The 57671-nt window shown below is 34.6% G+C and carries 52 protein-coding genes; 29 read left to right on the top strand and 23 right to left on the bottom strand.

The genetic code is table 11. From position 1 onward, the window contains the following. Positions 1-37: 37 nt before the first annotated feature. Positions 38-406, top strand: coding sequence for a DUF5004 domain-containing protein (locus tag JO950_RS00970; protein WP_202700647.1), 369 nt, complete (start codon positions 38-40; stop codon positions 404-406). A gap of 323 nt (positions 407-729) precedes the next feature. On the opposite strand, the gene JO950_RS00965 is transcribed toward JO950_RS00970, so the two are convergent. Both JO950_RS00965 and JO950_RS00960 read right to left on the bottom strand, forming a co-directional pair. Further along, positions 730-1776 carry an NAD(P)-dependent alcohol dehydrogenase gene (locus tag JO950_RS00965; protein ID WP_237732250.1) on the bottom strand — a complete coding sequence of 349 codons (1047 nt, stop codon included), beginning with the start codon at positions 1774-1776 and terminating at the stop codon, positions 730-732. A 98-nt stretch (positions 1777-1874) separates the two neighbouring features. Next, entirely contained in the window at positions 1875-3122 is a 1248-nt protein-coding gene (locus JO950_RS00960) for an ABC transporter permease (protein ID WP_202700646.1), read from the bottom strand. Positions 3123-3288: 166 nt separating this feature from the next. On the opposite strand from JO950_RS00960, the gene purH reads away from it, so the two are divergent. The 6 genes from purH (at position 3289) to rodA (ending at position 10542) form a co-directional block, all read left to right on the top strand. Beyond that, positions 3289-4815 (top strand): bifunctional phosphoribosylaminoimidazolecarboxamide formyltransferase/IMP cyclohydrolase, encoded by a 1527-nt coding sequence (gene purH, locus JO950_RS00955; RefSeq protein ID WP_202700645.1) that lies wholly within the window; start codon positions 3289-3291, stop codon positions 4813-4815. A gap of 54 nt (positions 4816-4869) precedes the next feature. Continuing rightward, complete coding sequence (locus tag JO950_RS00950; protein WP_017498379.1) at positions 4870-5898, top strand: rod shape-determining protein; 1029 nt, start codon at positions 4870-4872, stop codon at positions 5896-5898. A gap of 108 nt (positions 5899-6006) precedes the next feature. Continuing rightward, the gene (gene mreC, locus JO950_RS00945) at positions 6007-6831 is read left to right on the top strand and encodes a rod shape-determining protein MreC (RefSeq protein ID WP_017498380.1); all 825 of its coding nucleotides are present in this window, start codon (positions 6007-6009) and stop codon (positions 6829-6831) included. Further along, positions 6824-7330, top strand: a complete 507-nt coding sequence (locus tag JO950_RS00940) for a hypothetical protein (protein ID WP_026110182.1) — start codon at positions 6824-6826, stop codon at positions 7328-7330. The genes mreC and JO950_RS00940 overlap by 8 nt, the downstream gene beginning before the upstream one ends. Beyond that, positions 7327-9291, top strand: a complete 1965-nt coding sequence (mrdA, locus tag JO950_RS00935) for a penicillin-binding protein 2 (RefSeq protein ID WP_202700644.1) — start codon at positions 7327-7329, stop codon at positions 9289-9291. The genes JO950_RS00940 and mrdA overlap by 4 nt, the downstream gene beginning before the upstream one ends. A gap of 15 nt (positions 9292-9306) precedes the next feature. After that, positions 9307-10542 carry a rod shape-determining protein RodA gene (rodA, locus tag JO950_RS00930; RefSeq protein ID WP_202700643.1) on the top strand — a complete coding sequence of 412 codons (1236 nt, stop codon included), beginning with the start codon at positions 9307-9309 and terminating at the stop codon, positions 10540-10542. A 202-nt stretch (positions 10543-10744) separates the two neighbouring features. Here the strand turns inward: rodA and JO950_RS00925 are convergent, their stop codons facing one another. The 6 genes from JO950_RS00925 to xrtF all read right to left on the bottom strand — a co-directional run bounded on the left by JO950_RS00925 (position 10745) and on the right by xrtF (position 15545). Further along, positions 10745-11425, bottom strand: a complete 681-nt coding sequence (locus JO950_RS00925) for a DedA family protein (protein WP_017494825.1) — start codon at positions 11423-11425, stop codon at positions 10745-10747. 129 nt (positions 11426-11554) lie between these two features. Then, on the bottom strand, positions 11555-11896 hold the full coding sequence (locus tag JO950_RS00920; RefSeq protein WP_202700642.1) for a heavy-metal-associated domain-containing protein: 342 nt from the start codon (positions 11894-11896) through the stop codon (positions 11555-11557). A 115-nt stretch (positions 11897-12011) separates the two neighbouring features. Then, positions 12012-14018 (bottom strand): TonB-dependent siderophore receptor, encoded by a 2007-nt coding sequence (locus tag JO950_RS00915; RefSeq protein ID WP_202700641.1) that lies wholly within the window; start codon positions 14016-14018, stop codon positions 12012-12014. Positions 14019-14130: 112 nt separating this feature from the next. After that, the gene (locus tag JO950_RS00910; RefSeq protein ID WP_070905918.1) at positions 14131-14526 is read right to left on the bottom strand and encodes a hypothetical protein; all 396 of its coding nucleotides are present in this window, start codon (positions 14524-14526) and stop codon (positions 14131-14133) included. Between the two features lie 46 nt (positions 14527-14572). After that, positions 14573-15019 carry an exosortase F system-associated protein gene (locus JO950_RS00905; RefSeq protein ID WP_202700640.1) on the bottom strand — a complete coding sequence of 149 codons (447 nt, stop codon included), beginning with the start codon at positions 15017-15019 and terminating at the stop codon, positions 14573-14575. Beyond that, the gene (gene xrtF, locus JO950_RS00900; RefSeq protein ID WP_202700639.1) at positions 15009-15545 is read right to left on the bottom strand and encodes an exosortase family protein XrtF; all 537 of its coding nucleotides are present in this window, start codon (positions 15543-15545) and stop codon (positions 15009-15011) included. The genes JO950_RS00905 and xrtF overlap by 11 nt, the downstream gene beginning before the upstream one ends. Positions 15546-15617: 72 nt before the next feature. Between xrtF and JO950_RS00895 the strand changes: the two genes are divergently transcribed. The 14 genes from JO950_RS00895 (at position 15618) to rpe (ending at position 32047) form a co-directional block, all read left to right on the top strand. Then, a complete protein-coding gene (locus JO950_RS00895; protein ID WP_202700638.1) occupies positions 15618-16073 on the top strand; it encodes a GAF domain-containing protein in 456 nt (151 codons plus the stop codon). Positions 16074-16105: 32 nt separating this feature from the next. Further along, entirely contained in the window at positions 16106-17050 is a 945-nt protein-coding gene (locus tag JO950_RS00890; RefSeq protein ID WP_202700637.1) for an energy transducer TonB, read from the top strand. A gap of 155 nt (positions 17051-17205) precedes the next feature. Then, on the top strand, positions 17206-17472 hold the full coding sequence (rpsO, locus tag JO950_RS00885) for a 30S ribosomal protein S15 (protein ID WP_007804772.1): 267 nt from the start codon (positions 17206-17208) through the stop codon (positions 17470-17472). 163 nt (positions 17473-17635) lie between these two features. Beyond that, positions 17636-19771 carry a polyribonucleotide nucleotidyltransferase gene (locus tag JO950_RS00880; protein ID WP_202700636.1) on the top strand — a complete coding sequence of 712 codons (2136 nt, stop codon included), beginning with the start codon at positions 17636-17638 and terminating at the stop codon, positions 19769-19771. A gap of 212 nt (positions 19772-19983) precedes the next feature. Then, positions 19984-20376, top strand: a complete 393-nt coding sequence (locus tag JO950_RS00875) for a hypothetical protein (protein ID WP_202700635.1) — start codon at positions 19984-19986, stop codon at positions 20374-20376. Positions 20377-20460: 84 nt separating this feature from the next. Next, positions 20461-22203, top strand: coding sequence for a tetratricopeptide repeat-containing sensor histidine kinase (locus JO950_RS00870; RefSeq protein ID WP_237732249.1), 1743 nt, complete (start codon positions 20461-20463; stop codon positions 22201-22203). Next, complete coding sequence (locus tag JO950_RS00865; protein WP_017494813.1) at positions 22196-22942, top strand: LytTR family DNA-binding domain-containing protein; 747 nt, start codon at positions 22196-22198, stop codon at positions 22940-22942. Before JO950_RS00870 ends, JO950_RS00865 begins: the two co-directional genes overlap by 8 nt. Positions 22943-23140: 198 nt before the next feature. Then, positions 23141-23392, top strand: coding sequence for a hypothetical protein (locus tag JO950_RS00860; protein WP_202700634.1), 252 nt, complete (start codon positions 23141-23143; stop codon positions 23390-23392). A 238-nt stretch (positions 23393-23630) separates the two neighbouring features. Further along, positions 23631-24350: a hypothetical protein gene (locus JO950_RS00855; protein WP_202700633.1), complete on the top strand. Its 720-nt coding sequence runs from the start codon at positions 23631-23633 to the stop codon at positions 24348-24350. Between the two features lie 20 nt (positions 24351-24370). Next, the gene (locus tag JO950_RS00850) at positions 24371-27106 is read left to right on the top strand and encodes a carboxypeptidase-like regulatory domain-containing protein (protein ID WP_202700632.1); all 2736 of its coding nucleotides are present in this window, start codon (positions 24371-24373) and stop codon (positions 27104-27106) included. A gap of 5 nt (positions 27107-27111) precedes the next feature. Then, a complete protein-coding gene (locus JO950_RS00845; RefSeq protein ID WP_202700631.1) occupies positions 27112-28338 on the top strand; it encodes a DUF4249 domain-containing protein in 1227 nt (408 codons plus the stop codon). Next, positions 28326-30062 carry a hypothetical protein gene (locus tag JO950_RS00840; RefSeq protein ID WP_202700630.1) on the top strand — a complete coding sequence of 579 codons (1737 nt, stop codon included), beginning with the start codon at positions 28326-28328 and terminating at the stop codon, positions 30060-30062. Before JO950_RS00845 ends, JO950_RS00840 begins: the two co-directional genes overlap by 13 nt. Before the next feature lie 125 nt (positions 30063-30187). Further along, on the top strand, positions 30188-31051 hold the full coding sequence (locus JO950_RS00835) for an RNA polymerase sigma factor RpoD/SigA (RefSeq protein ID WP_007804760.1): 864 nt from the start codon (positions 30188-30190) through the stop codon (positions 31049-31051). Between the two features lie 333 nt (positions 31052-31384). Next, positions 31385-32047, top strand: a complete 663-nt coding sequence (gene rpe, locus JO950_RS00830) for a ribulose-phosphate 3-epimerase (RefSeq protein WP_202700629.1) — start codon at positions 31385-31387, stop codon at positions 32045-32047. 89 nt (positions 32048-32136) lie between these two features. Here the strand turns inward: rpe and JO950_RS00825 are convergent, their stop codons facing one another. Beyond that, the gene (locus JO950_RS00825; protein WP_202700628.1) at positions 32137-32976 is read right to left on the bottom strand and encodes an AraC family transcriptional regulator; all 840 of its coding nucleotides are present in this window, start codon (positions 32974-32976) and stop codon (positions 32137-32139) included. An 85-nt stretch (positions 32977-33061) separates the two neighbouring features. On the opposite strand from JO950_RS00825, the gene JO950_RS00820 reads away from it, so the two are divergent. Continuing rightward, entirely contained in the window at positions 33062-34597 is a 1536-nt protein-coding gene (locus JO950_RS00820) for an MFS transporter (protein WP_202700627.1), read from the top strand. 11 nt (positions 34598-34608) lie between these two features. Here JO950_RS00820 and JO950_RS00815 read toward each other — a convergent pair whose 3' ends face one another. Both JO950_RS00815 and JO950_RS00810 read right to left on the bottom strand, forming a co-directional pair. Beyond that, positions 34609-35394: a DNA/RNA non-specific endonuclease gene (locus JO950_RS00815; protein ID WP_202700626.1), complete on the bottom strand. Its 786-nt coding sequence runs from the start codon at positions 35392-35394 to the stop codon at positions 34609-34611. 123 nt (positions 35395-35517) lie between these two features. After that, a complete protein-coding gene (locus JO950_RS00810) occupies positions 35518-37701 on the bottom strand; it encodes a carboxy terminal-processing peptidase (protein WP_202700625.1) in 2184 nt (727 codons plus the stop codon). 201 nt (positions 37702-37902) lie between these two features. On the opposite strand from JO950_RS00810, the gene surE reads away from it, so the two are divergent. From surE to JO950_RS00785, 5 genes are all read left to right on the top strand, one after another. Further along, a complete protein-coding gene (gene surE / locus JO950_RS00805; protein WP_202700624.1) occupies positions 37903-38682 on the top strand; it encodes a 5'/3'-nucleotidase SurE in 780 nt (259 codons plus the stop codon). Further along, positions 38675-38947: a hypothetical protein gene (locus JO950_RS00800; protein WP_202700623.1), complete on the top strand. Its 273-nt coding sequence runs from the start codon at positions 38675-38677 to the stop codon at positions 38945-38947. The genes surE and JO950_RS00800 overlap by 8 nt, the downstream gene beginning before the upstream one ends. A 68-nt stretch (positions 38948-39015) precedes the next feature. Then, entirely contained in the window at positions 39016-40134 is a 1119-nt protein-coding gene (gene lpxB, locus JO950_RS00795; protein WP_202700622.1) for a lipid-A-disaccharide synthase, read from the top strand. 11 nt (positions 40135-40145) lie between these two features. After that, entirely contained in the window at positions 40146-40631 is a 486-nt protein-coding gene (locus tag JO950_RS00790; RefSeq protein ID WP_202700621.1) for a C40 family peptidase, read from the top strand. A gap of 49 nt (positions 40632-40680) precedes the next feature. Beyond that, positions 40681-42717 (top strand): ComEC/Rec2 family competence protein, encoded by a 2037-nt coding sequence (locus JO950_RS00785; RefSeq protein ID WP_202700620.1) that lies wholly within the window; start codon positions 40681-40683, stop codon positions 42715-42717. Positions 42718-42765: 48 nt separating this feature from the next. On the opposite strand, the gene JO950_RS00780 is transcribed toward JO950_RS00785, so the two are convergent. The 7 genes from JO950_RS00780 to JO950_RS00750 form a co-directional block, all read right to left on the bottom strand. Then, positions 42766-43212: a thioredoxin family protein gene (locus JO950_RS00780; protein WP_202700619.1), complete on the bottom strand. Its 447-nt coding sequence runs from the start codon at positions 43210-43212 to the stop codon at positions 42766-42768. 269 nt (positions 43213-43481) lie between these two features. Beyond that, positions 43482-43934 carry a thioredoxin family protein gene (locus JO950_RS00775; RefSeq protein WP_202700618.1) on the bottom strand — a complete coding sequence of 151 codons (453 nt, stop codon included), beginning with the start codon at positions 43932-43934 and terminating at the stop codon, positions 43482-43484. Positions 43935-44160: 226 nt separating this feature from the next. Continuing rightward, the gene (locus JO950_RS00770; RefSeq protein ID WP_017494796.1) at positions 44161-44628 is read right to left on the bottom strand and encodes a thioredoxin family protein; all 468 of its coding nucleotides are present in this window, start codon (positions 44626-44628) and stop codon (positions 44161-44163) included. A 53-nt stretch (positions 44629-44681) separates the two neighbouring features. Next, a complete protein-coding gene (locus JO950_RS00765) occupies positions 44682-46166 on the bottom strand; it encodes a peptide MFS transporter (protein WP_202700617.1) in 1485 nt (494 codons plus the stop codon). A 14-nt stretch (positions 46167-46180) separates the two neighbouring features. Beyond that, complete coding sequence (locus JO950_RS00760) at positions 46181-47839, bottom strand: peptide MFS transporter (RefSeq protein ID WP_202700616.1); 1659 nt, start codon at positions 47837-47839, stop codon at positions 46181-46183. Between the two features lie 79 nt (positions 47840-47918). Next, on the bottom strand, positions 47919-49595 hold the full coding sequence (locus JO950_RS00755) for a peptide MFS transporter (RefSeq protein WP_202700615.1): 1677 nt from the start codon (positions 49593-49595) through the stop codon (positions 47919-47921). A 42-nt stretch (positions 49596-49637) separates the two neighbouring features. After that, complete coding sequence (locus JO950_RS00750; protein WP_202700614.1) at positions 49638-51809, bottom strand: S9 family peptidase; 2172 nt, start codon at positions 51807-51809, stop codon at positions 49638-49640. 183 nt (positions 51810-51992) lie between these two features. On the opposite strand from JO950_RS00750, the gene JO950_RS00745 reads away from it, so the two are divergent. Both JO950_RS00745 and JO950_RS00740 read left to right on the top strand, forming a co-directional pair. Beyond that, positions 51993-53309, top strand: a complete 1317-nt coding sequence (locus JO950_RS00745) for a hydroxymethylglutaryl-CoA reductase, degradative (protein ID WP_202700613.1) — start codon at positions 51993-51995, stop codon at positions 53307-53309. 101 nt (positions 53310-53410) lie between these two features. Then, positions 53411-54325: a GYDIA family GHMP kinase gene (locus tag JO950_RS00740; protein WP_202700612.1), complete on the top strand. Its 915-nt coding sequence runs from the start codon at positions 53411-53413 to the stop codon at positions 54323-54325. Positions 54326-54368: 43 nt separating this feature from the next. Here JO950_RS00740 and JO950_RS00735 read toward each other — a convergent pair whose 3' ends face one another. The 5 genes from JO950_RS00735 to JO950_RS00715 all read right to left on the bottom strand — a co-directional run bounded on the left by JO950_RS00735 (position 54369) and on the right by JO950_RS00715 (position 57350). Then, entirely contained in the window at positions 54369-54800 is a 432-nt protein-coding gene (locus JO950_RS00735) for a hypothetical protein (protein WP_017494789.1), read from the bottom strand. Positions 54801-55155: 355 nt separating this feature from the next. Then, positions 55156-55743, bottom strand: coding sequence for a hypothetical protein (locus tag JO950_RS00730; RefSeq protein WP_237732248.1), 588 nt, complete (start codon positions 55741-55743; stop codon positions 55156-55158). 205 nt (positions 55744-55948) lie between these two features. After that, the gene (locus tag JO950_RS00725) at positions 55949-56521 is read right to left on the bottom strand and encodes a hypothetical protein (RefSeq protein ID WP_202700611.1); all 573 of its coding nucleotides are present in this window, start codon (positions 56519-56521) and stop codon (positions 55949-55951) included. Between the two features lie 4 nt (positions 56522-56525). Beyond that, the gene (locus JO950_RS00720; protein ID WP_202700610.1) at positions 56526-56696 is read right to left on the bottom strand and encodes a hypothetical protein; all 171 of its coding nucleotides are present in this window, start codon (positions 56694-56696) and stop codon (positions 56526-56528) included. 69 nt (positions 56697-56765) lie between these two features. After that, on the bottom strand, positions 56766-57350 hold the full coding sequence (locus JO950_RS00715) for a hypothetical protein (protein ID WP_229999580.1): 585 nt from the start codon (positions 57348-57350) through the stop codon (positions 56766-56768). Positions 57351-57671 lie beyond the last annotated feature (321 nt).

The following is a 57671-nucleotide window of genomic DNA, read 5'->3' as shown; positions in this document are numbered from 1 at the left end:
TTTGTTCCTCAAAATCTAACTTTAAAATCGTAACCTTATGAAAAAGATTGTTTTTCTAGCACTAATTATGTTAGCTTCACTTTCCATTCAGGCACAAACGTCAAAAGAACTTATTGGAAAATGGCAACTGGTAAAACTTACCAAAAACGGAACAGAAAAAGATATAAAAGAAAAATTCAAGAGTGATCAGGTGTTTCAGATCTTTAATGAGGATGGAAAATTTACAGGAATCGTAGGAGACAAAAGCACCAACGGCAAATGGAAACTTTCGAAAGACAACAACACCTTAACTGTTACCGTTGATCTTATTCCTGTAAAATTTCAAATTGACTACTTCGACAGTCAGAAACGTGTTATTACCCACGAGCAGCTTGGCACTTTAGAATACAAAAAGGTAAACAACTAACACGATAAAAAATCCTTACTTAAACCACATACAAGATTCAATAAAGACAAAAGTCTGTGAAGCTCTAAAACAAGCTTTACAGACTTTTCTTTCATACGATTAAGCTCCGAAGGAGCATTATTCTATAACCAAAAATATTCAATCCAAGCAAAAGCTCCAACGGAGCGACATATCAAACAATCAGCTACCCGAACTAAAATTTATACCAAATCTTCAAAATAAAAAACTCTTCGAGCCTTGCGTTTAAATCTTAATCGCAAGGCTCGCAAAGTTTACACAAAGAAAAAGACCTTTAAACCTTTGCCTCTTTGAACCTTATAAAACTACCTCAAAGAAGCCATATCAATTACAAAACGATACTTCACATCGCTTTTATTCATTCGGTCGTAAGCTTCATTAATATACCCCATATCGATAATCTCAACATCTGAAGTAATATTATGCTCGGCGCAGTAATCCAGCATTTCCTGAGTTTCTCTGATTCCTCCAATTAAACTTCCTATGATACTTCTTCTTTTCATAATTAAAGTAAAAACAGGAATTTCAGCAGGTGCAGGCGGAGCACCTACTACGATCATGGTTCCGTTTGTCGTTAACAAATTCAAATAGGCATTATGATCGTGTTTGGCAGAAACTGTATTCAGAATAAAATCGAAACTATTGGCAAGCGATTCCATTGTTTCCGGATTTGAGGTTAAAGCAAAATGATGCGCACCTAACTTTTTAGCATCGGCTTCTTTGGAAGGAGAGTGGCTTAACATCGTAACTTCGGCACCAAAAGAAACTGCAAACTTCACAGCCATATGACCTAAGCCCCCAAGTCCTAAAACTCCAACTTTATGTCCTTTACCAACTTTTAAATAACGCAAAGGCGAGTAAGTCGTAATTCCGGCGCATAATAACGGGGCAACTCCTTTGATATCGAGTTTCTCAGAAACGTGAAGCGTATAACTTTCATCTACAATAATACTGGTTGAATATCCTCCCTTGGTCGGAATATCCGTTCCTCTCTCTACACCATTGTAAGTTCCGGTCATTCCTTCATCACAAAATTGCTCTTCACCGGACTGACAGCTTGGACACACTCTGCAGGAATCTACAAAGCACCCCACTCCCGCCAGCTCTCCAATTTTAAACTTAGAAACTTCGCTTCCAACAGCTACAATTCGGCCTACAATTTCATGACCGGGAACTAAAGGGTAATTTACAGGGCCCCAATCCCCTTTTGCGGTATGAATATCGGAATGGCATACCCCACTATACAAAATTTCTATCTGAACCTGATGGGCACCTACTTCTTTTCTTTCAAACGTGTAGGGTTTTAACGGATTAACAGCATCATAGGCTGCATAAGCTTTAACTGGTATCATCGTATCGCTTTTTAAATTAGGGTATTAAAATTACGATAAAATTCAACAGCAGAGCCAAAATAATAACGGTTAAAAATTGATTTTTTTTAACAGAATGCTTACATCCCGGTTCGAATGGCTTCAACCGGATCCAGATTTGCAGCAGATATCGCAGGTAATATTCCTGAAACCAAACCAATAAATGCGGCGAGAGTAGTTCCTAAAATTATATTCCCGAAACTAAGAACAAATTCAAAATCAAGCACTTTTGTTAAGACCAGTGCAATTCCCCAAACCATCACCAAACCTATTATTCCACCAATAACAGAAAGAATTACTGCTTCAAACAAAAACTGAAATAAAATGAATCGGTTTTTAGCTCCCAGTGATTTCTGAATTCCGATTAAATTGGTTCTTTCTTTTACAGATACAAACATAATATTGGCAATTCCAAAACCACCGACCAAAAGAGAAAATCCACTGATAATCCATCCCACAACATTCATCTGTCCTAAAATTCCATCTATAAAATCGGTAAATCCGGAAAGTACATTAATAAAGAAATTATCCATTTCTCCGGCTTTCATACCACGAATAGCTCTTATTTTTTGTGCCACCTGTGCCTTATAAGCATCCATGTCAATCCCTTTTACAGGCTTCACAACAATTACGGGTGTCATGGCATCACTATCACCATACATTCGGCGTAAAAAATTGGATGGCAAATAAACCGATGTATCATTACTGTCGCCAAAAAAACCCGCTCCTTGTTTTGCAATTACACCAATTACATTAAAACGTTGTCCGTACAAACGGATACTCTTGCCAATGGGATCACTTGTACCGAAAAGCCCTTCAGCAATTTCGTAACCCAAAACAATAACAGCCGCACCGGAATTCGACTCAGATTCGGTATAAAATCTCCCCTTATCAAAACTTAATCCTTCAATATCTACAATTTCATTCGACGAAGGGATAATATTTACATCACTTACAGTTTTTGAATCGTATTTTAAACTTTCGTGTTTTACAAAAAGCTGATACGCCACCTGATCCGTATTGGTCAATGAATTTTTCAGCCCTACATACTCATCGTATTTCACATTTGGAAACTGATCTCTTTTCCATTGTGGAATTTCAGAAGGTCCAAAACTAAACTTCATTAAATAAATTGTATTTTTATCTAAGCTACTCAAATCTTTAGAAATTTTACGATCTAAAGAATCGACCGCTGCCAAAACAGCAATAATCGAAAAAATTCCGATCGTAACACCCAATAACGACAACAACGTTCGCAGTTTATTATTTCGCAGCGCATTTACGGCAAAACCTAAACTTTCTTTTAATAATCTTAGATAGACAAGCATATAGTCGTATTTTTCAATAAAGTAAAATTCAATAATTTAAAATCAAAAACCTAATAAAAGTTAACTTACTCATCAGTAGATTTTTTTAGCATAATGTTACATTAATTTTCTTTAAAATAATATATAAAAAAACTACTTTTGCAGTCTCAAAAATCATAACTACACGATGAGCACAACTAAAACAATACAATCGGCATTAATCTCTGTTTTTTCAAAAGACGGCTTAGAGCCAATCGTTAGAAAATTACACGAACAAAACGTAACACTTTACTCGACCGGAGGAACCGAAGATTTCATAAAAAACCTTGGCATTCCTGTTGTTCCTGTTGAAGACATTACTTCTTTCCCTGAAATTCTTGGAGGAAGAGTAAAAACACTTCACCCGAAAATCTTTGGTGGAATTTTAAACCGTCAGGATAACGAAAGTGACGTTCAGCAGATGAAAGAATTTGATATTCCTCAGATTGATTTAGTAATTGTTGATTTGTATCCGTTCGAAAAAACTGTTGCTTCAGGTGCAAGTGAGCAGGATATTATTGAAAAAATTGACATTGGCGGAATTTCTTTGATCCGTGCCGGTGCTAAAAATTTCAAAGACACTGTAATTGTTGCTTCGGTAAACGAATACAGCCTGCTTTTAGATTTGATTACAGAACAAAATGGAGCAACTACTCTTGAAAACAGAAGATTATTGGCTACCAAAGCATTCCACGTTTCGTCTCACTACGACGGAGCTATTTTTAACTATTTCAACACTGACGAAACCATTTACAAAGAAAGTATTGCAGATGGTCAGGTTTTAAGATACGGTGAAAACCCTCATCAAAAAGGATTCTTCTTTGGCGATTTTGACGCTATGTTCAAAAAAGTTCACGGAAAAGAATTATCATACAACAACTTATTAGATGTTGATGCAGCAGTAAACTTAATTAATGAGTTCAAAACTGACGGCCCAACATTTGCCATTTTAAAACACAATAACGCTTGTGGTTTAGCTTCAAGAAAAACAATTAGTGAGGCTTATTTAGCAGCGTTGGCATGTGATCCAACATCTGCTTTTGGCGGAGTTTTGATTTCAAATACTAAAATTGATGTGACAACAGCAGAAGAAATCAATAAATTATTCTGTGAAGTAGTAATCGCTCCAAGTTATGACGAAGAGGCAATTACAATACTACAAGAAAAGAAAAACAGAATCATTTTAATTCAAAATGAAGTTGAATTACCAACAAGACAAGTAAGAACATGTCTTAACGGATTGTTAATTCAGGACAGAAATAATATTACAGATACTAAAGAGCATTTAAAAACCGTTACTATTACTGAGCCTACAGCTGAAGAAATAGAAGATTTGATATTTGCTTCAAAAATTTGTAAAAACACCAAATCAAATACAATCGTATTTGCTAAAAACGGAACATTAATTTCGTCAGGAACAGGTCAGACTTCAAGAGTTGACGCTTTAGTTCAGGCAGTTGACAAAGCAAAAGCTTTTGGATTTGATTTAACGGGCGCTTCGATGGCAAGTGATGCATTTTTTCCATTTCCGGATTGTGTAGAATTAGCCAAAAAAGCAGGAATAACTGCTGTTATTCAGCCAGGAGGCTCAATAAAAGACGAATTAAGCATAAATTATTGCAATGAAAACAATCTTGCAATGGTATTTACGGGAACACGTCATTTTAAACATTAATTTGTTTAACTTTGTTCAAAATAATTTATAACATTTTAAACCCCTAAAAAACTTATGGGATTTTTTGATTTCATGACCGAGGATATTGCGATAGACCTTGGTACCGCAAACACTTTAATCATACATAATGATAAAGTTGTTATTGATAGTCCGTCGATCGTTGCACGTGATAGAATATCAGGCAAAATCATTGCTGTTGGTAAGGAAGCCAATATGATGCAAGGTAAAACGCATGAAAACATCAAGACCATAAGGCCTTTAAAAGACGGTGTAATTGCTGATTTTGATGCTTCGGAAAAGATGATCAACATGTTCATCAAAAGCATTCCGGCATTGAAAAAACGCATGTTTACTCCGGCTTTAAGAATGGTGGTTTGTATTCCATCCGGTATTACCGAAGTAGAGATGAGAGCGGTAAAAGAATCTTGTGAGAGAGTAAACGGAAAAGAAGTTTACTTAATTCACGAGCCAATGGCAGCAGCAATTGGTATTGGTATCGATATCATGCAGCCAAAAGGAAACATGATTGTTGATATTGGAGGTGGTACTACAGAAATTGCCGTTATCGCATTAGGTGGAATTGTGTGTGACAAATCTGTGAAAATTGCAGGTGACGTTTTCACAAATGATATTGTTTATTACATGCGTACGCAACACAACCTTTTTGTTGGAGAAAGTACTGCAGAGAAAATAAAAATTCAAATTGGTGCCGCAATCGAAGATTTAGATGGACCACCAGAAGACATGTCAGTTCAAGGTAGAGACTTACTTACAGGGAAACCAAAACAAGTAGATGTTTCCTACCGTGAAATTGCAAAAGCACTTGACAAATCGATTCAACGTATTGAAGATGCGGTAATGGAAACATTATCTCAGACTCCGCCAGAATTAGCAGCCGATATCTACAACACAGGTATTTATTTAGCTGGTGGTGGATCGATGTTAAGAGGTCTTGACAAACGTATTTCGCAAAAAACAGATTTACCTGTTTATATTGCTGAAGACCCATTAAGAGCTGTTGTTCGTGGAACCGGAATGGCACTTAAAAACATTACAAAGTTCAAAAGTATCTTAATCAAATAAGATCCATAATAACAATCAATATATTTTCTCGGAGCCAAATTTAAACATTTGGCTCTGATTAAATTTGAAACCAAAAGCATATCCTGAAACAAAATAACCATACAAGAAATGCAGCAAATTTTTAATTTCATTATAAGAAACAGTAATCGATTGCTGTTTTTGCTGCTTTTAGGTATTTCGTTGGCACTCACAGTTCAGTCTCATTCTTACCACAGAAGCAAAATAATCAGTTCGGCTAATTTTCTAAGCGGAGGTGTTTATGAAAGAATCAATCGCGTAAATGAATATTTGAATCTAAGAACTGAAAATGACGAACTTGTACTTGAAAACGCAAGATTAAAAAGTCTATTATTCAACAAACAAGACACCACAAAACTACCTTTGGCAGACAGTGTAAAAGGAGTTAAACCTGCGGATATTATTGTTTCAAAAGTAATTCACAACTCCTATAACACACACGAAAACTTCATCACGCTTAACTCAGGGGCAAACGATGGCGTTAAACCGGATATGGGGGTAATCAATAGCTTAGGAATTATTGGTATTATTGATGACACATCACCAAGATACGCAACTGTTGTAAGTATTTTGAACACAAAATCTCAAATCAATGCCAAGATTAAAAAGTCAAATCATTTTGGATCATTGACCTGGGACGGTAAAAGCACCGGATTTGCACAGTTAAAAGATGTTCCAAGATTAGCTTCGATCAGAAAAGGTGACACCATCGTAACCGGAGGACAATCTGTAATTTTCCCTGAAGGAATCAACATTGGAACGGTTGACAAGATCTATATTGAGAAAAACACAAGTTACTACGTTATAAATGTTAAACTGTTTAACGATATGACCAACTTGGGACACGTATACATCATCAAGAGCAAGGACAGAGAAGAACTTATTAATTTAGAAAACAAGGAGAAAAATGAATAGCGCTTTGTTACTCAATATTTTTCGATTTATTATGTTACTAGCAATTCAGGTTGTTATTTTCAATAATATGAATTTTTTAGGGTACATAAGTCCCTTCCCATATATCTTGTACATTATTTTGTATCCGGTAAACAGCAACCGAACAGGTTTGATTGTATCCAGCTTCTTACTTGGAATTATTATGGATATGTTTTGTAATTCAGGAGGAATTCATGCAGCAGCATGTCTTGTACTAGCTTATTACAGGCCTTACATTTTTAAATTCTCGTTTGGACTCAGTTACGAATATCAAACTATTAAACTGAATGACTCCTTAACTCCCGAACGATTTTCATTTATTTTAGTTTCTGTTGTATTACACCACATCGTGTTATTTATTCTCGAAGCTTTTCAATTTAAATTTATTCTGGACGTTTTACTTCGAACGTTATTTAGTTCGATTTTTACCATAATCACCTCAATTATCATAATTTACCTTATTAAGCCTAATAAACGATGAGAAAAGTTTTGCTGCCCTCTTTAATTATTATTGCAGCATCCTTGCTAGTGATCAGGATCTTTTATTTACAGATCATCGATGATTCGTTTAAGTTAAAATCCGAAAATAATGCCATAAAGAAAAAATATGACTATCCGGAAAGAGGTTATATTTATGATCGACATGGAAAATTATTGGTTGCCAACCAGGCTTCTTATGACATCATGGTGATTCCGAGAGAAATCAAAGAAAACCTTAATATTCCTGAATTCTGTACTTTATTAAACATTACCAGAGAAGAGTACGACAAAAGAATTGCCAAAGCCAAAGTATACAGCCCAAGACTGCCTTCGGTATTTTTAGCACAGCTGAACAAAAATGAGTTCGCCGCTTTTCAGGAAAAAATTAGAAAATATGAAGGCTTTTATTTTCAAAAGCGTTCCCTTCGTGACTATGAAGTAGATTATGGCGCCAATATCTTTGGCTTCATCACACAGGTAAACGAGCGATTAATTGCCAAAAACCCATATTACAATAGTGGAGATTTGATTGGAAAGCAAGGTGTTGAAGAAAGCTACGAAGACATCCTTAGAGGTATTAAAGGTGTAAAATACATTCAGAAAGACAAATATAACAGAGAAATTGGCTCTTACAAAGAGGGTAAATACGATACTATCGCCGTAGCGGGAGAAGACATCAATTTAACAATCGATGCCGAACTTCAAAAATACGGAGAAGAATTAATGATCAACAAAAGAGGAGGAATTGTCGCTATCGAACCTAAAAGTGGAGAGATTTTGGCATTGGTAACTGCTCCTTCTTATGATCCCGGAATTTTAGTTGGAAGACAACGATCTAAAAATTACACCCTTTTATATCACGACTCTATTGCAAAACCATTATACGACAGAGGACTTTTAGCAGAGTACCCTCCCGGTTCTCCGTTTAAAATCCTTACCGGTCTGGTTGCTTTACAGGAAGGCGTTATCAACGAACAAACGACTTTTATGTGCCACCATGGGTTTAGCTATGGTAGAGGCCGTTTTATGAAATGTCACGGTTTTGGCCCTCATCAATTACACAATGGGATTTACAACTCTTGTAATACCTATTTTGCACAATCTTACATGTTAACCATTAACAAATATAACAATCCTGCTAAGGCGGTAGATGTTTGGAGTGATCACATTAAAAGTTTCGGCTTGGGACAATTTATGGGCTATGACCTGCCAACAGGTAAGAGAGGAAACATTCCAACATCAAAAACATATAAAAGAATTTACCCGAACGGAGGCTGGAGAAGTACAACTATCGTATCGAATGCTATTGGCCAGGGAGAAGTTCTAATGACTCCTATCCAACTAGCTAACATGATGGCAACGGTCGCCAATCAGGGATACTATTATACCCCTCACATCATTAAAAAGATCGAAGGAAAGAAAATTGATGCCAAATTCACCACTAAACATGTCACCACAATTGACCAAAAATATTTCCCACCAGTTATAAGTGGTTTATTTGATGTGTATAACAAAGGAACAGCTTATGCCCTTAGGGTAGAAGGCATTGATATTTGTGGAAAAACGGGTACTGCGGAAAATTTTGCAAAAATTAACGGCAAAAGAACACAGCTTAAAGATCACTCTATATTTGTGGCTTTTGCACCAAAGGATAATCCAAAAATTGCCATTGCCATTATGATTGAAAATGGAGGATTTGGAGCTACAGTGGCAGGTCCGATTGCCAGTTTAATGATTGAAAAATATCTGAGACATAAAATCACCAGGACCGATTTAGAAACAAGGGTTTTAAACAAAAGCTTAGCCAGCGAGTATGCAAAACTGGGCGGTATGAATGAAGCCAGTGCCATTGAATCTACACCAAAAGATTCTACTTTAAAAGCTAAAATTGTCCCCGTTAAACCGGTGACACCTAAAGCAGAAGTTAAAAAAACAGTATCAGACACCACTAAAAAGAACTAACAAAGATTATTTCAAATGAAAAATCAAAGTGTAAAAAATAACATTGACTGGATAAGCGTTTTTATCTACATTTCGTTGGTGATATTAGGGTGGCTCAATATCTATTCTTCCTCATTATTGTCAACCGAAGGAACTTACCAAAAGCAATTAATCTTTATCGGATGTACCATTCCTTTGATTTTTGTGGTGCTTTTTGTAGATGGAAAGTTTTACGAGAAATATGCGACTATTATTTTTGGCGTTTCACTATTGTCCTTAGCCGGTTTGTTCTTATTCGGAAAAACTATTGCCGGGCAAAGATGTTGGTACGCTATTGGCAGCTTTACTTTGCAGCCGTCTGAGTTTGCCAAAGCAGCCACTTCATTGGCATTAGCCAAATATTTAAGTGATACACAAATCAACCTGAAAGACACTAACAGGCAGCTTCAGGCTTTGGCGATTGTATTTTCACCTGTATTATTAATTTTACCTCAACCCGATCCGGGAAGTGCCTTAATTTATAGTATTTTCATCATTGTATTGTATAGAGAAGGGCTGCCATCCTGGTACGTATGGACTGGATTTATTACAATCCTATTGTTTGTATTGACACTCGTACTGGAACCTTATGTAGTGATTTTAATTGCCTTGGGAATACTAACAATCATACATTTCAAAGGAAGAGTAGTTGACCGAAATATCATCTTAAGCGGTATCCTTTTAGCCGTCATTTCAGCTTTTGTTTTCTCTGTAGATTATGTTTTCGATAATGTTTTTAAACAGCACCACCGTGACCGTTTTAATATCTTATTAGGAAAAAGTGTTGACATGAAAGGTATTGGATACAATACTAATCAATCTGAAATTGCTATTGGATCCGGGGGATGGATTGGAAAAGGTTTCCTTGAAGGAACTCAAACCAAAGGAGGATTCGTTCCTGAACAACACACCGATTACATTTTCACAACGGTTGGTGAAGAATGGGGTTTTGCAGGGTCTTTAGTCGTAATCTTGCTTTTTGCCGGTTTATTTCTGAGAGTAATCTATCTGGCTGAAAGGCAAAAAACAAAATTCAGCAGGGTATATGGATATTGCGTTGCCGGAATTTTGTTTATACACTTCTTTGTTAACATTGCCATGGTTATTGGAATTTTCCCAACAATTGGGGTTCCTCTGCCTTTCTTTTCGTATGGAGGTTCCGGACTCTGGGGATTCACAATTCTACTGTTTATCTTCTTAAAAATGGATGCTAATAAGGTGAATGAATGGTAGTTTTCTTAAAGATGCTAAGCTTCTGAGATACTAAGGGGCTAAGTTTTTTTAGGTTCATAAGGATTGACAGTTTGCAGATTCTTTTAGATCCCACATTTCACATTTCACATCTTACAACTCACATTTCACAAAAGAAAAACCTATTACATAAAAAAAGTCCGAAACTTAATTGCTTCGGACTTTTTTATAGATTTTATTTGAATTATATCTTTTCGCTTGGTCTCTTTTTAAAGAGTTTTATCAATACCGGAAATGTAGATATGATAACAATTATAATAATGATGTATTCGATGTGATGTTTTAAATCTATTCCTTCTTTCAAAAACACTCCATACAGGTAGTGTCCGGCGAAGATCAGTATAAACGACCATAAGAAAGAACTTAGAACATTAAAGAACATGAATTTCTTTTTATCCATCGAAACTATCCCTGCCACAATAGGGGCGAAAGTTCTGAAAATTGGAAGAAAACGTGCATAGATAATTGCTTTTCCACCGTACTTCTCAAAGAAGTCTTTTGATTGCAATAAATATTTTTTCTTGAACCAAAAAGAGTCTTCTTTTTTAAACAAATAATAACCGCTTTTGGCACCAAACCAATATCCGGTCATATTTCCTAAAACTCCCATTATAGCAACCAGAGTCGAAAGTATAAATACATTAAGAAAATCTGTTGGTATATCAACAACATTCTGCATTAAGTCACGACTGTAAATACCTGCTAAGAAAAGTAAACTGTCTCCCGGAAGAAAAAATCCTGCAAAAAGTCCCGTTTCAGCAAAAACTATAAAGAGAACAATAAATAAACCAATTTGAACCCCTCCAATGCTTAATGTTATATAAAATTCAGGGTTGATTAATTGAGTCCAATCAAAATTATTCATAAATGCGCTTGGTTATATTTATAAGGTGGTGAAATTAACAATAATTTGCTTCAACCACAATTAAAAGCCATATTTTAAAGATAAATTAACTATTAAAAGCCCGGATACAAACCCGGGCTCTTTTGTTTTTTATTCTCTTACATATTTGCAGCAGGAATGTAGATTATCATAATCAGCATCCGTGGCTTTAACCTCTTTAGTATCATGTCCTACCTTAGCGATAACGGCATTCAAATCTGCTGTAGATGATTTTTCTTCGTTCAAAATCACTGCAAGCTGATGCGTGTTAATATCCCAAACCGCCGATTTTACACCCGGAACACTAAAAGCGGCTTTTTCAATACGCTTTTTGCATTGCTCACAAGTACCGTTTACCTCAGTTGTATACTTTAAATATTTATTCTTTTTAGTTTGAACCTGAGCTGAAAATCCTAAAAAAGCTACTAGTGCAATTAAAATTATTCTGTTCATCTTGTTTATTATTTAATGTTATTTTTTTTTGTTATGTGTGAAATGTTTTATGTGAGATGTAAGATGATTGAATAAAATTTTCGTGTCTCCGTAATTCACATTTTACATTTTACCTCTATTTTATCTTAAAACGCAATCCCGCGTAATACATCTGTCCAAAAATAGGAGCGTACGCAACAGAAGCATCAAAATTAGGGCCAAATGGATCTGAAGCTCCTAAAATAGCTTTTTGCTGTTTGTAATTCCCAATGTTCTCCCCTCCTACATATACTTCAAAAACAGGAGAAAGAATTCGCGTTACCTGAACATTCATCACCGCATACGAAGGCGAAAAATCAGGAAACTGATCTGCAGTCGGGTTTGACGCTGTATAAGGCAATTGTTGTTTTCCGGACCAGTTAAATGTATAATCAAATTTCCATTGCTTACCATCATTTACTTGGGTTTCATATTCCAGATTCCCCAGAAAACGATGCTTCGCCTGTAACGGTCGCTGAAAAGTTCCTCGCAGATAATCCGTTTGAATGTCGTAATATTTATAAGCTGTTCTTAAATTCAGATTATGAATCAATTCGAAATTAAACTCTGCCTGAAAGCTATTGGCAAAAGAACTTCCTTTTAAATTATAAAACAAGACATCCTGCGGACTCTGCATCAGATCTACAACGGCCTGATTCTGAAAATCGGTACGATAGAAATCAAATCCAATTTCGGAATTTTTATTAAAAAGACGGAATTTCTGAGAAAAACTTACCCCATAATTCCATGCAATCTCAGGATTCAATCCGTAAATTTTCCCACCTTGATCCAAAATTGAAAAAGTTCTCGAACTTGCAAATAGCTGCTGATTCTCGGCAAAAATATTAGCGGAACGTTTTCCTCTTCCTGCCGAAACACGAAGCACTCCATTTTTCCATGGATTGTATCGCAGGTGCAGACGCGGCGTAACAAAAACTCCCAATCGATTGTGATTGTCTACCCTACCTCCTAAAATCAAACTAAAATTATCCGTATTATCATAAGTGTATTCGAAAAATGCTCCCACAGAATTATCGATTCGGCTGTAATCGTTTGCGTTTACAAACTCCTGATACTGGTCGTAGGCAAAATTTAATCCGGTAGAAAACTTGTGCTTCGTATTGTTGATAATCGAATTAAAAATTAAGTTCGAATAAAAACTATTTTGTCTGATATCATAAAGACTCAGTCCAAAGTAAGAGTTTTGATTATGGGTATTAAAAGCATTCTGAAAACCGATACTTTGATACGGCATATCTTTAAAAACATATCCAATTTTTGTAGAAACATCAAAACGTTCTGTATTGATTTCTGAACCCCAGTGATTTTTTGTTCCGCGATCTGTATTCTTGTCAAAATCCAATTCTCCGGTCTGTTTTTTATCATTCATATACCTGAAATTGATAAAACTTACTAAACCACTATCAGGATTGTAATATTGGTAACGGTTCAAAACATTAATTTGTTTCCCAAGCGGATTATCTAAAAACCCATCGTCGTTCATATCGTTCTTTGCTACACGCGCATTACCATGAACAAACAAACTTGTCGCCCATTTATCCGACAGTTTTCTATTAAAATGAGTATTTAACTCAAAACGGGCATCTGTAGAGCCATAAGCATTTAAGAAAAACGGAATGTCGTTTAATGGTTTTAAAAGTTCGGTATTAATTTGTCCGGAAATGCTCTCATACCCATTGATAACACTCCCCGCTCCTTTTGTAATCTGAACACTTTCGATCCATGTTCCCGGGGTAAACGATAATCCGTAAGCTTGCGAAGCTCCGCGTACAGAAGGAAGATTCTCTTCGGTGATTAACAAATAAGGACTTGTTAAACCAAGCATTTTAATTTGCTTGGTCCCGGTTAAAGCATCTGAAAAATTCACATCAATCGAAGGATTTGTTTCGAAACTCTCGGCCAGGTTACAGCAGGCTGCTTTTAATAACTCCTTGCTGGTGATAACAGTAGTATTAGAGGTAAGCGTATAGGATTTTTTTATTCCTTTTTGCTTTTTTGTGATTTTTACTTCCTGCAAATCTTCTTGCGAAAACGCGGATACGGATAGCAAAAATGCGACAAAAAGCAGTATACTTTTTTGCATAAAAAAATGATTTAATGTTAAATAGAAGGCTGTTTCTATAGAATTTCTTCAAAAGGAGAAATAAACAAACAGCATAGCACAAGCCAAAACGGCCTGGATCTAAACATTAAAATCAGGAATAAAAAATATACTGGTGATACAACTTAAATAAAGGCGGTGCATTGGCATCAGAATAATACGAAATAACCTGATTGCTTTTGAAATTTACAATTCCAAGAAAAGCAATCGGTTGATATTCCTGAACTGCCATAGGAAAAGCAAACTGGAAGAAGAAAAACTTTAAGGTAGCATCATCTGATTTCTTTTCAAAATGAACTACTTTGTCTTTACAACAAGATGATTTTTTTTCAGAGGTTCCGCAACAATTCTTTTCAGGAGCTGCTGCTGTTGTATTCAATGAAACCGAAGCAATCTCTCCGCCACAATAGTGCACATCAAAAGCAAACCCAATATTGGAGACCAATAATAGGAAGGCCAAAAATAATCCGGTACACTTCTTTAGTTTCATACTGCAAAATTATTTAAAAGACTCCAAAAAAAGGCGAAATAAATTGTTATTTTTTTAAATTTTGCTGCTGATAATAAAATGCCGGAATAAACAACAATACAAATATGGGCTGAATAATGAACCTTCGCACATAAAAAAGAAGCCAGTTTCCTTCTGCAAAACATTCAAGAACGACAAAAAACATCCCCAAAAGTATCACCGCAAAAAACACATACAGAAACAAACTAAATCGAAGCATATCCCGATCCTGAAACAAAACATAGATCAATGACAAAGACAAAATAGTATTCAGTACATACCGGAGTAATAAATTCAGAAAAAGAGTAAAATTTTTCACCTCGGGAAATGGTAAATTTTTAAAATCACCGTCAAAATAATCCAAAAACGGGTCATAGAACAGCTGATTCTCAAAAGCTCTGATAACTGCAAAACACAATACAATCGCAACCGCAATTATTAATTTGGACTTATGTTCGAGGATTCTATTTAGCATACTTCGAAAATTTGTTTACCCAAATAATCCACAAAAGAAAAACGAAACCATAAATAATCAAAGGAAACAAAGTTCCGTGCAAGAAATGATTATTTTCCGGGAAACGGAACAATAAAACAACCAATATTGCAATTCTCGCTACATTTAAAACATAAATAGAGAAAATTCCAAATACTATAAACAACAAAGTGGCTTTGAACTTTCCGGAAAAAGCAAGTATAAAAGCAACAAACAAAATCATAACGCTTACCGCATTACAGCCTTCAACAATCCGAACGGAATAGTGCTTATTGTACCAAACCTCCATCCAGGAATCAGTAAGGCTTTTATGAATCTTAATATCACAATTAAAACCCTGCATCAATTGTTCGACATTTTGTCCTACAGTGTTGGTTATTCCATCGACTTCATTTGATCCAAAACCGTTTAGATAAAACTTATATAGCAAGGTGAGTACAATATAGGCTGCAAAAAAAGTGCCTATAAAAATGAGAAAGGGTTTAAACTGTACGAGATATTTTTTCAACGAAAATTTTTTTTCAAATTTATGTATTTTTTGAGTTTAGCTTTAAATACTTTTGTATAAAATCTTAACATTATGACATTCCAAGAATTACAACCAAAAATAAGCGCTATTGTATCTGACACTGTATTAGTTAGAGACGAAAAATTATTAGCAATCTGCCAGTTATTAAACGAGAATATCGAATACTATAATTGGGTTGGTTTTTATTTTGCTAATCACGAGAACAAAACCTTACACTTAGGCCCGTATGTTGGAGCTGAAACAGATCATACCGTTATTCCTTTCGGTAAAGGAATCTGCGGTCAGGTAGCCGAAAGTAACACCAATTTTGTAGTGCCGGATGTTGCAGCGCAGGACAATTATATTGCCTGCAGCTTTACTGTTAAATCTGAAATTGTTGTTCCGTTATTTGTTGATGGAGTAAATATTGGTCAGATTGATATCGACAGTCATGTTATAGATCCGTTTACAGAAGCTGACGAACGATTTTTAGAATTCGTAAATCAGGAAGTTGCCAAACTGTACTAAGAAACTCAAAATACAATTAGCCAAATCAATTTATGAGAAAAAAAATTTTCATTGCTTTAGCATTATTTCCCATATTCCTCTTTTCACAGAATTCTTCAGACAAAATCATTTATCGTGATTCGATTGGAAAAGACGCGTCAAAAGAAGACCATGCTTTTTATACAATAATCAAAGATTATTACACCGACAAAGATTTGTATCAAATTAAAAACTACTATAAATCCGGAGTATTGCAAATGGAAGGGAATTCTAAAACAAAAGATGGAAGCTCAAGAGAAGGAGAATACATTCACTACTACGAAAATGGAAAGAAAAGAAGGACAGAGAACTATATTAAATCAAGATTAAACGGAAATATTTCAGAATGGTATGAAAATGGAAACCCTCTATTAAAAGGCGAATATATTGAATCTAAAAAAGGAATTAGTTCTGAAATGAAGATTTATGACTTTTGGGATGTTAACAATAAGCATAAAGTCATAAATGGAAATGGAACATATGAAGAAAATGGTGAGCCTTTTTCATCAAAAGGAAGCTTAAAAAATGGATTCAAGGATGGCGAATGGAAAATAATAAATAAAAATACCGGCCATCAGTATGATGACATTTACAAAGAAGGAACATTTATTTCTGGCAAAAGCACAGATAATAACGGTATAGAAACACAATATAACATTCTTGAATCAAGACCATTACCTAAAAAGGGAATACAAGATTTTTACAATTTCATAGGGGCAAATTTTTCAAAAACAAAAGAAGCAGTTGCCAATAAAATAAGCGGACGATTAATAATTCAATTTGTAATTGAAAAAGATGGTAAAATAACTGAACCCAAAATACTAAAACCACTAGGGTATGGCCTGGATGAAGAAGCCATGAGAGTCATTACCAGTTATGAAAATTGGATTCCTGGCCAACAAAGAGGCATCCCTGTTAGAGTCAATTACTCTATACCTTTAACAGTAACATACAAGTAAAACAAATTAAGGCCGCAAATTGTTCGAAAACAAAAATTACTGTTCTTTTTGAGATTCTTTTATTTTTGTTTGATTTTTTTGTTTTTTTAATCTAATTTTGCACCCGTCTTACAAAAGTTGTATGACATACATAAAAATCATTAAACAATATTGGAATGTATTTAACTAAAGAAAAGAAAGAAGAGATTTTCGCACAACACGGTGGTGCAACAAACACTGGAAGCGCAGAAGGTCAGATTGCATTGTTCACTTACAGAATTTCACACTTAACTGAACACTTGAAAAAAAATCGTCACGATTACAACACTGAGCGTTCACTTGTACTATTAGTAGGTAAGAGAAGAGCTTTGTTGGACTACTTGAAAAAGAAAGAGATCAACAGATATCGTGAGATTATCAAAGTATTGAATATCAGAAAATAATCAATATAGAAAAGAGGTGCGAGAGTGCCTCTTTTTGTTTTTACATTACAAGCATTTTATAAGAAAAAAAGTTTGGTTTTTCATTGGGTTTTAGAACAATAACTACACACAACAACAACTACAACACAACTAAAACCCATTGTATAATCAAAAAGGAAAAATTATGATTCCACAATTATTTGTAGAAAAAATCGATTTAGGTGATGGCAGAAGCATCACAATCGAGACAGGACGTTTAGCCAAACAAGCAGACGGTTCTGTAGTAGTAAGAATGGGCGATACGATGATTCTTGCAACAGCAGTTTCAGCTCGCACTTCAAACCCGGGCGTTGATTTTTTACCTTTAACGGTAGATTATCGCGAAAAATTTGCAGCAGCAGGTCGTTTTCCAGGTGGTTTCTTTAAAAGAGAAGCTCGTCCAAGTGATAGCGAAGTATTGACAATGAGATTAGTTGACCGTGTTCTACGTCCGCTTTTCCCAGACAATTACCATGCTGAAACTCAGGTTATGATTCAATTAATGTCTCATGACGAAGAGGTTATGCCGGACGCTTTAGCTGGTTTAGCGGCATCTGCAGCGTTAGCTGTTTCAGATATCCCTTTTTATAACTTAATTTCTGAAGTACGTGTTGCACGTATCGACGGAAAACTGGTCATCAACCCAAGCAGAGAAGAATTAGAGAAATCCGATATCGATATGATGATTGGAGCTTCTATGGATTCTGTGGCAATGGTTGAAGGTGAAATGAAAGAAATTTCGGAAGCCGAAATGATCGAAGCTATTAAATTTGCTCACGAAGCTATTAAAGTTCAAATTCAGGCGCAATTGCGTTTGCAGGCTGCTTTTGGGAAAAAAGAAATTCGTACTTACGAAGGTGAGAAAGAAAACGAAGAAATTTACAAAAAAGTAAAAGCTGCAGCATACGATAAAATTTATGCTATTGCAAAAGTTGGTTCCGCTAAACACGAAAGAGGTGCTGCATTTGCTGAAGTAAAAGAAGAAGTAAAAGCTTTGTTTACTGAAGAAGAATTGGCTGCTGATGGTGATTTAGTTTCTAAATACTTTTACAAAACAAACAAAGAAGCTGTTCGTAATGTAGTTTTAGAATTAGGCGTTCGTTTAGACGGAAGAAAAACAACAGATATCAGACCAATCTGGTGTGAAACGGATTATTTACCAAGAGTTCACGGATCTTCATTGTTTACACGTGGAGAAACTCAGGCGTTGGCTACAGTAACTTTAGGAACTTCAAGAGAAGCAAATCAAATTGATTCTCCATCTGAACAAGGTGAAGAGAAATTCTATTTACACTATAACTTCCCTCCTTTCTCAACTGGTGAAGCAAAACCTCTAAGAGGAACTTCAAGAAGAGAAGTAGGTCACGGTAACTTAGCTCAGAGAGCTTTGAAAAACATGATTCCAGCAGATTGTCCTTACACTATTCGTGTGGTTTCTGAAGTATTAGAATCTAACGGTTCTTCTTCTATGGCAACCGTTTGTGCCGGAACAATGGCTTTGATGGATGCAGGAGTTCAAATGGTAAAACCGGTTTCCGGAATTGCTATGGGATTAATTACTGATGGTGAGAAATTTGCTGTATTATCAGATATTTTAGGAGATGAAGATCACTTAGGAGATATGGACTTTAAAGTAACCGGAACTGCTGATGGTATCACTGCTTGTCAAATGGATATCAAAATTGACGGTTTACGTTACGACATTATGGAGCAGGCTTTAAGCCAGGCTCGTGATGGACGTTTACATATCTTAGGTAAATTAACCGAAACTATCGCTACACCAAGAGCTGACGTTAAAGCACATGCACCAAAAATCATTACCAGAACTATTCCTGGAAACTTTATTGGAGCATTGATCGGACCTGGTGGAAAAGTAATTCAGGAATTACAAAAAGCTACGGGAACTACTATTGTAATCAACGAAGTTGACGAACAAGGTGTAATCGAAATCTTAGGTACAGATCCTGCCGGAATTGAAGCGGTATTGGCAAAAATTAAGTCAATTACCTTCAAACCACAAATGGGAGAAGCTTACGAAGTAAAAGTAATTAAAATGTTAGATTTTGGAGCTGTAGTTGAATATACTGCTGCACCAGGAAATGAAGTTTTATTACACGTTTCTGAATTAGCATGGGAACGCACTGAAAACGTAACTGATGTTGTAAACATGGGTGACGTATTCCAAGTAAAATACTTAGGTGTTGATCCAAAAACTAAAAAAGAAAAAGTGTCAAGAAAAGCACTTTTACAAAGACCTCCACGTGAGGAGAAAAAAGAGTAATCAGATCTTAGTTTACTAAAGGTTTATTCATAGAAAACCCCAATTCATGCATTTGAATTGGGGTTTTTCGTTTTTATGGCATTTTCTAACTAAAATTTGCCTTGGTTACTAGAAAAATCACAAAAAAACACGACAAACCTTACATTTATATGTGAAAATAAAATATCTTTAACACACCAAAAAAACAGATTAATAATCCTTAAAACACCACTATGAACTTCAACGTTACCCAAATCACAAGAATTAATCAGCAAGATTTTGTATTTTCAGACAAAAGCAACCTTACTTTCCCAATTCCACCTTTAGCTTCAGCACAGCTTTACAGAAATCAAGGAATCCTTACTTTAAAAATCTGTGCTACCGTTTACATCAACTCTAAGGATTCAGCTGCCCCATCAGTTGGTACACTAATAGAAAACGATACTAATATCGAAGTCTATTTTGACTATACATGGGATGAAAGCACACCAGATACCTATGATGTTTGGTATATTGAAATCGATTATATTTCTGACAGAATTAGCCAAATTACATCTGTTACATCTTATTTACGAAATCTGGACCCTGAAACTTCTAGAGGAACTAAAACTGGAGTTGCAGATTAGAACATAAAAAGGTATGGTGTAATAAATAAATTTAACACACCATACCTTTCTCTTTTTATTATACAAAACCAATATTATCGAAAAATGCACAAACTTAAAATTATCATCATTTCGGTTCTGTGTTTATTCTCTATATCATCTCACGCCAGAATACAATCAAGTACTAGTAATTTTAACGAAGTGCTTAAAATAAAGGCGTCCCAATTTAAAAAAGAAACCAATTTCAACAAAGCTCAATATTTCTTTATAAACAAAAAATGGGACTCTACTTTAGTGTATTCAATGAAACAATTAAGCTCAAGTAGGAATAAGGAATTAACCGATTATTGCCACTATTTAAGAGGATATTCATTTAAAAACTTAAAACTTTTTAAAGAAGCTAAAGCTGAAATGAATTTAATTTCTGAAAGTTTTGCATTTTACCCACTAGTAAATAAGGTTTTAGGTCAGGTTTCGCTCGAATTGAAAGAATTCGAAAAAGCAATCTACTATTTTTCGAAAGTAGAAAAATTTCTAATAACAAATAAAAGTTTAGATTATCGAATAAGTTCTATTTATGAAAATCTGGGAGTTTGTTATCTACATCTTAATCAATTTAACAAAAGTGAAGAATACCTATTTAAAAGTAAAGAAATAAACGAGAAAGAAAACGACCCTCTTTCACTTACGCTATTGTACCAAAATATTGCAAATCTATATTATTTACAATATAAAGATGAAAAAGCTATACTATATTTCAAGAAAGCCTATATCTTTTCTAAGAAAATAAAAGATTTCGATAAAAAAGAAAGTACCGCATTCAATATGTCAATGGTTGAAGAAAACAGAGGAAATTACAAAAAAGCTTTAGAATATAGAAAAGAGTCTGCCCAATGGAAAGACTCCCTCAACAATCAAAACAAAATCTGGGCCGTTGCCGACTTTGAGAAAAAGTTTGCTGTAGCCCAAAAGCAAAAACAAATAAAAGTACTTGAAATCGAAAACAAACTAAAAAACACACAGCGTAACGGTTTGTTTTTTGCTGCTGTTGGTTTATTATTGATTTTAACGGCAGGGGTTTATCTCTACGCCCAAAAAGTAAAAAACGGTAAGACTATTTTACGTCAAAAAAATAAACTTGACGAATTAAACGCTACCAAAGATCAGTTGTTTTCAATTGTGAGTCATGATTTACGTTCGTCTGTAAATGCTTTGAAGACCAGCAACACTAAATTATCTTCTACACTGGAAACCAAAAACTACGATGAATTAAACCAGCTCATCATTCAAAACAGTACTATTGCAAATGGCGCTTACACTTTGTTAGACAATTTATTGCATTGGGCCATGTTACAAACCAAACAATTGTACTTTCAAAAAGAATCCATTCACTTGTACTCTGTCGTTCAGCAAATTGAACACAACTACAAACCTTTATTACTGGACAAAGCCATTACTTTTGAAAATTCGGTCTCAAAAAATAGTTTTATCTTTGTAGACCTCGATTCGTTAAAAATTGTACTTCGAAATTTATTGGACAATGCTATTAAATTCTCGAATGAAAATAGCAAAATCAGCTTTTATACTCAGGAAACCAACCCTGATTTTTGCGAACTCATTATTCAGGACAATGGTATCGGAATGAGCGAAAGTACCATTCAGGAATTACTCGCTGACAATGCTTTACTCGCCAAAAAAAACAACTCTGAAATTATCGGTACTGGTTTAGGTTTGCAGCTGTGCAAACAAATGATCAAAAAAAATGGCGGAACACTAGCCATAGAAAGTGAACTCAATATAGGAACTAAAATGATTTTGACTTTCCCAAAAACAAAAAACAATGGATAATATTCATGTATTAATTATAGAAGACACCCCTGAACAAAGTGATGCTCTGCGTAAAGTACTGCTCCAAAACAATTATAAGGTTGTAGGCATAGCAACTAATTTTGCTGATGCGTTAAAACTTTTTTACGAAAATACCATCGACATTATAATTATTGATATTTTCTTAGACGGGAAACCGGAAGGAATCACATTTGCTGAATCGATTAACATTATTCCAAATGCAGCAAAACCGTTTGTGTTTTTAACCAGCTCACAAGACCGTCAGATTTTTGAAAAAGCCAAGCTTACAAAACCGTTCAGCTTTTTACTAAAACCTTTTAATGAACTGGAAATTCTTTATGCCATAGAAATGGCTGTAGAAAAGTTTTATGCTCAAACCGAAGTTTTTCAGACTGAAGAGCAAGATACTGTGATTAGCAACGACTACTTGTTTATAAAAAAGAAGAACTCCTTAAAAAAAGTAGCCTTAAATGATATTCTTTATATTGATGTTGAAGAACGTTATTGCAATATCATAACCGAGAAAGAAAAATTTGTCATTCTGATTTCTTTAACCAAAATCAGCAATCTGTTGGATAAAAACAGATTTATAAAAACACATCGAAATACAATCGTAAACACGAATAAAATTGAAGAAATTATTCTGGCCGATAATCTCATTATTTTAAAAGGTGATCACAAAATAAATCTAAGCGATACCTACAAAGATTTTATAAAAAAGATGAATATTTTGTCATAACAACAGTAAGACGAAAGAATAAAAGCTCAGCAAATCCTCTCTATCCGGGAGGATTTTTTTGTTTTAAAAGAAGAATACCCGACTACAGGGTTTATAGAAAATTTCATGACAAAAAATTCTGCTTTCATGACATTTTTAATTTCCTTCCCGCAAATCGAAATTACTTTTACACCAAGAAATCCAAATTATAAAATCTAAATGAGAATTGAATTAAACAGACCATCGGACATGAAGCTTTTATCTATATTAAAAAAAATAAAAAACAACCCCTGGGTTGGCGTAACTGTCTCTCTTCTCTTTATCATTCCTTGTTTATATAAAATTCTGGACGACATCACGGTTTTCAGAATCGAATATCTTTTGTTAGCCTTCGCATTTCCGATCTACATCAAATCGCTTAAAAAAATATTTGATGACATTTTAGATACCTCAGATGATTTTTCAGATTAAAAAATAAATTTTGCCCCAATTTTATCGAGACACTTTGGCTTAATCTTTTTAAGCTGGAGTGTTTTTTTTTATTTTAAGACAAAACAGGTTTCCAAACTCAATAATACCGCATAAATCACTCGTTTTTTAAGTCAAAAAATAACAACCTTATTAAAATTTAACAAAAACACCACTGTTGTTGATATTTTTTTGATATTTTTGAAGAGCTATAAACCAAAAAATCAAAACCACCAATCCTTTGAAGAAAAACCAAATAAAAGGTCAATATATAATTTTATTGGCCTTATTCTTAAATGCATACATAATTTACGGGCAAACCAACAACGAAATCCTAGTATACAACTGGTTTGACAAAAATCTGGGTGTAGAATCGTTAGAATTTGAAAATGGCCCCGCCCATTTAAACTTCGACAAAACAGTCAACAACGAGAACCGGTATTACATTTCCGAAGATTTCAGAAAAGGAAGTATGCAATATCACAATCAAAATTATTCTGATCTGCTACTCAACTACGATACTTATACCGATGAATTGATTATCAAACCATATGGCGAACTTAACTCCACTAAAATTAATCTCTTTACCGAAAACATCAGTTCCTTTAAAATAGGCAATGATAAATTTGTTCATTTAGACATTCCGAATTCAACCACTTTCAGGAAAGGATACTATGAAGAAATCCCGGTAGGAAACAATCTTATTCTTTACATAAAACACTCTAAAGAGAAGAAAAAAAGCAATAAAGCCGAAGTTGATTTAATAGGATATACAGACAGAAAAGAATTTATCCTTTTAAAGCAGAACAATTTTTATCCTGTAAATGATAAAAAAGAGATCATATCCTTATTCCAGGAGAATAAAAGAAAAATAAATGATTTTTATCTGATGTATAGAAATCTCAGAAAAGAAGATGCTGCATTATTTATGAAAAACCTCCTCAAGTACATAAATAACTAAAATCTGTAGCAATTATCCAAATGAGAATATTTACCCTTCTTTTATTATTTTTCGGTTTTAATCAATGCATTTATTCACAAGATCAAAAGATCACCATAAATTACAGCAACATCAATCGGGTTGAAGTTTTAAAAAAAATAGAGGCTTCGACAAATTACAAATTCTACTTTCAAAAGGAATGGATAGATAACAACGTATTAATATCCGGAGATTACTCTAATAAAACCATACAGGATATACTAAGCAAAATCTTTGAAGACACTGATCTGAATTTCTTTATAACCAAAAACAAAGTCATTCTGACCAAGAACAGCATCATTTATGACAAATTTCAAAATGATAAAATTAAGGCCGGCAATATTCCCATCTTTTTTCAACAGTACGATTCTGTAAAGAAGAGCAAAACAGATCAGACCGCTCCTATTGCACTAATTGGAAAGGAAACCATCGATTCTGAAACTGACTTTTACACCATTTCAGGTTATATAACGGACCAAAAAGACGGTAAACCTCTTGCTGACATAACGGTAAAAGCAAAAAATACCACCGCAACAACCGTTACAAATGCTCAGGGATTTTACAGTCTAAAACTACCTGTTGGATTGGCAACAATCGAAATCGAATCGTTATTGTACAATAATACCGCCCGTAAAATAATGATTTACAGTGATGGTACTTTGGATTTTCCGATAATTGAAAAAATAAATCAATTAAAAGAAGTTTTGGTAAAAGGAAAAAACAGTCAAAATATAAGAACTGCCATAACAGGAGTTACGACAATTGAAGCTGAGGGTGTAAAAACCGTTCCTCTGGTTCTGGGAGAAAGAGACGTCTTAAAAATTGCCCTCACCATTCCCGGAATAAAAACTGCAGGAGAAGGCTCTTCAGGATTTAATGTAAGAGGAGGAAAAGAAGATCAAAACCTAATGTTACTGGACAACGGAACGATATACAACCCTGCTCATCTTTTTGGTTTTTTCTCTTCCTTAAACCCTTACACCATCAATAAAGTTGATATTTACAAAGGAGGTATCCCGTCAGAATTCGGCGGCAGATTGTCATCGGTTTTTGACATTACTTCTAAAAACGGAAACACAGAGAAATTTTCGGGCGAAGGAGGAATTGGTCCGGTTACGAGTAACCTGACCGCTTCAATTCCCGTTGTAAAAGGAAAAGCAAGCTTACTATTGGGAGGAAGAGCCACTTATTCTGATTGGATTTTAAAAAGCTTAGACGATGAAAACCTCAAAAACAGTCAGGCCTCTTTTTATGATTTGTTTGCAAAATACAGTCATAAAATAAACCAAAACAATACTATTGAAGGTACCGCATATTACAGTAAAGACAAATACACTATTACTCCCGACTCGTTGTACCAATACAGCAACCGTTTGATTTCTTTAAAATGGAAACATGCTTTTAATGAGAAAAACAACAGTGAATTTAATGTCTCCAATAGCGAGTACAAATTCAGTATTGATTATCAATCTGTCAATCCTGAATCCTTTATTTTCAAATATAAAATAACTGAAACTCAGGCGAGTCTTAAATTCAATAGCGAATTGAACAGTAAACATAAATTTACTTACGGAATATCAAGTAAATTATACGGCGTTAATCCCGGGGAACTTAATCCAAATGGGGAAACTTCGATAGTGACACCTATAAAAGTGGATGACGAAAAGGGACTGGAATCGGCATTGTTTTTCTCTGATAAATTTAAAATTACGGAGAAACTATTATTAGATATCGGAGCACGATATTCCTTCTACGCGGCTTTAGGAGCAGCTACGCAGAAAATTTACAAAGAAGATGCCCCAAAGACTCCTTCAACAGTTGTAGAAGAAAAAACGTATGGCAATAATAAAGTAATTACGACTTATGGAGGTTTTGAACCAAGGCTTGCTTTGCGCTATATAATTGATGAAAGTCTATTTGTAAAAGCCGGTTTCGATAAAAACTACCAATACATCCATTTGTTAACCAACAACACAACCCAATCGCCTACAGACACCTGGAAGCTATCTGACTTAAATGTAAAACCGCAAAGCGGATTACAGTATTCTCTTGGGATTTTCAAAAAACTGGATTATAAAGATATTGAGTTAAGCCTGGAAGGATACTACAAAACTTCTAAAAATATACTCGATTACAAAGTTGGAGCCAACTTACTTTTAAACAAGGATCTTGAAACGGAATTACTTCAAGGTAATGGAAAGGCTTACGGTGTAGAGTTTTTACTAAAAAAATCAACCGGAAGACTTAATGGCTGGCTTGGGTACACTTATTCCAGAACCTTTATAAAACTGGACAGCAAGTTTAACGATGAAAAGGTGAATAATAGCACTTACTTTCCAACTAATTTCGATAAGCCGCATGATGTAAGTATTGTCATGAATTACAAATTTACACACCGCTATAGTTTTTCTTCCAATTTCGTATACCAAACGGGAAGACCTATAACTTATCCAATCGGAAAGTACAATTATAATGGTGCAGAATACACACTGTATAGCGATCGTAACAAATACAGAATACCGGACTATTATAGATTAGACATCGGATTGAATATTGAAGGCAATCACAAAATAAAAAAATTAGCCCACAGTTTCTGGAACATCTCCATTTACAATGTATTGGGACGTAATAACCCTTATTCTATCTTTTTCGTAACAAAAGAAGGCCAGGTAAAAGCCTACCAAACCTCTATTTTCTCTGTTCCGATACCAACAATTACCTATAATTTTAAATTTTAGAAATTATGAAAAAGATCTTACACTACGGATTTCTTATAACGATACTTCTTTCAATTGTATTGGGATGCACTACACCCTATTCGTACCAAACCAATGGCTTCGAAGATGCTCTGGTAATAGAAGCCACTATCACTGATCAATATAAAAACCATCAAATTAAATTGTCCAGAACGTATAAACTTGACGGAAAGAAACCAACCTTTGAAAGTAAAGCGGTGGTATATGTTACCGATGATCTGGGTAATAAATACGATTTTCAGGAAAAAAATGAGGCCTATATTTCCGTAAACCAATTTCAGGCCAGTCCCGGTAGAGCCTATCAATTGCATATCCTTACAAAAAACGGAAGAAGCTACGTCTCGAATGAAGAGAAATTGCCACAACAGACTCAGATCGATAAAGTAGAAGCAAAAGCAGTAACAAAAAAAGGTGTATTAGGAGTTGAAATTACTGTAAACAGCAACGATCCCACAAACAAATCCCGATACTACAGATACGAATACGACGAAACGTATAAAATAATTGCACCTAAAGTTTATTCTAAAAAAGCCGTTGCTGTCTTTTTTCCTCCAGGCTCCAATCCAAAAGGACAAATTGTATTTGAAGACAGGACAACAGAAGTTAGAATTTGTTATTCCGATAAAAAATCTAATGAATTAATTCTAACCAATACGAACCAGTTAAGTGAAGACAGAGTTACTGATTTTCCAATTAAATTCATTAGCAGCAAAGACCCGATCATCAGAAGCAGATACAGCATATTAGTCAAACAATATGTTCAGAATCTTGCTGCCCATACTTTTTACGAAACCCTAAAAGAGATTTCTGACATTGGGAGCATTCTATCACAAACCCAACCCGGCTTTTTTTATGGAAACATAAATCCTGTTGACAATCCAGGCGAAAAAGTGATTGGATTCTTTAATGTGTCCTCCTATTCCGAAAAAAGACTCTTTTTTAATTTTACCGATCTTTTCCCAAAAGAACCAATACCTAAATATCAATATGATTGTCCCTCTCCAGTTCCTGAAAATGAAATAGACCAATTTTACTTTAATTATTGTTTCAGTTCTTCAGCCGAATGTCAGGGGAATGATATCCTAGACCTAATCAAATCAGGAATTAAAGTTTATTTTCCTAACGAAACGCCTCAGTATCTATTGTATCCCGTAGAATGCGGAGATTGCACTTCATTTTCATCAAACATAAAACCATCATTTTGGATAGACTAAAATACATAACCATCATAGCTATAGCAATGAGCTTTCAGCAAATTTTGTTTGCTCAGAAGAACAATGCCGTAACGGAACTGAATACAATAGATCAAAACCTTAAGGAATCCATTTACATCAGTACAAACGCTAATTCCTATATCACCGGAGAATCTTTGTTCTACAAGATTTTCTGTGTCAATAAATCAACAAATGAAATGTCGAAATATAGCAAAATTGCTTACTTGCAGCTGGTCGACAAAAACAAAACAACAGTTCTTACCCATAAATTGTTTCTCGAAAACGGAACCGCCAGCAGCGACTTTTTCATTCCAACAACTCTGGAAACCGGAAACTATAAAATTATAGGATACACCAACTGGATGTTGAACAAAGAGGTCTCAGATTATTGCAATATTGACATTTATATCCTAAATCCTTACAAGGATAAACCTGTAAATACCGTTTCTCAAAAAGAAGTAACTTTACCCGAAACGATAACAAACAAAGACATCTCTTTTAATTTAAGACGCAAAACTTACAAAAACAGAGATCAGGCAGAGTTGCAAATCATCAGTAATTCTGATGAATTTACAAAGGGAAATTATGTGCTTTCAGTAAGAAAAGCAGATGGTTTTGTAGCTCAAACGAAAATCAATTTCGGAGAACTTGGTGGAGGCAATACTTCTAAAATCCTTCAAACAGAAATAAAAAACCCTAATTTTCTATTGCCGGAATTACGTGGTGAGCTAATTTCCGGAAAAATACAATCCAGCAATGCTGACATAAAAAATAAAAAAGTAGCTCTTTCAATAGTGGGCAAAAATTATACATTGAAGCTTGCCAAAACAGATAATGAAGGAAATTTTATTTTTAATCTGGAAAAGCCGAACTCAAACTCCAATGTAATTGTTCAAATTCTGGAAGACAACAAACAGGATTATACTATTGAAATGGACAAACCGAAAAATATCAATTTTTCAAATTTAAGCTTTCCGGAATTTCAGTTCAATTCAGACTTTAAACAGAATATTTCAGAAAGACTGATTTCTACTCAAATAGAAAACGCTTATTACAATCTTAAAAAAGACAGCATATTAGCCTCAAAGGATACCATTCCTTTTTACAAAAATTTATCAAAAGAGTTTAAACTGGACGCTTTTACACGATTCGCAACTATGGAAGAAACGATAACTGAAGTTGTGAAAGGCGTCTATTTTTCAAAAGATAAAAACAACTATGCCATTCATGTTTACGACTACGATCCTAATTACGAATCTGCCCTACCTACCTTAATAATCGTAGACGGACTGATCATAGAAGACCTAAACGAACTGTTCCAATACAACCCGAAAAACATCTATAAAATCAATGTTGTAAAAGGAATTTACAATTACGGCGCAAAATCTTTTAACGGTTTAGTGTCGTTTACAACTAAAAATGGCGATTACGAAACCAAACTTAAAGGCAGTTTTATTTTAAGACCTGAACTTCTAAGACCACAGTCTAAAAAAGACTATTTTAAACCTGATTATACCAGCACTAAAAATGAAAGAATTCCTGATTACAGACATCAGCTTCTTTGGGTTCCTAAAGTAGATTTAAGTGATGCAAATTCGAAAATACAATTTTATACCTCAGACGTATCCGGTAAATTTGAAATCACACTGGAAGGATTTTCTGCTTCAGGAAAACCCGTTTTTATAAAAGAGACTATCGAGGTTAAAGAAGTGCTTTCAAATTAGATCGGAAAAGATAAAAAAAACAGCCAAACAATTAATTTGTAAAAATAATTTAAATTAATTGTAACCTTTTTTGAACTCATTACGTATAACCATTTGTACACTTAAAAATTGAGGAGACAAAAAACATGAGACAACTTAAAATCACCAAGCAGGTAACCAATCGTGAAACTGCATCATTAGACAAATACCTACAAGAAATTGGAAAAGTTGACCTAATTACCGCCGATGAAGAGGTAGAATTAGCACAAAGAATAAAAGCCGGTGATCAAAGAGCATTAGAAAAATTAACAAAAGCTAACCTACGTTTCGTTGTATCGGTTGCTAAACAATATCAAAATCAAGGATTAACTCTTCCTGACTTAATTAATGAAGGAAACTTAGGTTTAATTAAAGCCGCTCAGCGTTTTGATGAGACTCGTGGTTTCAAATTCATCTCTTATGCTGTATGGTGGATTCGTCAATCGATCCTGCAGGCTTTGGCAGAACAATCTCGTATTGTTCGTTTACCATTAAACAAAATCGGTTCTATCAATAAAATCAACAAAATGTATGCTTTATTAGAGCAATCTAACGAGCGTCCGCCTTCTGCTGAAGAAATTGCAAAAGAACTTGACATGACTGTAAATGACGTAAAAGAGTCTATGAAAAACTCTGGTCGTCACCTATCAATGGATGCACCTCTTGTTGAAGGTGAAGATTCTAACCTTTATGACGTTTTACGTTCAGGAGAATCTCCAAACCCGGACAGAGAATTAATTCACGAATCATTACGTACTGAAATTGAGCGTTCACTAGAGACATTAACTCCAAGAGAGGCTGATGTTGTTCGTTTGTATTTTGGTCTTGGCGATCAACATCCAATGACTTTAGAAGAAATTGGAGAAACTTTCGACTTAACTCGTGAGCGTGTTCGTCAGATTAAAGAAAAAGCAATCCGTAGATTAAAACATACTTCAAGAAGTAAAATTCTTAAAACTTATCTTGGATAAATTCCAAAGTTCCAATTATAGCAATTCCAAATTCCGATTATTTTGTCGGAATTTGGAATTTATTTCAAAACTACCTATATTGGACGACAAAGCAAACAACAGTTTGATTGACTGTTCGTTTTTTGATTGATGATTGAAACTCCGGCTGATTACCGGAGTTTTTTATTTTATTTTTTTTCTGCAACACTTTTTAAAGATCAGACTTTTAAAAGCACACCGCTTTCTGAATTTATTACTCAACTCAAAACATAAAAACTTTGCATAAATCTTTGCGAGCTTTGCGATTAAAAAAATTAACTTTGCAAAAAAAACAACACAACACACAACTACACAATGAAGAATACACTTATTGCTCCTTCTGTTCTGGCAGCTGATTTTGCTAATTTGCAACGTGATATCGAAATGATCAACAACAGTCAGGCCGACTGGTTTCATATTGATATTATGGACGGAGTTTTTGTTCCGAATATTTCTTTCGGAATGCCGGTTTTAGAAGCTATTTCGAGACATGCTAAAAAAACGATAGACGTACACCTGATGATTGTTGATCCGGATCGTTACATTAAAACTTTTGCCGATTTAGGGGCCAATATCCTAAGCGTACATTATGAAGCCTGCACACACTTACACAGAACATTGCAAGCCATCAAAGCTGAAGGAATGAAAGCAGGAGTTGCAATTAACCCTCACACTAATATTGATTTATTAGAAGATGTAATCAACGATATTGATTTAGTATGCATTATGAGCGTAAATCCTGGTTTTGGAGGTCAGTCGTTCATCGAAAACACTTATACTAAAGTAGAGAAGCTAAAAGCCTTAATTACTCGTAAAAATGCTTCGACCATTATTGAAATTGATGGTGGTGTGACCAGTAAAAATGCCAAACAATTAGTAGAAGCCGGTGCTGATGTTCTGGTTGCCGGAAGCTTTGTTTTTAAAGCCGAAAACCCAACTCAGACTATTGCTGAATTAAAAACTTTGACTACTTTTTAAGGTCTGCAAGAAATAAAAAAATACAAGCCGGAGATTTTCTTCGGCTTTTTTAATACCCCTTTTTAAAGATATTTTTTTCGTTAGAAAAATTAATTCACTGAAACCTTAGCCTTTCTGTATGCAGTCAGACTAACATTTCTATGTTTCTTAAAAAACTTATTAAGATGACTTTCATCGGAAAAACCAAACTCATCCACAATTTCATTAATTCTCATATCACTAAAACTTAGCCGATGCTCAATCAATCGGATCTTATAATTTGAAACAAAAGACTGAATCGTTTCTCCACTATGATTTTTAAAATAGCTCCCCAAATAAGTATCTGATATATCAAACTTCTTGGCCATTACCAACACTTTTAGTTTTTGTGGATAAAAAATATTCGTCTGAATGTAATTGATAATTTCCAAAACCCTTTTATCAGCACTCTCCTTTACACCTGAGGGTTTTATTTTCGCAATGTTCCGGGCAGCAATAACAATAAGTGCGTTTACGTAGTGAATAATTAAATCTTCATCGTAAATATCTTTATTGTCCATCGTATGTAATAATGATTCCGCTATTGATTTAACAAGGTATTCATCTGCTTTTCGGCTCAAAATACAACCTGACAAATGTGATGCATAATGAAATAAACATTCGACGTGATCGATACTTTTTGATTTATATTCTTTAGCATATTCACTATTCAACTTCACTAACAAAAACTCTGTTGTGTTAACAATATCAAATGAATAGCAATCATTTGGTGTCAATAGCATAAGATTTCCGGTTTGATAAGAAATTGCATTTCCATTAATATGAAGAAGTCCTGAACCCGAAATAACATATACCATTTGAAAAAAACTAAGTTGTGAATTTACCAATGGGCATTGATCAGCTCTTTTATAAATCACTTCAACTAATTGATGCAAGTTTTCTTTTCTCATGTTGCAAAAATACTTCTTTAACCTTTAATTGTACTGAAAAAATAACCCTAATCAGTTTATTTTTACTAAAAATTAAATAAAAAAAATGAACCAAAAATTTAACTCCGGCAAAAACAATATCGCTCTAATTGCCATCTGTCTTGCCAATTTAATGTTTTCACTTGAAATTTCAAGTGTACCAGTCATCCTTCCAACACTTGAAAAAGTACTGAATGCAAGCCTTAAAGACATGCAATGGATTATGAACATTTACACCATAGGCTGCACTACCGTTTTAATGGCTGCCGGAACACTGGCAGACCGATACGGAAGAAAACAGGTTCTTATCATTACAACCATTTTATTTGGAGTTTCGTCTTTAATCTGCGGTTTGGCACAAAATGTAGTTTTACTAGTTATAAGCCGATTTTTTCAGGGAATAAGCGGGGGTGCCATGTTGATTTGTCAGGTAGCCGCTTTATCCTACCAATTTCAGGAAGGAAAAGAACGAAGCAGAGCTTTCGGTGCCTGGGGAATTATTCTCGGTATCGGATTAGGTTTTGGCCCCATAATAGGCGGAGCAATCCTGGCGCTACTATCATGGAAATGGGTGTTCCTGGTACATTTTCCAATAGCAATTCTTACTGCGATTCTTATTTACGGCTACGTTAATGAATCTAAAGATACCAACTCAAAAAAAATAGATATTTGGGGCATGATTACATTGTCCATAGCCGTGTTTGGGCTAACGTATTATATTACGCAGGGACCGGATCTTGGGTTTACAAGCCCTACGGCTCTTTGTCTTTTAGGAGTGACGGCACTTAGTTTTATGCTATTTATTGGTGTCGAAAAAACAAATCCCTATCCGATGTTTGACCTCTCAGTATTCAAGATACGTGACTTTTCCGGTGCTATCTTGGGGTCTATCGGTATGAATTTCAGCTTTTGGCCCTTCATCATTTATTTGCCCATCTATTTTCAAAGTTATCTCCACTATGATGTTGTAGCCGTTGGGCTTTCCTTACTTGCCTATACACTGCCCACTTTGGTCATTCCTCCTTTTGCAGAATACCTATCAGCGCGCTACCGTTCAGGCATTGTAATTCCGTTAGGTTTGTTTGTAATCGGATTAGGTTTTATACTTATGAAGTATGGCTGTAGTATAGAAAATGCCAGCTGGCTAACGATGCTTCCAGGTTCTTTACTGGCCGGTATTGGATTAGGACTGACCAATACGCCTGTCACGAATACCACCACAGGCTCCGTTTCTGCAAACCGCTCCGGTATGGCATCAGGAATAGACATGAGTGCCCGATTGATCACTTTAGCTATTAATATTGCCTTAATGGCTTTTATTCTGGTGAACGGAATTTTCTATTATCTAAATACTTCTTTATCAGGAACCATAGACAGAAAAACGCTGTATGCTATAGCCGAAAAAGCAGCAATAGGAAACTTTTCTTCTCTTAATCAACAATATCCACAATTAAAAATAACAGACTCAGCTTCATCGATTCTGCACCTGGCTCTTGCCCATGGTTTCGAAATGGTCTTACTTTATGGAGGATTCGGCGTCTGGATTTTAGCTTTTTTGAGTTTTATCCTTTTTAATCCCGGAAAACCTAAAAGCCGTCTCTAATGTTTGTCACTCTAGAAATCTTTACTACTTTTTAGATTCTTTAAATTGGGAAAGAAATCAATTCCGGTCATTTTCTCAAGAGTCTCAATTGGAACCACAAAATCATAAAGCGACTTATCACTATCCTTGTTCGGAACTAAAAAAGCAATAGCCTTATGTTCCTTTCCGGTTTTGACCAGGATAATTTTATAAAAATACCTAGGAACAGATACTTTTTCTGTTCCTATTTTTTTATCCGAATCTTTCAGAATTCCTCCTGTCACTACATAAATGTCATGATACTTTTCAGCCCAATAACGTGTTTTCTGCTCCAGTCTGTTCCAAATTCCGCTGTTGAAATCGTGATCTTGTGGTGAAATATTTGAAGTGTAAAAAGTATCATTGTAAGCACTCTCATTAAACTCCATATCTCCCGCAGGACAAAGATGCCCCTTATCATAACCCGACTTTTTATAATTCCTCCAATCTGCCGAACCGGTCGTTACTTTTGGATCTTCAATAAAATAAGGGCGCTTATAGTCGGCATTTTTAAGATATTCTTTCTTTAATTCATAAGCAACCCATTCTGCCTGTTCAAATTTTTCATTGTAGGACAATGTGTAATAGTTATGTTTTACAATTTGTCGGGTCGTAGAAGTCGGCAAATATGCCACTGTAAATACGGAATCGGAACTGCTTTGATTCGAAACAAATGGAGTCTGCTTCTCCTGTTCGGGCAGTTTTACACTTTCATTAATTTCTTTTTTACAGGATAACAGCGCAAATCCCAATAAACTCAAAAGGATATAATTTTTCATTTTTTCAGTCAAATATATTTTTATCTGGTTTCCAACATCTGTAGAGTACCGTTAAATCTACAAAAAACGCTCCAAAAAATACATTTTGGAGCGTTTTCCTAACAAATTAATCCTTTTACAGTATTAAGACTTTACTAATTTATCTCTTTTGATCTTAGTTGTGGCGCTGTTTCTTACCACACCTTTTACTTGCAAATCATCTAAAACATTCAATGCTTCTTCTACATAAACATCTTTAGACAATGCCTGATGCCAAGCCTCTCTTTTTTCTTTTAACGTAGCATCACTTTTCATTTCAAGCTCTTCGTAAGGCAATGATTTAAAAACCAAATTGTTTTTGTAATCTGAAATTGGTTTGTATTTTTTACCTTCAGTTTCTACCTGTTCCTGAGTAGCTTTAAAGCTTTTGATATTTAAACTATAAGTATTCTCCTTATTCTTAACATCAATCCATTTCGCATTGTCTTCGATCAATTTAAACTGTGCATTTTGAGCAATTCTGTTTTTACTGCTTTCAATTGCTTTAGTAAAATTTGTATTCGAATGCCATGTGCTATAATCCGCCGGATCAATTTTGTCCCAAGGCATAGCATTATCAATATCACGCTCTCCCATTTTTAAGTAGGCATAACGATCCGGCATTACCACATCACTATGAACTCCTTCTAACTGAGTAGAACCTCCGTTAATTCTATAGAACTTTTGTCCTGTAATCTTCAAAGCACCTAAATCGCCATAATTTGCATTACGAACAAATTGATTCAAATCCAGAACATTCTGAACTGTTCCTTTTCCGTAGGTTTGTTTACTACCAATGATAACCCCTCGTTTGTAATCCTGAATTGCTGCTGCCAAAATCTCTGAAGCCGAAGCAGAGAAACTGTTTACCATAATTACTAATGGTCCGTCCCACTCCACTTTTTTATCTTTATCGTACAGTACTTCTTTCTTTTTCCCTGCAGATTTCACCTGAACAATTGGTCCTTCTTCGATAAATAAACCGGCAATATCAACAACAGTCGACAAAGATCCTCCTCCATCGTCACGCACATCAAGTACGATACCGTTTATATCTTCTTTTTTAAGTCTTTCTACTTCAAGAGCAATATCTTTTCCAGCATCACGACCGTCTTTGTTCTCAAAATCGATATAAAATTTAGGCAGGTAAATTACTCCGTACTTCAATCCGTTTCTTTCTACAATACTGGATTTTGCGTATGTTTCTTCGATTTCAACTACATCTCTGATGATTGAAATGATTTTAATTGTACCGTCTACTTTTTTAACGGTAAGTTTAACTTCTGTTCCTTTGTGCCCTTTGATTTTTTTCACAACATCGTCCAAACGCATTCCCACAACATCTACAGGCTCTTCGTTTCCTTGGGCAACTTTTAGAATTAAATCTCCTGCTTCAAGTTGTTTTCCTTTCCATGCCGGACCTCCTGAAATTAACTCATCAATTTGAGTAAAATCATTTTTCTTAGTCAGTCTTGCACCAATACCTTCCAGTTTTCCACTGATATTAACATCGAAACGATCTTTATCTTCAGGTGCAAAATAGCTGGTATGGGGATCAAAACGAGTCATGATTGAATTTACATATACGGAGAACCAATCTTCTTTATTCAAATCTTTAATCAGACTAAAATTGTCATCTAAAGATTTCAATGAGCTTTCACGCGTTTCTTTTTCCAAAGTTTCAAAAGTTTTCTCCTTATAATTAGGGTCTGTTTTCTTTTTATCCTCTTCTAATTTTTGTTTGGTAACAAGTGAAGAAAGTGTCGATAACTTGATCTGTTTTCTCCATCTTTCGTTAATCTCTGCTGTATTTTTAGCATACGGCAATTTGTCATAATCCGCATTAAAAGTCTCATCAATATCGTAGTTGAAAGGCTGTGCTAAAATGGTCTTATAACGTTTTTTGCTTTCTTCCATTCGTTTCATCAATCTTGTATAGGTAAGATTGAAGAACGTTAAGTCTTTATTCAAAAACTGATCGTCCAATTGCAATTCATATTGTTTGAATTCGTCAATATCCGATTGCAGGAAGAATCTCTTCGAAGGATCTAATGCTTCGATATAATCTTTAAAAATTCCTTTAGAGAATTCATCATTTATTTCTGCCGGGCTGTAGTGTCCTTTTTCAATAACAAATGCTAATAATTCTAAAAGTGTTTTATCTCTATTCGGATCCGGATCTACTGATTTGTCTGCATTTATTTTAAAGGCAAACAACGTCAATGACAAGCATAATACGGCTATAAGTATTTTATAATTTCTTTTCATAAACTTAATAATAGCATTCATCAAATTTTTTAATCTAAGTTACGGTAAAAACTGTGCCAACAAAGCCAAGCCCGCTATAATTTTTTGTTAAAGGTATAAAAATGTTTGACGCGCAAAAATCTTCTTGAAATTAGTTGACAAATTTTGTTCTTTTTGTTCGTATTCTACCGAAATCTGTCACTACATTTGCTTAATTCCCATATATAACCTTACGATTTTAGCATGAAAAATGAGAAACCCCTAATATTAGTTACCAACGATGATGGCATTTTAGCTCCCGGAATCAGAGCTTTAATCAGTGTGATGGAAACTATTGGTGAAGTCGTAGTAGTAGCACCGGATAAACCTCAGAGTGCCATGGGTCATGCCATTACCATAAATAATACTTTGTTTCTTGACAAAATTTCTAAAGAAGAAGATGTGGTAACGGAATATAGCTGCTCAGGAACTCCTGTAGATTGTGTTAAACTGGCCGTGAATGAAATTTTAAAAAGAAAACCAGACTTGTGCGTTTCTGGGATTAATCACGGGTCAAATTCTTCTATAAATGTGATTTATTCCGGTACGATGAGTGCTGCCGTAGAGGCCGGTATAGAAGGGATTCAGGCAATTGGATTTTCTTTACTGGATTTTGACTGGAATGCCGATTTTGAGCAAATCAAGTCGTACGTTAAAAAAATTACCTTAGAAACTTTGGAAAACAAGTTGCCGTCTGGTGTAGTTTTAAATGTAAATTTTCCGAAATTAAAAGAAGAAGAAATTAAAGGAATAAAAATTTGTCGTCAGGCAAAAGCCTACTATGCACAGAAGTTTGACAAAAGACAAACTCCATTCGGGAAAGATTATTACTGGCTTACCGGAAAATTCACAAACGAAGATCAGGGCGAGGATACCGATGAATGGGCTTTAGAAAACGGATACATTTCAATTGTTCCGGTACAGTTTGATCTGACCGCTCATCATACCATGCAGCAGCTGAATACCTGGAAATTAAATGACTAAAAAAGACATTATTATAGGCTTTGTTATTGGAATTTTCACGGCTTTGCTTGGAAGTTTTGTGTTTGTTTCGTTTTTTACCAAATTTGATTTCTTTACGGGAATTCAAACCATCAAACAACAAGGATATCTCGGAAAAGTAATCACAATCGGTACCGTTTTAGATTTGGCCGTTTTTGGTATTCTTCTAAAAACGAACCAGGAATTGATGGCCAGAGGCGTTGTTTTAGCAGTCATTGTTCTTGCGATTTCAACTTTATTTATTTAAATCTTATCTTTGTACCGCAAAAATTATTTTGCGTTTAAAGTTGGAAACACACTTTCAAAAAAATCAATATGAAGTATTACATAATAGCTGGTGAAGCGTCAGGAGATTTACATGGTTCTAATTTAATGAAAGCATTATATGAAGAAGATCCTCAGGCTGAAATTAGATTTTGGGGCGGTGATTTAATGCAAAAAGCCGGCGGAACTCTGGTAAAACATTACCGCGAACTGGCTTTCATGGGGTTTGTTGAAGTTCTTTTCAATTTAAAAACCATATTAAACAATATTAAAATTTGCAAAAAAGATATCACAGCATTTCAACCTGATGTTTTGATTTTTATAGATTATCCCGGTTTTAATATGCGTATTGCAAAATGGGCCAAAGCGTTACATTACAAAACGCACTATTATATTTCGCCGCAAATCTGGGCCTGGAAAGAGAATCGCATCAAGGCAATCAAAAATGATATTGACAAAATGTTTGTGATTTTACCTTTCGAAAAAAGCTTTTACGAAGACAAACATCATTTTCCTGTAGATTTTGTAGGGCATCCTCTGATTGATGCTATTCAGAATCAGCCCTCTTTTGACGAAACAACCTTCAGAAAAGAAAACCAACTGGGAGAGAAACCTATTATTGCGGTGCTACCCGGGAGTCGTCAACAGGAAATCACAAAAATGCTGAGTGTGATGCTAAGCGTTGTGGATGATTTTCAGGATTATGAATTTGTAATTGCCGGTGCTCCAAGTCAGGATTTTGAGTTTTATCAGCAATTCATCAGCAATAAAAACATCAAATTTGTATCGAACAAAACGTATGATTTGTTACGCTCTTCAACCGCTGCTTTGGTAACATCCGGAACTGCGACATTGGAAACGGCTCTTTTTAAAATCCCTGAAGTAGTCTGCTACAAAGGAAGTGCCATTTCCTATCAAATTGCCAAGCGCATTATCACGCTAAAATATATTTCACTTGTCAATTTAATCATGGATGAAGAAGTGGTTACAGAATTAATTCAGAGCGAATGCAACACGAAACGAATTAAAGAAGAATTACAAAAATTACTGACTTCTGATTATCGCGAAAAATTGTTAAAGAATTATGACATCTTAGAGCAAAAACTGGGAGGTGTCGGAGCCAGTAAAAAAACAGCAAAGCTTATTGTAGCTGATTTAAAAAACGTTTAAAACTTCTTGCTTTGAAAAGAATATATTATTTAATACTCATCACTGTCCTTTTTGCTTCCTGTAAATCGGCTTCAACTGCGGTGGGCAACAAAGAATCAAAGCGGGAAAACAGCTATACGGTTACACATTTAATCAAACACGCTACAGACAATATTGGGGTGCGATACAAAGCCGGAGGCACCACAAAAAGTGGCTATGACTGCTCCGGATTAGTGTTTACCACTTTTCAGTCGGAAAATATAAAACTACCCCGAAACTCTTTTGAGCAGGCTAAGGTGGGAAGAATTATTAAATTTAATGACGCCCAAAAAGGAGATCTAATTTTCTTCAGAACAAACAGGAGCAAACAGATTAATCATGTTGGACTGATTGTAGAAGTAAAATCAGATGAGATCAAATTTGTCCATTCTTCTACCTCAAAAGGAGTTATTATTTCATCCACTAAAGAACCCTATTATCAAAATTCATTTGCTCAAATCAACAGGGTAGTAGAATAATCAAACAACATACATGTTCTTTTTCTTACAAATTTAATACTTTTGACTTATGAAAGTATTAGATTTTCCTTTAACTAAAATTACCATTTGGTTTAGCTGTGGCATTTTGGCTGCTTATTATTATCCATCAAAATTCACGGTAACAACTTCTGTTTTTGTTCTTGGTTTTCTTACTTTTTTACTTGTTTACTCTTCTCTTCAAAAAAACAATAAGCGAAGTATCTATTTTGGAATAAGCATCTCTTTCATTTCTTTCCTTATTGGCATTGCAACGCTTTTACTTCATACAGAATCGCTGCAAGAATCCAACTACAGTCATTGTAAAGAAGTTTTTGGCTCTCCGCAAACGATAACTTTTGTGGTATGCGAAAAACTAAAAAGCAACGCATACAGCGACCGCTACTATGTGCAGGTAAAGAAAATTAACAATAGGAATTACTCCGGAAAAATTCTTGTAAATATAGAAAAGGACAGTGCTGAAAATCCAATTATTATTGGAAACATAATAAAAGTCAAAACCATTTTACAACGTACTAGTCCGAATAAAAACCCAAATCAGTTTGACTACCAAAAATACCTTTCAGATAAACAGATTTATGGTCAGTTGTATCTCAATAAAAAAGAAATCGCGGTTAATAAAAAACTTCAAAAAGACATCTGGTATTACTGCGGACGTTTACACTCCAGAATTTATAATAATCTGAAAAAAACAGGTTTTCGTCAAACGGAAATGAACGTTGCACTTGCTCTTATATTGGGACAGCGACAAGAAATTTCAAATGATTTGATTCAGGATTATCAGTTCTCAGGAGCTACACATATTCTGTCGGTTTCCGGTCTTCATGTTGGTTTTATCATGCTGTTCATTAGTTTTATTTTAAAACCTGTTCCCAACACACGAAAGGGCTCTTTATTAAAATTGATTTCAATACTGCTGTCTCTCGCACTTTTTGCCGTAATCTCAGGATTATCTCCGTCGGTACTTCGTTCTGTTGTCATGTTTTCTTTTCTTGCTATTGGCAGCCATCTAAGAAGAACAGGAAGTACGTATCATACTTTACTTGTCTCTTTGTTTTTAATTCTGCTCTTCGAGCCTTACTTTTTGTTTGATGTTGGTTTTCAGTTAAGTTATTTTGCTTTGTTTTTCATTCTTTGGCTACAACCTCTCTTAAACAGTATCTGGTCTCCAAAGCTTAAAATCTCAAAATTCCTTTGGAACGCACTAACTGTTTCTTTTGCTGCCCAAATAGGCACATTACCTTTATGCTTGTATTATTTTCACCAGTTTCCGGGATTATTTTTCGTTACCAATATTGTTATGATCCCTATATTATCTTTCATCATGATTGCCGGGATCCTAGTATTGCTTATTGCTGTTTTTTGTCCTCCTCCAATGGTCCTCACTGAGCTATTTGAAAAAAGTATTTTCCTTTTAAATTATACCATCCATTACATTGCATCGCTCAAGTGGTTTGTTATCCAAAACATTAGCTTTAACTTCTGTCTTCTTATCTCCTCTTACTTTCTAATTATTTCTGCCATAATCTGGGGCAAGAAAAAAAATTACCCTACAACGTTCGCTGTATTGATTTCAGTTATAGCGTTTCAGCTTTCTATGATTTACACCAAAAGAGAAACCGGAACCCAACGTGAAATGATCGTTTATCATACTAAAAACAACTCTATAATTTCTCAGAAAAATGGAGGTTGTATCAAAGTGTTTTCAAATGATACTCTTTTACTTCAATCCTCAAAAGCAACTCTTCTAAGTTCTTATTTGTCGAGTGATTTTAGTCAATTAAGCGCTACTGTCAGCATCAAAAACCTGCTCTATTTTAATGGAAAAAAGATCTTAGTAATTGACAGTTCCGGAGTTTATAAAATCAGCTCTCAACCTGACCTATTATTGTTAATTCAATCCCCGAAAATCAATTTAGACCGTGTTCTGCAAGAGCTGCATCCTAAAATTATAATTGCAGATGCATCGAATTCCTACTCTATTCAAAAAATCTGGAAAAGCAGTTGCCGTAAAAAAAACATCCCTTTTCATGCCACAGCCGAAAAGGGATTTTATTCTTTAAACTAATCAAACTTAGTCCGAAAAGACAGAATAGTTCGTCCTGTTCTACAAGACTTACGGATTCAAAATTAAATTTGCATCTGCAATCCAGGCTTTCGCCCCGCCTTGTTTGTACGGAACCAATCCTAAGTTATTAAAAGTAGTTTTGCCTTTTCGAACAGAAGCCATTAAAAGACATACTTGCGGAAGTTCCTGAATACCTAAAGCGTTTTTTAACTTGACATTTTGCTCTTTTACCATGTCAGATGCTTCTGTATCTGACATATCCAGTTTTACCAAAATGACATTATCACGTGACCATACTGCAAAATCAGGTGTAACAAAAATTTCACTCTGGAATCTCTGCGAAACTCCGGCAGCAGTGAAAAAAATTAATAAGGGCCGTTTTTGTGAATCACTCGCCATTATAGCATCATTCATATCTGTCTTCCAAATCAAATTTTGCGAATGCAGGCCAAACGAACCTAAAAAAAGTAATAAAATAAGTAGTTTTCGGTTCATACTAAATTGGTTTTTTAAGCAGGTTAATGCGACTAAATTAACACAATATCTTCACCAAACAAGTAAAAACCAAATAAAATAAGTTAAAAAAGTAACATAAATTTAAATTCACTAATAAAGTATTGGATTTTTAAGAAAATAAAAAAAAATACCCTTTTAAATGACAAAACTATTGATTATCCGGATCAACCTTTCAAAAAAAATCCCTTCTCGCCCAAGAGCAAAAAGGGAATCTACAAATTAAACTAAGAAACTTAATTTAAATCTTACTACTCACTTGAATGCAAAATTGCATTTGACTCCGCAATCCAGGCTTTTGCACCACCCGGTTTATACGCAATTTTTCCTAAAGCGCTAAATGTGGTTTTATTTTTTCTAATCGAAGCACTTGCAAAACAAACTTCAGGCAAGTCCTCCACTCCAAAAGCACTTTTCAATTTGAGCTTTTGTTCTCTATCACTTTCATCAGCTGTACTGTCAGACAAATCAAGTTTTACAAGAATAACGTTGTCACGGGACCAAACCGCAAAGTCTGGAGTTTTAAAAATTTCATTCTGAAGATTTTCCGGTACACCTGAGGCAGTGAATAAAATTAACATTGGTTTTTTCTGTTCATTACTAAGCGCAATAGCATCCGTCATATTTGTTTTCCAAACTAAATTCTGCGCCTGCATAAAAATTGAACCTAAAAAAAACAGTAGGATAAGTATTTTTTTGGTCATATTAAATTGGTTTTTGGTTAGAATATTAAGACGAAATTAACATAATATTTTAATTTTCCAATTTTTATTAATACAAAAAATATATTATGTGTTTTTTTAACCAAAATAAATTACAAAATACACAATAAGCACGGGTTTACTTATTACTTTTTCTTACGAAACAAAAAAACTCCTTACCAAAAGGCAAGGAGTTTTTTTGAACTATAATTGTAATTTAATGTTTTCTTTACGATTTTTTAGGATGTACAATTCCCTCAGCAACTGTTAACCAGGCGGTCGGACCACCGGCAACATATCCTGTCTGCCCCAATCCTTTAAAATTCACTTTCCCGTCTTTTGACTCAGCGCTTGTGAAATAAATAGTCGGGAATCCCTGAATTCCAAATGCCTGCTGTAATTCATTATTCTGATTTTTAAGCTCCGGTGTCTGAGGTGTTCTTCTTGGATAATCAAGCTCAACCAACACCACATTTTCGGTAGCCCATTTTTTGAATTCAGCCGTTTTTAAAACCTCATTCTGCAAACGAATACACCACCCACACCAGTCACTTCCGGTAAAAAACATTAACAGAGGTTTTTTCTCTTTATTACTAACAGTGATCGCTTCTTTAACATCCGTATACCATTTTAACTCTTGTGCCTGCGTTACAAATGCTCCCGCTAAAAAAAGCGTTATTAAAAATATTTTTTTCATATCCTTTTATTTTACACACAAATTTAAACAAAAAAAGAATCGTAAAATGTCGTCTATTTTACTTCTTGCATTAATTTTCTAATAATTGGCGAAATTGCTAATAATATCAAGCCCGCAACTAGCGAATAAATAGCCAGTTGATAGTAACCTTCTGTATACGATTGCAATTTAGAAATCAAGGTGTCGCCGGTATTTGATCTGGAAATCTCGGCTCCCAGTTTACCCGCAGCCAACTGTCCAAAAGCACTTGCCAGGAACCACAACCCCATCATCATTCCGAATAATCTTTTTGGAGATAATTTGGTAATGATTGACATTCCGATTGGTCCTAAACAAAGCTCTCCGATAGTGGTTATCAGATAAGCAAACGTAAAGACATTCAATGAAGCAATTCCGTTAGCATCGGCAAAGAATTTGGTCAGATAGAAGATGTAAAAAGAAGCTGCCAGGAATAAAAACCCAATTCCGAATTTAATTAAAGTATTCGGTTCAATTTTCCGTTTCCCTAACCATATCCACAACAAACCAATAAGCGGGCTTAAAACTACTACAAAAAAAGTATTCGAACTGTTGTTCACAACGTTGGGATCAATTGTAAAAAACAACAATTTATTATTCAAATTATCTTTTGCAAAAAGCGATAACGATCCACCACTTTGTTCGTAAATAGAATTGAACAGGAAATAGAAAAATACAAACAGAAAAGCAGCAAAAAGCTTCTTTTGCAATTTAGAATCTCCCAGTTTAAACAATTCATAAGCAAAGTACAAAACAGCAACTGTACCAATAGTATACATAAAATAATCCGTATACTTCGTATTCTTAACCATTATAAAAATAAAAGGCAAACTCAAAATAGACACAACATATACGGCTATCTCACGAATTCGTCTCTTTTGCGGTGTTAAATTCAATAACGGAGAATCACCAATTGGTCCTAAATATTTTTTAGTAAATAAAAAGGTGATCAACCCTAAAAACATTACAATTGCAGCGGATAAAAAGCACAATTGCCAAGAATAAAACTTCCCTAAATACACACACAAAGCACCACCAAAAAGTCCGCCAACATTTATACCGGCATAAAACATCCCATAACCTGCATCTCTTCGACCATCATCTTCACGATACAATTCTCCGACCATTGAAGAAACATTGGGCTTAAAAAAACCTGTCCCAATAATAGAAAAAGCAATTCCGTAATAAAAGAAATCATGAGGCGCAATAGCAATCAAAAGGTTCCCCAGAATCATGACGATTCCTCCAAAAAACAACGATTTTTTAAATCCTAATACTTTATCGGCAAAAATACCTCCAATAAAAGTAAAGGCATATACAAAAGCCTGAATAGCACCATATTGCTCGCTGGCATGATCTTCTTTCAAGAAAAGCTGATCGACCATAAAAATAACCAAAACCCCACGCATTCCGTAAAAGCAAAAACGCTCCCACATTTCGACAAAAAACAAATACCATAATTGTTTCGGATAATTGCCTTTAAAATTTTGAATTTCTTCTAAAGTGATTTTTTGCTCCATTTATTTATAAATAATTAATTAATTCCTCTCTCTTTCATCACTTTGTTAAGTTGCTTTACTAAAGCAAACATCAATATTGTCGCAAACATTAACAGCGCAAAATTTACCCAAAAAAAGTTGACTTTATTATCGTAAGTATCCCACATACTGGCTAAAACTCCACTTAATTTATTTCCTATAGAAGTCGACAGGAACCAGCCTCCCATCATTAAGGAAGTGATATTAACGGGACTTAACTTGGAAACTACTGATAATCCCATGGGACTCAAAAACAATTCACCAATTGTTATGATACCATAATTCGCGACTAACCACCAGGCACTGACTTTCTCTGCTCCGTTATTCCCAATTTTTACAGCAGCTATCATAACCAAAACAGACAGCGCCGAAATCAGCAAACCGAAAGCAATCTTAGTAGGTGTTGAAGGTTCCTTTTTACGCATTCGTAAAAAAGAGAAGAATGCAACGATCAAAGGAGTTAATATAACCACCCAGGCCGGGTTGATAGACTGACTTAAATTTGTCGCCCAAAGATGAACCTTAGCACCTTCTGCCGGTAATTTATCCGGAGCAACATTTCTAAAATATAAAGGATAATTGACTTCTTTCTTAACCACTCCATTTACCTTTTGCAAACGAAACTGATCATCGTATAGTTCAGTAGAGTCCCTTTTATACTCAACTTCTTTTGCCAGTTTAAGCTTAGCAATCACCTTACCGGATGTTCCGGTTACTTCTCTGTCAGTATATCGGTCTGCCCAGGTAGTAAGTGCCGAGCCATTAAGTTTAAAGACTGCCCAAAATAAAATCACTACTCCAAAAATAGCCAATAAGGCTCCTATTGATCGCTTATCTTCTGTTTTTGCTTTAAAATAAAGTGATCCATAAAAGAGTACTATTGGAATACATGCAAAAATAAAAGCGTCTGTACTGTCTGAACCAAATATAGAACTATTCACATTAGCATCTGAAGCTACTCCTTTTATCAACCAGCCAATTGCTCCAAAAACAAAAGAGGGCAATAAAATAAACAGTATAATTTTATAAAAAGGCATATCACCTTCCTGTACTCCTTTTTTCTGGTCGTGCCCCACATAATGCTTCGTACCTAACAAAAACACAATAACACCTATAAACATTCCGACACCGGCAGCCATAAAAGCCCAATGCCATCCCAAAAGGATTTGCAAAGCAGCTCCAAAGAAATTACAGATAAAACCTCCAACATTAATTCCCATATAGAAAATATTGTAGCCTTCATCTTTTTTATCTTTATACTCTTCTTTAGAATAAAAACTGCCCAATAATGTAGAAATATTGGGTTTAAAAAAACCATTCCCAACAATTATCAAAGTCATGGCGATATAAAGCATGGTCAAATCATGCACTCCAATTAAGAAGTAACCGATTCCCATTAAAATTCCGCCAAGAATGACTGATTTTCTATATCCTAAATATCGATCGGCAATTAGTCCGCCAATAAACGGAGTCAGAAAAACCAAAGCAATAAAGGTCCCGTATAAATCAGAAGCCTCTTTCTCGGTCATGGCAAAACCGCTCTTTACATCTTTCAGATATAAAGTAAAAATTCCGATCATTAAATAATAACCAAAACGTTCCCACATTTCAGACAGAAACAGGAATGGCAATGCTTTTGGGTGTTTTTTCCACATAACTATAAAGTCTTTAAAATTAAAATTACCTACAAGCCTAAACCTGTAGGTAATTTTTTATATATGATTACGATTTATGTTATCTAACACCATGCATCATTCTTTTCAGAAATGGAGTCAAAGCAAATAAAATAATTGCAGCAATACCAGTTAAGACCACAAATACCATGAAGAATTCGTATAAGTTATGAATTTCGAATCCGGCAAAGAAGTGGTTATGTGCACTAATCTGATGTTTTTCCAACAGAGCCAATTGTTCAGCTGTTGGTGTAATCTTGTTGTCTAAAACTGCCTGAAGGTCAATTCCTAATTCTTTTGCTTTTGCAAATTTATCTCCGGTTGCCGGTAAGATTGAACCTAAAGTTCCTCCTAAAGCATAACCTGAAGCATTTGACAAGAAGAATACTCCGTACAATAACGAAGCAAAACGTTTTGGAGAAAGTTTACCTACCAATGACAAACCAATTGGAGACAAACATAATTCAGCACATGTATTTAAGAAATATAATAAAATAAGCCATTTTACCAATAACAACCCTGATGTTCCGATATAAGAAACCTGAGTAGCGATCATGAAGAAACTAACCGAAATCACCACTAAACCAACGGCTAATTTTACCGGTGAAATTGGCTCTTTACCTTTAGCTCTTAAAGTATCCCAAAGTACGCTAAACGGCACTGCTAATAATACTACGAATAGTCCGTTAAAAATCTGAACCATTGACGGAGGCATTTGCCATCCGAAGAAATTTCTATCCGTTTGGTTGTCTGCAATAAAAGTCAATGACGAACCTGCCTGCTCAAAAGCTGCCCAGAAGAAAATAATAAAGAAAGAAACGATGTAAATTACAATAATCCTGTCTCTCTCTACTTTAGTCAAAGAAGTATCCGAAATAATTAATCCCGCCAATGACAAACCACTAGAATAAATCAAAGTATAAATCAAGTTCTGACCAACCACATAATGGAAAAAGAACCCTAAAGTGACAAAAGCGATTCCGGCAGCTAGTAAAGCTTTATTTGAGAAATCAGCTTTCTGAGCTTCTCCTTCTTCAAAATCAGAGGCGTCATTTTTAGAAGGTAAACCTCCTAATGGTTTTCCTTCAGGAGAAACCACGTATTTATTTTTCAGGAAGTAAAAAAGAATTGTTCCGATAAACATTGCAGCAGAAGCAGCAAGGAACCCCCATCTAAAAGCGTGAATATCTCTAACTCCACCGGCATCTTTAACATCTCCTAACAAAGGGCAAATAGACTGTCCTAAAAAAGCACCAATATTGATACCCATATAAAAAATAGTAAAAGCACTATCCAATTTTGTCTTTTCCTGTTTAGGATACAAACTTCCTACCATACTTGAAATGTTTGGCTTGAAGAATCCGTTACCGAATACGATAACTCCTAATGCAGTGTACATAATAATAGTAGCAAACGCTCTGTTACCTTCAAAAACACTTCCACTGGTAAACAACAACAATTGTCCGATTGCCATAAGCAACCCTCCCAAGATGATACAATTTCTATTTCCTAAGAAACGATCGGCAACAAAACCTCCCAACATTGGTGTTAAATAACAAAGTCCAAGAAAACCTCCGTAAATCAAAGAAGCCTCTTCTTCCTTCATCAACAATGAATTTACCAGAAATAAAGTTAATAAAGCTCGCATTCCATAAAAGTTGAACCGCTCCCACATCTCCGTTCCGAATAATACCCAAAGTCCTTTTGGATGCGCTGTTTTTACCTGAGTTTCTCCCATATTCTTTATTATTTATTTAAGGTTTTTAGTTTTGTTTTATAATTATAAATTTTCTTTGATGAAGTTAGTCATTTTGTTGTAAAGCTGAATTCTGGTTTTTCCTCCGTAAATACCATGATTTTTGTCCGGATAAATTTGAGAATCAAATTGTTTATTGGCCTGAATCAATGCTTCCATCATTTGCATTGAATTTTGTACGTGTACATTATCATCTGCTGATCCGTGAATCAGTAAAAACTTCCCTTTTAGTTTGTCAACGTGATTTATTGGAGAGTTCTGATCGTACCCGCTTGCATTTTCCTGCGGAGTCTGCATGTATCTTTCCGTGTAAACGCTGTCATAAAAACGCCAGTTGGTTACCGGAGCAACTGCAATTGCCATTTTAAAAACATCATTACCCTGGAAGATACAGTTTGAAGCCATAAATCCGCCATAACTCCAACCGAAGATTCCAATTCTTGAAGCATCCACATACGGATATGCTCCAATTACTTTTGCGGCGTCAATCTGATCTTCTACTTCGTATTTTCCTAATTCTTTTTGAGTAACTTTTTTGAAATCTGCCCCTTTAAAACCGGTTCCTCTACCGTCAACACAAGCCACAATATAACCTTGCTGTGTTAGGGATGCAAACCAATAGTCGTCTGAATTGTTCCAATCGTTGTTTACCTGCTGAGAACCAGGCCCAGAATACTGGTACATGAAAACCGGATATTTTTTTGAAGGATCAAAGTCTTTCGGTTTTAAAATCCACGCATTAAGCTCATTGCCTTTAGCTGTTTTTAAAACAAAAAATTCTTTTGTCGGTAAATTGTAAGCTGTTAATTTAGCAGAAAGCGCCTGATTGTTTTCGATAACCTGGATTTCTTTTCCTGTTTTCGCCTCATTCAAAGTATAAGTGGTAGGCTGAGTACTGCTTGAGAAAGTATTGATAAAAAACTGAAAGTTTGGACTAAAAGTTGCCGCACTTGTTCCAGTATTTTTAGACAAACGAATTTTATTCTTTCCGTCTAAAGCAATACGATAAATATCTCTGTTGATTGAACCATTTTCTGTAGACTGATAGAAAATTGTTTTATTTTTTTCATCGAAACCGTAGTAAGACACTACTTCCCAGTTTCCTTTTGTAACCTGATTCTTAAGTTTTCCGTTTTTATCATATAAGTAAATATGATTAAACCCGTCTTTTTCGCTTGTCCAGATAAAGCTATTGTCTTTTAAGAAGGTCAAATTGTCGGTAACATCCACATAAGCTTTGTCTTTTTCATTCAAAACCACTTTTGTTGCAGCGGTAGTTCCGTCCACAAACAGTAAATCCAGATTGTCCTGATGACGGTTTAAAACCTGAGCAGATAATACATTGTTATCATTTGTCCATTGTAATCTTGCAATATAAAAGTCATTATAGTTTCCTAAATCAACTTTTTTACCCGCATTACTCACCGCATCATAAATGTGTAAAGATACTATTGAGTTTTTTTCTCCTGCCTTAGGATACTTAAACGTTTCAATCGTTGGATACAAATCTTTTTGAAAGATTGACATCGAGAATTCCGGAACAGCGCTTTCATCAAAACGGATGTAAGCTAATTTTTTACTGTCTTTACTCCAGTCAAAAGCACGAACAAAGGAGAACTCTTCTTCATAAACCCAGTCCGTGATACCATTGATGACAGCATTTTTCTTTCCATCAGTAGTAACAGCCGTTGATTTTTTCGAAGCCAAATCATACACATATAAGTTATTCTCTTTTGCATATGCGATTTTAGTTCCGTCGGGAGAGAAAGTTGGCTCCTGAATCTGAAAATCAAATAATTTACTCAACGTTCTTGTGGTGATATCGTATAAGAAGTAATCTGCTGTAAACGAGTGACGGAAAATTTGTTTGCTATTACAGGCAATTAAAATCTTTTTCTCTGAGGCATCAAAAGTATAACTGTCAATTCCTTCAGTAAGAGCTGCATGATTCTTTGTATCGATTAAATTGGCTACTTTTTTTAGTGTTGCAAAATCGTACAAATCAATCTGCATGCTTCGGCTGGCCTGATCTACATTTAGTACCGTATATTGGTCTGTATTTTTTAACGATTGCAGTTCATCCATTCCTTTTGCCCGAAATGCTCCGCTATAAATATTCTCGACAGTAATTTTTTGCTGACCAAAAATAGTGGCCACTAAAAATAAAAATATAACAGTAATTTTACCTGTATTCATTAGAATTATTTTAAATATAAAAAAAGAGCCCAATTTTAATAAAAAAAATGAACATAATACCCTTTTTAATTGTTAAATGTAAAAAAAAATAACGATTGCGTAGTTTTCAATTTTCAAATACATTGCAAACAAAAGTCTTAAAATAGTATCTTTGCCGCAACTTTATTATTTAAAATACTGAGAATGAACAACGCCGTTGCCGGATTTTCGAAATTATCCAAAAAAGAAAAAATAAACTGGATTGCCAATACCTATTTTTCAAGCCCTGAAGAAGCCCTTTCTATTATAAGAAATTACTGGAATACAGACGAAAAGCTACAGCAATTGCACGATGAATTCATCGAAAACACCATTACAAACCTTTACATCCCGTTAGGAGTAGCGCCAAATTTCCTAATCAACGGAAAATATACCACAATTCCGATGGCAATTGAGGAAAGTTCGGTAGTAGCCGCAGCATCAAAAGCAGCAAAATATTGGTCGACCAGAGGCGGTTTTAAAGCAACGGTTATGGCTACCGAAAAAATAGGTCAGGTCCATTTTACCTTCAACGGAGATGCTGAAAAACTGCAATCTTTTTTCAATCAGATTAAACCTACATTATTTACTGACACACAAAGCATAACTAAAAATATGCAACAACGCGGTGGCGGAATTTTAGACATAAAACTAAAAGACAAAAGAAGTCTTCTGGAAAATTATTTTCAGCTTCACGCTACTTTTGAAACCAAAGACAGCATGGGAGCTAATTTCATCAACTCCTGTCTGGAGCAATTTGCTACTACCTTAAAAGATGAATTTCAACATTCTGATCTGTTTTCGGAAGATGAGACTCTAAAAGTAATTATGAGTATTTTGTCTAATTATGTACCAAATTGTATTGTTAGAGCAGAAGTTTCCTGCCCTATCGAAGATTTAACAGAAAAACACATTCCGAATCCGCAGGAGTTTGCCGAGCGTTTTGTACAGGCGGTTCAAATCGCCGAAGTAGAACCCTTCAGAGCTGTTACTCACAATAAAGGAATTATGAACGGTATTGACGCTGTAATTCTGGCCACCGGAAATGATTTTAGAGCAGTCGAAGCCGGAGTTCACGCTTATGCTTCTAAAAACGGTCAATATTCAAGTTTATCTCATGCTAAAATTGAAGACGGAATTTTCACCTTCTGGCTTGAAATTCCCTTAGCACTGGGAACTGTAGGCGGATTGACTTCTTTGCATCCACTGGTAAAACTATGTTTTGATATTCTTGAAAAACCTTCTGCAAAAGAATTAATGGAAATCGTTGCAGTTGCCGGTCTCGCACAAAACTTTGCTGCCTTACGTTCCTTAACTACCACCGGAATTCAGGAGGGACACATGAAGATGCACCTGAACAATATTATCAATCAATTTGAAGCAACTGAAGAAGAACGTCATTTGATTAAAACTCATTTCAAGAAAAGTGCCGTATCACATAGCGCTGTGGTGGAGTTTATTGAAAATCTAAGAAAAAAGTAAAAATTTTAAATTCCAAACTTCAAATTCCAAGTTCCAAGGTTAATTGGTATTTGGAATTTATAACGACGTTTGGGGATTGGAATTTAATTTATAATTGAAGAATGAAAACAACTTTTTACAGTAACGGAAAATTGCTTATTTCCGGAGAATACCTTGTTTTAGACGGAGCTGACGCTTTTGCCTTACCTACCAAATTTGGCCAGAATCTGGTAGTTGAAAATGGCACAAACCAGGAAATCACCTGGAAAAGTTATGATTTTGACGGACAGCTATGGTTTGAGAATTCGATTCCTTTTTCAGAGATCATCGACAATCCAAAGTCAGAAATCGAGACTGTAAAAACGACTTTGATTCAAATTCTTCATGAAGCTTATCTTCTGAACCCGGATTTCCTAAAAGATACTGACGGTTACAAGATCAGCACACATCTTACATTTCCTAAAAACTGGGGATTAGGTACTTCGTCAACTTTATTGAACAATGTTGCACAATGGACCAGAGTCAATGCCTTTACTTTATTAAAAAACAGCTTTGGTGGCAGTGGTTATGACATTGCCTGTGCACAAAATGACACGCCAATACTCTATCAAATTGACAATAATGCTGTAAAACCGATCTCTTTTAACCCGGATTTTACAGATAAAATTCATTTTGTGTATCTCAATAAAAAACAGAATAGTAAAGCAGCCATAAAAGCCTATTACAACAATAAAAATCAGAATTTAGCGCAAAATATAGCCGAAAACAACAAAATTACCTCCGCTCTTATCAACGCTAAAACAGCAAAAGAATTTGCTCTTGCCGCTGAAAAACACGAGGTTCATTTGAGTGATATTCTAGAAATGCAAACCGTCAAAGAAGCCGCTTTTCCGGATTTCAATGGAGTTGTAAAAAGCCTTGGTGCCTGGGGTGGAGATTTTGTGATGACAATCTCCAAAGAAGATCCCAGATCTTATTTTACTTCAAAAGGATACGAAACCATCCTGACTTACGAAGAAATGATTCTGCAAAAATAAAGTCTTCACATTTAAATGATCTAAAACCAGAAAAAAGAAGGTTCTAATTTACCTTTTTACTTTCGCGATCTTTGGTTTCCAGTTTTCGGACTTTTTGATTTTCCTGCTCATTAGATTCTCTAAGTGTGTTGTGCAGTCGCTCAGCCATTTTTTCTATGTTATTGGTTATAGAATCATAAACCTCTTCCATTCTGCGATGCTTCTCTTCTTTTATTGCCTTCAAAACGTCATCCACAAAAGCTTTATCATACTTTTCAGCAACAGAATCTCTTGTATTGGTTAACCTGATTACATAATCATTACCTAAGACCGTCACTTTAAAATGCTGCTCTTCGTTACTTAAATAATACTTCCCCCCTAATTCATCCCCATTGATTTCGGTACTGCTCAATTTTAAAAGCTCTGTTATTATTCCGAAAATATGATTTTCAATCTTAGAATAAGCTCTGGGCTTTCTTTTCAACAGCTTAAACATAAAGATGGAATGCTAGATTACTAAAGTATTTATTCATCAGTCCTAAGTGGGTTTTGTTTGAATTTTGGAATATAATTTCAACAAATTAACTGTAATATTCTTAATACTACAAACTTTTAACCAAAATTCCTCACAAAAAAACCAAAAATCCAAATAACAAAGCCCTCTACTCACACTCAATATATAACAATAAAAAAAAACCGAAACATTCTGTTAGAACATTTCGGTTTATATTGCTATTGAAGTCCAGATATATATTGCTAGGATAATACAAATAGGCATTCTTTTTAAAACTTCTGTTATCATATATCTTATTTAAACAAAAAAAAGTGCTTACACAGAATCTCAATATAAACTAGTAATAAACATAATCCCCAATCACTTTAACTACAATCCATTTCCCTTTTTCCTTTTTCATAATTACAACTTGTGGTTCCAAACTACCTGAGAAAGACACTATATTAAAATAAAACATAATGTATTTTTTGTTCCAATAATACATGGGTTCTGAGATTACTATAACATCTTCAATTCCACTGTTCATATATTTAATCCCTATATCATATTTTAACGTTAAACCAGTGCCCTTTTCTAAAAAAAAATTATGCCCAGGGAAATCTTCCTTTTTCCAATATTTCTTTATTGTATCATTTGCATATTTTCTATACATTTTTCTCCAGTGTTTTTCGACAAATAAATCATCAGTATAGTCAACCGGATCTGAAGAATCTATAATATGAGCTGCCCCTTCTCCACGGTTAAAAATCCTTAATGCTTGTTTATTCCTCCCTTTATCACTTTGCAAAATATATTTTTTTTTGCCTAACTTCTGTGTTTTCAAAAATACATTTACCGACTCATAACTATCTACATACTTTGTACTGACACACGATAAAATAAAAAAAGAAATAGATAATATGAGTATTTTTTTAAACTGTTCCATTATTTTTATTTTTTACATGGTGTTCCTGCAGGAGAAGTGCTGCCATATAGTTCTCCTCTTCTTTCTGCAGTTATTCTCGCGAAAATTCTTTCCCGTTCTTTATAGGAATATATTCGTTTTTTGAAGTCCTTCCAAAGCCAAATCCAGATACACCTGAGAGTCAGCCGGGAAATGCTTTGGAAATCTTCTAGTTCCAATCTATTTATCAATAAAAAACCTCTTCCCACATTGTTCTATCAACAATCCATTTTCCTTTTTCTTTTTTCATAACTACGACTTGCGGGCTAGAGCCACTACTGAAATATGATGTGCTTAAATAAAACATAATATATCTTTTATTTCTATAATACATAGGTTCAGAAATTATCATAACTTCATAGTCTAAATATTTAGCACTCTTATAAGGAAGCTTGGGCCAGTCTCTACTATTCTCTAAGATAAAATCATATTTCGGGAAATCTTCTTTCTTCCAGTATTTCTTAATCGTATCATTGACATACCTTTTATACATTCTTTTCCAATGTTTTTCTACAAACAAACCATCGTTAATATAATAATGAGGGTCTTCTATATGCTCAGATCCTTCACTCCCATTAAAAATACGTAGTACTATCGCATTAGATGCTTTGTCTGTTTGCAAAATATATTTTCCTCCTTTTTCTATTATTTCTTTTTCCAGGAACACATTAATCGGTTCATAACTTTTTACATATTGTGTACCGGTACAGGATAAAATAAAAAAGGGAATTACTGCAAATATTTTTTTTAATTGTTTCATAGTTTTACTTTTTACAAGATGTACCTACAGAAGAAACTACACCATATTGAGATCCCAATTTTTCGGTATTAATTCTAGCTAAAATCCTTTCTCGATCTTTAATTTTTTTATCGTTAGGATCATGAGGATAATTTTTATTAAATACTTGAGTTCCTTGAAGTCCTCCCCAAGTCATGTCGAGATAGACCTGTTTAATAAGAACTGAAGAAACGACTAGTTTTAAATTCAATATTTAAACTATAAACTAGTAATAAACATAATCGCCAATCACTTTAACTACAATCCACTTTTCTTTTTCTTTTTTCATAATGACAACTTCTGGCTGATTACTGCCAAAAAAAGATGCCACATTGTAATAAAACATTACATATTTTCTATCCATATAATACATAGGTTCGGAAACCATTACAACATCTTCTATCTTACTATTCATATATTTATCGTGAAATGCCGATCCAAATAAACCATCTTTACTTTCTAATACAAAATCATACTCAGGAAAATCTTCCTTTCTCCAATATCTTTTTATTGTATCAGACACGTATTTTTCATACATTTTTTTCCAATGTTTTTCTACAAACAAACCGTCTTTATAATCTATAGGAACATTTGGCTCCCCAACATGATCAGGTCCTTCACCACCATTAAAAATTCTTAAAGCTTGTTTATTTGAAACCTTATCAGCTTGTAAAATATATTTCTTTTCCTTATCTATCTTTTGAGTTGCTAAAAATGCATTAATAGGCTCAGAGCTTTTAACATATTGCGCGTTAGCATATAAGAAAAAGAAAAAATAAATTGTTACAAGTATTTTTTTAAACTGTTCCATTATTTTTATTTTTTACATGGTGTTCCTACAGGAGAAGTACTACCATATAGTTCTCCTTTTCCTTCTGCAGTTATTCTCGTAAAAAAGCTTTCTCGTTCTTTGAAGCCTACCCAAGCCATGTCGAGATATACCTAATCAAAACGAAAAAAACTGCTTTATACTCAATATTTAACCCATAAACTAGTAATAAACATAATCGCCAATCACTTTAACTACGATCCATTTCTTCTTTTCTTTTTTCATGATTACAACTTGTGGTTCCAAACTACCTGAGAAAGACACTATATTAAAATAAAACATAATGTATTTTTTGTTCCAATA

It is taken from the genome of Flavobacterium sp. UGB4466, assembly GCF_903469665.1.
Taxonomy (GTDB): domain Bacteria; phylum Bacteroidota; class Bacteroidia; order Flavobacteriales; family Flavobacteriaceae; genus Flavobacterium; species Flavobacterium lipolyticum.
Note: the sequence above shows the minus strand (reverse complement) of the source record. Positions and strands in the feature narration are given on the sequence as shown.

Excerpts from the sequence above, each read along its gene's own strand:
- JO950_RS00775 (WP_202700618.1), bottom strand. The coding sequence starts at position 43,934 with ATGACCAAAAAAATACTTATCCTACTGTTTTTTTTAGGTTCAATTTTT.
- purH (WP_202700645.1), top strand. The coding sequence starts at position 3,289 with ATGAGCACAACTAAAACAATACAATCGGCATTAATCTCTGTTTTTTCA.
- JO950_RS00730 (WP_237732248.1), bottom strand. The coding sequence starts at position 55,743 with ATGGAACAGTTTAAAAAAATACTCATATTATCTATTTCTTTTTTTATT.
- JO950_RS00970 (WP_202700647.1), top strand. The coding sequence starts at position 38 with ATGAAAAAGATTGTTTTTCTAGCACTAATTATGTTAGCTTCACTTTCC.
- JO950_RS00715 (WP_229999580.1), bottom strand. The coding sequence starts at position 57,350 with ATGGAACAGTTTAAAAAAATACTTGTAACAATTTATTTTTTCTTTTTC.
- JO950_RS00820 (WP_202700627.1), top strand. The coding sequence starts at position 33,062 with ATGAACCAAAAATTTAACTCCGGCAAAAACAATATCGCTCTAATTGCC.
- JO950_RS00850 (WP_202700632.1), top strand. The coding sequence starts at position 24,371 with ATGAGAATATTTACCCTTCTTTTATTATTTTTCGGTTTTAATCAATGC.
- JO950_RS00870 (WP_237732249.1), top strand. The coding sequence starts at position 20,461 with ATGCACAAACTTAAAATTATCATCATTTCGGTTCTGTGTTTATTCTCT.
- JO950_RS00835 (WP_007804760.1), top strand. The coding sequence starts at position 30,188 with ATGAGACAACTTAAAATCACCAAGCAGGTAACCAATCGTGAAACTGCA.
- rodA (WP_202700643.1), top strand. The coding sequence starts at position 9,307 with ATGAAAAATCAAAGTGTAAAAAATAACATTGACTGGATAAGCGTTTTT.
- JO950_RS00800 (WP_202700623.1), top strand. The coding sequence starts at position 38,675 with ATGACTAAAAAAGACATTATTATAGGCTTTGTTATTGGAATTTTCACG.
- JO950_RS00735 (WP_017494789.1), bottom strand. The coding sequence starts at position 54,800 with ATGTTTAAGCTGTTGAAAAGAAAGCCCAGAGCTTATTCTAAGATTGAA.
- JO950_RS00920 (WP_202700642.1), bottom strand. The coding sequence starts at position 11,896 with ATGAACAGAATAATTTTAATTGCACTAGTAGCTTTTTTAGGATTTTCA.
- JO950_RS00925 (WP_017494825.1), bottom strand. The coding sequence starts at position 11,425 with ATGAATAATTTTGATTGGACTCAATTAATCAACCCTGAATTTTATATA.
- JO950_RS00770 (WP_017494796.1), bottom strand. The coding sequence starts at position 44,628 with ATGAAAAAAATATTTTTAATAACGCTTTTTTTAGCGGGAGCATTTGTA.
- JO950_RS00845 (WP_202700631.1), top strand. The coding sequence starts at position 27,112 with ATGAAAAAGATCTTACACTACGGATTTCTTATAACGATACTTCTTTCA.
- JO950_RS00940 (WP_026110182.1), top strand. The coding sequence starts at position 6,824 with ATGAATAGCGCTTTGTTACTCAATATTTTTCGATTTATTATGTTACTA.
- surE (WP_202700624.1), top strand. The coding sequence starts at position 37,903 with ATGAAAAATGAGAAACCCCTAATATTAGTTACCAACGATGATGGCATT.
- JO950_RS00905 (WP_202700640.1), bottom strand. The coding sequence starts at position 15,019 with ATGCTAAATAGAATCCTCGAACATAAGTCCAAATTAATAATTGCGGTT.
- JO950_RS00810 (WP_202700625.1), bottom strand. The coding sequence starts at position 37,701 with ATGAATGCTATTATTAAGTTTATGAAAAGAAATTATAAAATACTTATA.
- JO950_RS00890 (WP_202700637.1), top strand. The coding sequence starts at position 16,106 with ATGAGAAAAAAAATTTTCATTGCTTTAGCATTATTTCCCATATTCCTC.
- JO950_RS00895 (WP_202700638.1), top strand. The coding sequence starts at position 15,618 with ATGACATTCCAAGAATTACAACCAAAAATAAGCGCTATTGTATCTGAC.
- JO950_RS00760 (WP_202700616.1), bottom strand. The coding sequence starts at position 47,839 with ATGTGGAAAAAACACCCAAAAGCATTGCCATTCCTGTTTCTGTCTGAA.
- JO950_RS00755 (WP_202700615.1), bottom strand. The coding sequence starts at position 49,595 with ATGGGAGAAACTCAGGTAAAAACAGCGCATCCAAAAGGACTTTGGGTA.
- JO950_RS00745 (WP_202700613.1), top strand. The coding sequence starts at position 51,993 with ATGAACAACGCCGTTGCCGGATTTTCGAAATTATCCAAAAAAGAAAAA.
- JO950_RS00765 (WP_202700617.1), bottom strand. The coding sequence starts at position 46,166 with ATGGAGCAAAAAATCACTTTAGAAGAAATTCAAAATTTTAAAGGCAAT.
- JO950_RS00950 (WP_017498379.1), top strand. The coding sequence starts at position 4,870 with ATGGGATTTTTTGATTTCATGACCGAGGATATTGCGATAGACCTTGGT.
- rpsO (WP_007804772.1), top strand. The coding sequence starts at position 17,206 with ATGTATTTAACTAAAGAAAAGAAAGAAGAGATTTTCGCACAACACGGT.
- JO950_RS00720 (WP_202700610.1), bottom strand. The coding sequence starts at position 56,696 with ATGACTTGGGGAGGACTTCAAGGAACTCAAGTATTTAATAAAAATTAT.
- JO950_RS00880 (WP_202700636.1), top strand. The coding sequence starts at position 17,636 with ATGATTCCACAATTATTTGTAGAAAAAATCGATTTAGGTGATGGCAGA.
- mreC (WP_017498380.1), top strand. The coding sequence starts at position 6,007 with ATGCAGCAAATTTTTAATTTCATTATAAGAAACAGTAATCGATTGCTG.
- JO950_RS00965 (WP_237732250.1), bottom strand. The coding sequence starts at position 1,776 with ATGATACCAGTTAAAGCTTATGCAGCCTATGATGCTGTTAATCCGTTA.
- rpe (WP_202700629.1), top strand. The coding sequence starts at position 31,385 with ATGAAGAATACACTTATTGCTCCTTCTGTTCTGGCAGCTGATTTTGCT.
- JO950_RS00960 (WP_202700646.1), bottom strand. The coding sequence starts at position 3,122 with ATGCTTGTCTATCTAAGATTATTAAAAGAAAGTTTAGGTTTTGCCGTA.
- JO950_RS00750 (WP_202700614.1), bottom strand. The coding sequence starts at position 51,809 with ATGAATACAGGTAAAATTACTGTTATATTTTTATTTTTAGTGGCCACT.
- lpxB (WP_202700622.1), top strand. The coding sequence starts at position 39,016 with ATGAAGTATTACATAATAGCTGGTGAAGCGTCAGGAGATTTACATGGT.
- JO950_RS00740 (WP_202700612.1), top strand. The coding sequence starts at position 53,411 with ATGAAAACAACTTTTTACAGTAACGGAAAATTGCTTATTTCCGGAGAA.
- JO950_RS00815 (WP_202700626.1), bottom strand. The coding sequence starts at position 35,394 with ATGAAAAATTATATCCTTTTGAGTTTATTGGGATTTGCGCTGTTATCC.
- JO950_RS00865 (WP_017494813.1), top strand. The coding sequence starts at position 22,196 with ATGGATAATATTCATGTATTAATTATAGAAGACACCCCTGAACAAAGT.
- JO950_RS00860 (WP_202700634.1), top strand. The coding sequence starts at position 23,141 with ATGAGAATTGAATTAAACAGACCATCGGACATGAAGCTTTTATCTATA.
- JO950_RS00785 (WP_202700620.1), top strand. The coding sequence starts at position 40,681 with ATGAAAGTATTAGATTTTCCTTTAACTAAAATTACCATTTGGTTTAGC.
- mrdA (WP_202700644.1), top strand. The coding sequence starts at position 7,327 with ATGAGAAAAGTTTTGCTGCCCTCTTTAATTATTATTGCAGCATCCTTG.
- JO950_RS00825 (WP_202700628.1), bottom strand. The coding sequence starts at position 32,976 with ATGAGAAAAGAAAACTTGCATCAATTAGTTGAAGTGATTTATAAAAGA.
- JO950_RS00915 (WP_202700641.1), bottom strand. The coding sequence starts at position 14,018 with ATGCAAAAAAGTATACTGCTTTTTGTCGCATTTTTGCTATCCGTATCC.
- JO950_RS00725 (WP_202700611.1), bottom strand. The coding sequence starts at position 56,521 with ATGAAACAATTAAAAAAAATATTTGCAGTAATTCCCTTTTTTATTTTA.
- JO950_RS00910 (WP_070905918.1), bottom strand. The coding sequence starts at position 14,526 with ATGAAACTAAAGAAGTGTACCGGATTATTTTTGGCCTTCCTATTATTG.
- JO950_RS00875 (WP_202700635.1), top strand. The coding sequence starts at position 19,984 with ATGAACTTCAACGTTACCCAAATCACAAGAATTAATCAGCAAGATTTT.
- JO950_RS00780 (WP_202700619.1), bottom strand. The coding sequence starts at position 43,212 with ATGAACCGAAAACTACTTATTTTATTACTTTTTTTAGGTTCGTTTGGC.